Genomic DNA, 55,114 nt, shown 5'->3' with positions numbered 1-55,114 from the left:
CGGACGGTGCCTCCCGCCGGTTCGTCCAGCCCGGCCAGACAGGCCAGGAGGGTCGACTTTCCCGAACCGGACGGGCCGACCACGGCCACCGTCTCGCCCCGTTCGACGGTCAGCGACACGCCGCGCAACGCGAGCGTCTCGTCGTCTCCCGTCCGGAAGAACCGGTACAGGTCGCGGGCCTCCAGCGCCGGGGCGGGTTCCGCCGTCATCACTGCCACCGCAGGGAGTCGGTGACCGTGCGCCACGGGTCGACGTTGTCGGCGTTCTCCGGCCCGGACAACGTCAGGTCGACCCGGGTGCCGGCGTGGAAGAAGACGTAGTGCTCGAAGGCGTCCCGGACGACCTTGCCGGTGACCGGGTTCGGCGGCGAGTCACCTTGGTAGGTGACCAGGACCGCGGGACCCGCCTGGCGGGTCACGGTGGACACCTGACCGAGGGCGAAGCGCGGCACCTGCCCGCGCCACGCCGGGATGTCGGTCGCCGTGACCGAGGCGGCGGTCGGTGCGGTCGCGGTGGCGGCCGTGCTGACCTGGACCTGGTTCAGCTTGTCGGTGAACGTCGTCGTGGCGCCCGCGGTGGACGACGCCCAGCCTTCCGGGATCTTCACCGAGAACGCCGCACCCGGCGGGGTGAACGCGACAAAGGCCTGGTTGTCCGGGATGTCACCCGGTGGGTTGGATTCCGTGGCCGGCTGCCCGGACTCCGACGGCGACGCCGAAGAGGTCATCGACGTCGGAGCCGACGCGCTCGGTCCCGGCGGTGCCGATGCCCCCGCACAGGCGGACACCGCCAACGCCGTGACCAGGATTCCCACGCCCAGCACCGCATTCCCGCCCGACATGACGCCTCCCGGCCCCGCGACGATCACCTGTTTCCACGCTAGGAACCCCGCGGCTACCGCAGCCGCCCGGGAAGGTTCGAGGACGGCAAAACGCGAGCCGGCCGCCGTTGAACGGCCGGGTTCCGCCGCTGAAGCCGGGATGACGACCATGATGGGCTCCATGAGAGCTCGGGTGGTCCGGGTGGCCATGATCGCCGTCTCGGTGGCGCTGGTGCTGTTCGCGGTGCCGCTGGCGATCCTGGTGTGGTCGTCACTGCTCACCGAAGAACAAGGCGAAATGGAACGGGTTGCGCTGGCGGCCGCCGTCCGGGTGGGTCCGCAGTTCCTCACCGGCGACCCGGTGGAGCTGCCGGCCGCGGAGGCCGACAACACGATCGGCGTCTACGACCTCGGCGGCCACCTCAAGAGCGGCCATGGGCCGGGGATCGCCGACGACGTCGTCCGGCAGGCTTACACCGGCGCGGCGGCGGACGGTCAGGCGGGAGCGGATCTCGTGGTCGCGGTTCCGGTGTCCGCCGCCGAACACGTCAACGGCGTGGTGCGGGCCGCGGCGCCGATGAGCGTGGTGTGGACGCGGGCCTTTCTCGCTTGGTCGTTGCTCGCCGCCCTTGCCGGCGCCGCCCTCGTGGTCGCCGTGCTCATCGCGCGCCGTCAGGCCCGGCTGCTCACCGGACCGCTGGAGGACCTGTCGAGCGCGTCCGACCGGATCGCCGGCGGAGACCTCGGCGCACGGGCCGACCCCGGGGACATCCCGGAGATCAGCCGGGTGGCACTGGCCCACAACCTCATGGTCGACCGGCTGACCGAGCTGCTGGACCGCCAAAGCCACTTCAGCGCCGACGCCTCGCACCAGCTGCGGACCCCGCTCAGCGGGCTGCTGCTCGAACTGGAGGCCGCGCGCACCGCGCCGCCTGCCGACCTCCCCCGCGTTCTCGAAGACACCGCCCGCGGTGTCCGGAACCTGTCCCGGACCGTCGAGGACCTGCTCGCCCTCTCGCGCCACCATCCGGAGGAGTGGTTCACGGCGGCGCCCGGCGCCGTCGCCGAGGTCCTCTCCGACACCGAGCAACACTGGCACGGCCCGCTCGCCCGCGAAGGACGCCGGCTCGTCGTGAACGTCGATCCGGAAATCCGCGACTGGCCCGTTCCGGCGAGCCTGCTCACCCAGATCGTCGATGTCCTGGCCGACAACGCGGCGCGCCACGGCCGGGGCACCGTGACCCTGACCGCCCGCGACACCGCCGGCGTCCTCGCTGTCGACGTCGCCGACGAAGGCACCCTCCGGCTGGACCCCGCCGACGTGTTCGTCCGCGGCGCGTCGAGCGGCGGCGGCCACGGCATCGGCCTCGCACTGGCCCGCACCATCGCCGGAGCGAGCGGAGGACGCCTGGCCATCACCCGCCGCACTCCCACGACGTTCACCCTCTACCTCCCTCGCCTGGACGACATCGCCTGAACAAGGGCGGGTCCGCCCCATTGTTTTGCCGTGTTCTAACCGGCGATTTGCCGTACGTTTGCCCGTGAGTCCACAGTGGACCACGGTGGTGCTCCGTCGGCATGAAACCGGCCACCTCAAAGCAATTAGGTACGCCTCACCTCTATGAGGCGAGCCTTTCCTGAGTTACGGTCGCAGCGTCCGCCGCGAGACTCCGGGAGCCAAGTCCATGTCGCCCACCCAGATCGCCGTCCTCGGCGCCATTTCGGGATTCACCATCTACCTCGGGCTCCCGCTGGGCCGGCTGCGGGCCGAGATGCCCCGGCTGAAGACGTTCCTCAACGGCACGGCCACGGGCATCCTGGTCTTCCTGCTCTGGGACGTGCTCGCCCACGCCTGGGAACCGATCGACGCCGGACTGGGCAAGGACGAACTCGGCGGGGTGCTCGGCAACGGTGCCGTACTGCTGGTCACCGCCGGGGCGGGGCTGCTCGGCCTGGCCTACTTCGACCAGGCGACCGCTCGCCGCCGGACGGACGTCCGGCGCGCGTACGGGCCGGGGGCCGCGTCGGTCGGCGAGCTGAGCGCGGCGGCGACCCGGAACCCGGCTTCCCGCCTGGCCATGACGATCGCGATCGGGATCGGCCTGCACAACTTCGCCGAAGGGCTCGCCATCGGCAACTCGGCCGCCGCCGGGGAACTCAGCCTCGCCGTGCTGCTGGTGATCGGGTTCGGGCTGCACAACGCCACCGAAGGCTTCGGCATCGTCGCGCCCCTGACCGGCACTCGCCCGTCCTGGGGCTACCTCGCCCTGCTCGGCCTGATCGGCGGCGGCCCGACGTTCGTGGGCACGCTCGCCGGACAGGCCTTCGTCAACGAGACCCTCTCGATCGCCTTCCTCGGCCTCGCCGCCGGGTCGATCCTCTACGTGGTCATCGAACTGCTCGCCGTCGCCCGCAAAGCGAACCTCAAGACCGTCACGACGTGGGGCGTGTTCCTCGGCCTCGTCCTGGGCTTCGTCACGGACGCGATCGTCACCGCCGCCGGAGCCTGAGGGGCTGCGAATTCCGTCCGCCAGGACGGACGCCGGCTCACGTCCGCGTCACTCCCGGCCGAGTTCGTGGTGTTCGAAGCCGTCTCCGCCGATGCCGTGCAACGCCAGCACGAGGAGTGACACCGCGAGAAGCACCATGGCCAGGGTGACGAGCGCGATCGTCAGGCGGCGGCGAGTACTGACCGTTCCGTCGCGTCCCAGCAGTGCCGACAGGTCACTCAGGGCCTGTCGGCTCGCCGCGGACACGATCGGGCGCCAGCCGGTGACCGCTTCGGGCGCTGGCGGCAGATCCGCCGTGATCGCCGCGAGTTCGTGGCGGTACCGGGCGGCGTAGACCCGGGCTATCCGGTCTTCGACCTCCGCCATCGTCAGCCGTCCTTCACCGACGGCGATGTGGAGCGCCGCTTCGGTCTCGGCGCGCTCGGCATCCGAGCAGCGCACGCCATCCGGCGCGGTCGCGCTGTTCTCGCCCGGTGGAACCGGTCGGTGTTCAGCGGGCTCCGTCATGGTGCACCTCGATCTGCGGCAGAGCAGGGAGCCGGAATTCTCATCATCCTTTAATCTACTACTGTGTAGAACTTCTACAGGATAGTCGTAGAAGGGAACCGGATGATGACGCGCATCGTGCTCGTCTCGGCGCGCGTCGGCGCCGGCCACGACGGAGCGGCGTACGCCCTGGCCGAACGGCTCGTCCACCACGACGTCGAGGTCTTCGACTTCCTGGACCTGCTGCCACGGTCGCTGGGCCGGCGGCTCTGCGATCTCTACCACCGGCAACTCGAGGTCGCGCCACGCAGCTGGGACTGGACACTGCGCGCTCTGAACACAGCCGGCCCGGCCCGGCTCGCGGCGCGCGCGGCAACGCTCGCCTGCGACCGTCTGCGCGCCGTCCTCGGAGACCGCCCCGACCTGGCGATCTCGACCTATCCCCTGGCCACCCACGCACTGGGCGCACTGCGCGCGCGAGGCACGCTGACCGCACCGCTGGCGGTGTACCTGACCGATCCCTCGGTACACCGGCTCTGCGTCAGCGGCGTCGCCGACCTGCACCTCGCCCCGAACCCGGACGCCGCGGCACAGGCACTCGCCTGGGGTGCCCGGCAGGTCGACGTCGCGGCTCCGCTGGTCCACACCCGGTTCCGGCCGGCGACGACCGTCGAACGATCCCAGGCCCGACAGGAATTCGGCCTGCCCCCGACCGGCCGGCTGGCCCTCGTCATAGCGGGGTCGTGGGGCGTCGGGCAGGTAGCCGAGACAGCCTGCGACGTCGCGGCGTCCGGCGCCGCGGTTCCGGTCGTGGTCTGCGGCCGGAACACCGCCCTGCGCGACCAGCTCCTCGCCGCCGGGCACCCCCACGTGTTCGGCTGGGTCGAGGACATGCCCCACCTCATGCGCGCCGTCGACACCGTCGTGCAGAACGCCGGCGGCCTGACCACCTCCGAAGCGCTCGCCGCCGGGCTGCCCGTGGTGACCTACCGCTGCCTGCCCGGTCACGGTCGCGCCAACGCCGGCGTGCTCGACCGGATCGGCGTGGTTCCCTGGATCCGTTCCACCGGCGACCTGGCGGCCGCACTGGCGGCAGCGCGGCCACCCGCCTTCGCCGCACTACCGGCCGCAGATCCCGTTCCGCTGCTGGAAAAGCTCTTGGACGTCGCGTGAAAACCGCTCTCACCCTCGCCGCCGTGGCGGCGGTGGCGCACGCCGGACCGGCGGCGACGTTCCTGCCCGGGCCGCGGCGGGTCCTCCTGCCCCGCCTGGCCGGTATCGCCGCGGACGGCGAGGTCGCGCTGACCTTCGACGACGGGCCCTCGGCCGCGTCGACCCCGCACTTCCTCCGGTTGCTGGAGCGCCACGGCGTCAAGGCCACCTTCTTCCTGCTCGGTACCGAGGTTCACCGGGCACGGCAGCTGACCCGGGCCATTGCCGATGCCGGGCACGAGATCGGCGTCCACGGCTGGGACCACCGATGCCTGCTGCGCAAGTCCCCCCGGCGCACCCACCGCGAACTCCTGGACACGCGTGCGCTCGTCGAATCCCTCACCGGGATCCGGCCGCGATGGTTCCGCCCGCCCTACGGCGTCTTCAGCGCTGCATCCGTGGCGTCGGCGCGATCGCTGGACCTCACACCGGTGCTCTGGAGCACCTGGGGCTTCGACTGGACCGAAGGCTGCACCCCGGAGTCGGTCCACCGCAGGGTCATGCGGCGGCTCGGGCGCGGCGGCACGATCCTGCTCCACGACAGCGACGTCACCACCGGCAGCGGCGCGTGGCGGGCCACCCTGGCCGCGGTGCCGAAGATCCTCGGCGACTGCCACCGCCAAGGACTCCGCGTCGGCCGGCTCGCCGACCTCACCCTCCCGCCGTACCCGCGGCATCAGCCCGGCGCAGGAATCGCTCCCGCGACGGCCCGGAGCGTGACGGCGAAGAAATCACGTTGGTCAGCGGTGAGATAGCGGTCAGGCGGGGACAGCATCGACGGCAGCAGCGTGTTCGGCGCCGCCCCCTTAAGACCGGGACGGAACAGGGTGCAGTCGACCCGACCGCTGTGGATGTCCAGCTCCATCCCCCGGACCACGCCCGCGGACGCCATGGCGCCGGCCAAGGCCGTCAACGTGAGCCGGCTACCGGCCACATAGATCAACCGGCCGCGGGCATCGGTCCCGATGCCCGAGCGCCAGGTGAACTGGAACTGGTTGCCCGCACTTCCCCACCGCCCCGCGGGGTTGCCCGCCAGGCCGGGCACCGGAACACCGCCGTCGACGATCAGTTCGAGGTTCTGCCGGACCGCGGCCACCTGCGGTCCCGGGCGGACGTCGCGGCCCCACACACCGACGGTGGCCACCCCCGAACGATCGATCACCAGCGACGCCATGCCGTCCTTCAACGGCTTTCCGTACCGGCCGTCGGCGAAGAACCCGCCGTCGGTGTCCTGGAACTTGAAGCCCGAGTTGAACGTCGCCAGCAGTGCGGCTCGCAGGGAGTCCGGCACCCGCGCGTGTTCGGGCCATTCCGGACCGCCGGGTTCCCTGGTCCCCGCGATCAACGAGGTACGGACCCGGTTCTGGTCGAACGCCACCATCCCGGCGACCACGCTCGTGTGGGCCCGGTCCGGCCGCACAAAGGCCGTGTAGTCGGCGGCCTGGCCGCCAGGCGTCCGCGCCTCCGGGGCCCAGACGCCCTCGCCGGCCGTCGGCGACGCGGGCTTCGGCAGTGTGTCCGCACCGGGCGGGTGGTCGGCCGGGGGATGCCTGGTGTACCACCAGTTCTCGAGCGCGTTCACGACCGGACCCGCGCCCATTTCGCGGGCCCAGTCGGCCGTCCGCGCGGCAAACGTGGCGCCACCGGGGTCGGTGAGCGCCTGGACATAGGTGACCGCCGGATACACCAGCAGGACAGCGAGAACGAGGAGCGTCCTCCTGAACCGCCGCCGGCGGCGGTTCACCGCCGCCGGCGCGGGCAGGTTCGCTGTCCGGGTCATACCCACCGTCACGAGATCTGCACAAGGGAAGCGAAAGTCAGCGCACGATCAAAGCCGGCGGTCCGGGCCGCCGGACGGGCGCTTGCGGCCGCGCCGGAGTTCCAGCGCCAGCGGGATCAACGAAACCACCACGACGACGGCGATGATCGGCAGCAGGTACTGGTCGATTCCCGGGATGCTGGCGCCGAGCACGTAGCCGGCGAGCGTCACCCCGACCGACCAGAGCAGGCCGCCGAGCACCTGCCACACCAGGAAGGTCCGCGCGGGCACGTCGAGGATGCCCGCGAGCGGGTTCAGCACCGTCCGCACGACCGGCACGAACCGGGCGAGAACGATGGCCTTCGCGTGGCCGTACCGGGAGAAGAGCTCCTCGGCGCGCTCGACACCCCGGTGCAGGTGGGGATTGCCGATCTTCCCCAGCAGCGCCCGGCCGCCCCGCCGGCCGAGCACGAACCCGACCTGGGCGCCCGAGACGGCGCCGGCAACCGAGGCCACGAGCACCAGCGGCAAGGACAGGTGCACCGGAGCCGAGGCACTGGTGGTGCAGAACAGCCCGGCGGTGAACAGCAGGGAATCACCGGGCAGGAAGAAGCCGACCAGCAGACCGGTCTCGGCGAACAGGACCAGGAACACCCCGGCCGTGCCCAGACTGGACAACCAGGACGTCGCACTCAGTGGGTTCACGCCCGCGACCACCTTCCGACGGTGACTTCCGCACCGCTCCGACACCCGTGCAGCTCTTCTACACGATTGTAGAAGAGCTGCGGGCGACCGCAGGAGCCGGGACTCATCCGAGCGAGCCGAGCAGGGCCGTGAGAGCCGCCTTCTCCTCCGCCGGCCGGGGACTCGTGGCCCGCAGCTCGCGCAGCACCTTGTCGATCTTGCTGTCGACCTCGGTCCACGTGGCCCGGTCCTTCGGCTTCAACCGGGCCTCGGCCTGGTCCCACTGGCTCTCGAGGTCGTCGACCCGGCTCGTCGCGCCGGACTGGTCGCCGGCGTTGAGGAGGCCGAGCGTGTCTTGGGTGATCTTCCGGAAGGCCGAGAGGTCACCCAGCGGCGTGACGTGAGCGACCGGGCCGCCACCACTCGCGTTCGGTGCCGCGACCGGAGCGGGGTCCGCCGAGTCCTGCAACGCGGACTTCCGCATGCTGTAGCCGGTCGCCGCGGCAATGAGGACCAGCGCAACCACGACGACGGTCTGCCACAGGCCACCTCGCTCCCGCGAAACACCGCCCGGCGCGGCCGGCGTGACGTCCGGCTTCACGACCGACAGGTAAAGAACGGTACCGAGGATGCCCGCCGCGAAGATCACGCTGGTCACGGTCGTCCCCAGACCGAGGCCGCCGGCATCCGGCGGCTGGGCGAGGTAGTCGCCGAGCGACGCGCCGAGCGGCCGGGTCAGGACGTAGATGCACCAGAAGGCCAGCACCGGGTGCAGCCCGAGCCGCCACCCGACCGCGAGCAGGGCGATCAAGGCGGCCACGATGGCGCCCGTTGCCAGGTAACCCAGGCCCAGCACCTCGGCCATCAGGTCGCCGGTCGCCGTGCCGAGCGCGAAGGTGAACAGGATCGCCAGCCAGTAGAACGCCTCCCGGCGCCAGGTGACGATGGAATGGATGGACAAGGTTTTCTCGGTGCCGTACCACGCCAGGAAGGTCACCGCGAGGAGAACGCCGAAGAGCACGGTGCTCGTCTCGAGCGGCACGCCGGCGGCGTCCGTGAGATTGTCGGTGACCAACGTGCCGAAGACGCTCACGAGCGCCACGGTCAGCCAGTAGACGCCCGGCACGTAGCGCTTCGTCGCGAACTGGACGGCCAGTGTCACGGCCAGCAGGACGCCGGTGATGACGGATACGCCGGTCAAGCCGAGGTTCAGGTTGACGTTGAGGAAGTCGGCCGCCGATTCGCCGACCGTCGTGCACAACACCTTGACGATCCAGAAATAGATCGTGATTTCCGGCACTTTGTTGAGCAGCCGGCGATTCGGTGCGAGAACGCGTTGTGAGGTCATGGACTCTTTCCTGGTCCGTCCGCCGCGACGGCGGAACGGGCGGGCGGGCACGTGCCGGTGAGGCGTGCCGGGACCCCGCGAAGCACCGTTACCGAGTGGGGGGAACCCGGCAGCGGGCGCGAGGTCCCGTCACGGCTTGCCACGCTAGGGACAACTGCATTAGTGATCAGCTGCAGGAGAGCAAAAGGACGGTTAAATGGGCTTGCTCGTCCTGCGGTTCACCCTTCCGGGTAACGCCCGGCTCGTCCTGGTTGCGCGCTCTGCGGCGAATGCGTCACAGCGTTCACCCGGAATTCGTTTCGGTGTGTCCTGGCCGCCGTGTGCCCGGCTTGGAATGCCCTTCGGCGCCCGCACCGGCCGCCCGTAGTCGAAGGAGAGATCCGTGCCGAGTACCCGATCGAGAACCGCCGCGCTGGCCGTGGTCGCGACGGCCACCGCCGCCTTGACCGCGCCGGCCGCGTCCGCCGGTGATCGCTCCGCCCACGTCCTGCTCATCTCGGTGGACGGCATGCACCAGTCGGACCTCGCCCGCTACACCGCAACCCACCCCGGCTCGACGCTGGCCGGCCTCCTCGGCCACGGCACCGAGTACACCCACGCCCGCACCCCCGTGCCGTCGGACTCCTTCCCCGGCCTGCTCGCCCAGGTCACCGGCGGCAGCCCGGCGACGACCGGGATCTACTACGACGCGACCTACGACCACGCCCTCCTCCCGGCCGGTACCACCACGTGCGCCGGCGCGCGTGGTGGAACAGCCGTGGACTACACCGAAGACCTCGACCGTTCCCAGGACGCCATCGACGCCGGACAGGGCCTGCCCGGTCTGCCCGGGAACGTCCTGGCCATGACCGGGGCACCGCAATCGCTCATCGACCCGGCCAAGCTGCCCGTGGATCCCCGGACCTGCACGCCCGTGTACCCCCACCAGCACCTCGAGGTCAACACCGTGTTCGAGGTCGCCCGCCGGGCCGGCCTGCGCACCGCGTGGGCCGACAAGCACCCCGCGTACGAAATCCTCGACGGGCCGTCCGGTTCCGGTGTCCAGGACCTGTTCACCCCGGAGATCAACAGCCTGGTTCCGGGCGGGCCGGGCGACTGGACCACCGACAACGCCGCGACCCAGCGTTATGACTCCTACAAGGTCCGCGCGGTGCTCAACGAGATCGGCGGCTACGACCACAGCGGCACCCACCGGGTGGGTACGCCGGCCATCTTCGGGCTCAACTTCCAGTCCGTTTCGACAGCGCAGAAACTGCCGCTCTCCGGCGGCCGCACCGGGGGCTACCTGCCCGGAGACGGTGGCCCGGGTCCGGTTCTGAGTTCGGCGCTGGACTTTGTCGACCAGCAGCTCGGCGCCATCACCGCCGAACTGAAACGACGTCACCTCGACCGGAGCACGACCATCGTCCTCTCGGCCAAGCACGGCCAGTCGCCGACCGACCCGTCCGCCCTGACCAGGATCGACGACGGCGCCCTGCTCGACGGTCTCAACGCCGCGTGGCGCGCGGCCCATCCCGGCGCGGCCGACCTGGTGGCTCAGTCCACCGACGACGACGCCATGCTGCTGTGGCTGACCGATCGGTCCGCCGCCGCGACGACGTTCGCCGAGAACTACCTGCTGACCCGGTCCGGGCTCGGCAACGACATCTCCGGAGCGCCGAAGCCGTTCGTCCACTCCGGACTCGACCGGGCCTACTCGGGCGATGACGCCGCCCGCTACTTCCACGCCCGGCCCGGCGACCCGCGGGTGCCCGACCTCGTCGGCATCGCGCAGTACGGCGTCGTCTACACCGGCGGCACCAAGAAGATCGCCGAACACGGCGGTGCCGCGGCCGACGACCGCGACGTCCCGCTGGTGATCACCGGAACCGGCCGTCCCCACGCCGTCGCCACCCCCGTCGGCACCACGCAGATCGCGCCGACGATCCTGCGGCTGCTGGGCCTGCGGCCGGACGCGCTGCAGGCGGTGCGCATCGAAGGTACCGAAGTTCTTCCCCGGTAGCGTCCGCCCGGCCGGGGACCGTCCCCGGCCGGGCGGCGGCCGTTCAGGTCAGGGATTGAGGACGCCGGTGACCAGCAAGCCCAGCAAAGCGACACCGACCACGACCCGGTAGACCACGAAAGCCGTGAACGTGTGCCCGGCCACGAACTTCAGCAGCCACGCGATCGACGCGTAGGCGACGACGAACGAGACCACCGTTCCGACGAGCAACGGCAGCACGTCCACCCCACCACCGACCGCGTCCTTCAGCTCGTACACACCGGCGCCGGTCAGCGCCGGAATGGACAGGAAGAACGACAACCGCGTCGCCGCGACGCGGTCCAGCCCCCGCAGCAGCCCGGTCGAAATAGTGGCCCCGGACCGGGAGAAACCCGGGAACAGCAGGGCAAGGATCTGCGACGAACCGACCAGCATCGCGTCCGGCAGCGTGGTCTCGGCCTCGCTGCGCTTTCCCGTGCCGAAGCGGTCGGCGGCCCACATGACCGCGCTGCCGGCGATCAGCGATCCGGCGACCACCCACAGGGAAGCCAACGGCCCCTTGATCAGCGGCTGGAACAGCAGGCCCGCCACGACGATCGGCACCGTGGCGAAGATGACCCACCACGCGAACTTGTAGTCGTGCTCCTGCCGCGCCTCCGGCCGCACCAGCCCACGGCCCCACGCCGCGGCGAACCTGATGATGTCCCGGAAGAAATAGACCAGCACCGCCGCGATGGCGCCGACCTGGATCACCGCGGTGAAGCCCACCACCGCCTGGTCGTCCACCGGGATGCCGAGAAATCCCTCGGCGATCTTCAAGTGCCCGGTCGAGGAGACCGGCAGGAACTCGGTCAGCCCTTCGACGACTCCCAGGACGACGGACTGGCCGATGTCGATCACGCTCAACAGTCTTGTCCTTCGCTACCGGCGGAATCGGGGGCGCGCCGAACAGTAGCGACCGGCCTCACCGGCGAGGCGAACTGCCCCGCCGGTTGGCTGTCCGTTTGCCTTTCGTCACGAGCGCGGCGCCACCCCGGCCGGCACGCTCTCACGCTCACGAGTCCGTCGGGGCCGGCGGGTGACCAGCCGCAGGGCCGTCCCACCCATCAGGAGCACGACGATCGCGAGCCACCCGGTGTACGCGGTCAGCGGCGACCAGGAGTACACCGGCTGCCGGGCGAAAGCCGCGGTAGGCGGGACAGTCCAGTCGAGGGTCGCCGTCGCCGGGACGAGACCGGGCCGCAACGCCGTCACGGTGATCGTCCACGGGCCGCCGGTCGCGAGGTCGTCGGTCGCCAGCAGGTAGGAGCTCGGTCCGGCCGGGCTCGCCGTGCGGCTCACCACCGCCCCGCCCGGAGCTCGCAGGAGCACTGCGACGGCCTGGATCGGCGCGGGCGCCGGACGGCGGGTGTCGAAGAGGCTCACCGTGACGAAGTTGCGGCCCGGGAGGTTCGGCCGTACGTCGACGGTGCCGACCAGATCGTCGGCCGTCAGCGAGTTCTGCGCGGTCACCGGCTCGGGCGGACGCCACTGCGGTCCGCTCGCCTGGTGGGTCGACACCAGCCCCGCGGTGGCCACCAGAACGCCGGCCAGCACCATCATCTCGGTCCGGACCGCGGGCCCGGTCCGGCCGGGATCGCGGTGGCGTCCGTGGAGGCTGAGCGTCGTCACGAGCCCGGCCAGCGCGGCGACGGCCACCAGCCCGGCCTTGAGCAGCAGGATCCGGCCGTAGGTGGAGAGCAGGAGCGCGTCGAGCGACGCCACCCGGTCTCCGGCCAGGAGCAGCCCGGACGCGACCAGCAGGGTCAGCGCACCGGTCGCGATCAGGCCGAACCGGCGGAGCACCTCCCGGGCCTGCTCGCGGTTTCCCCGCCGGCCGGCCAGCGCGGCTCCCGCGACGATGACCGTCCCGGCCCAGGTCATGGTCGCCAGGATGTGGACGACATCGGTGCCCAGCAGCAGCGGACCGGACCGGGCGAGGTGCCCCTGCAGCGCGGTGGCGGCCGCGGCGACGAGCGCCAGGACCGAGACCACGACCGCCGTCGGCCTCCTCGGCAGCGAGCCCCGGCGCAAGGCGGCCACCGACACGATGACCATGCCCGCGGCGGCGGCCTCCCCGGCCACCCAGGGCGGACCGGCGCTGCTGCCGGTGATCAGCTGCCACGCCAGCGGAACGACGTCCGCGCCGAAAGCCGCGGCCCGCACCAGCATGATCACCAAGCCGCCGAAGAGCCCGACAGCGGCGAGGACGGCGCCGGTCCGCAGCAGCCGCGCCCGCAGTACCCGGCGGCTGCCGTCGTGCGGCCGGAGCAGGAACAGCAGCAGCATCGAGCCCATCCAGCCGCCGAGACCGAGGTACACCGCGCCTTGGCCGAGCACCTCGCCGGCCGCCGGCAGCGGGTCGGCGGGACGGCCGCCCGCGGCAGGGGCGACCACGCGCTGGACGCCGAAGACGAGCGTTCCGGCGGTCGTGTGCAGGTCGTCGCTGGACACCGTGGTCCAGGACAGCCGGTAAGTGTCCGGGGGCAGCACCGGCAGCGGGATCCGCAGCGTCACCGGGTCCTCGGGGCCGGCCCCGACGGTGCGCAGCAGAGCCGCCGGCCCGGTGGGCAGGTGGTGCCCGGAACCGTCCACCAGCGAGACTTTGGTGGCGTCGGTCTCCACCGGCTCGGTCAGCCGGATCTCGGCCGCCGCCGGCGAGCTGTCCACGGTGGACCCGTCGCCGGGCACGGTGCCGATCGGCTCGGCGTGGGCCCAGGCGGGCGCCGCCGACAGCGCCGCGAACCCCGCCGCGGCGAGCAGCGCGCCGGCGACGACCGCCAGCCTTGCCCGGATGCGTGCTTCCGGCATCGGGTCACCGCACCGGGACGTGCTGGAGCTTGGCGCCGCCGGCCTCGACCTCGAGGGTTTCGCCGCTGCGGATCGCGTTGCCGTTGTTGAGATAAAGGATGTAATACGTCTGGCCGGGCCGCAGTTCGTGCCCTTGCTTCATCAGCGCCGCCCGGTACACCTCACCCTTGCGGCGTTCGCTGTGCAGCACCGGTGGGTGGTGGACGTCGTTCTGGAACTTCGACGCCTTCTGGCCGTCGAGCACCGTGTACCGGAGCTCGACGATGCCGCCGTCGGCGACCACCGCGGCCTGCGAGACGCGGATCCCGAGGTTGCTCTCCAGCTGCCGGTCCTGCGGGACCTGGTAGGGCTTCCCGGCCCCGGCGGTCGGCTGGACCCGCCAGGTCAGCACCGCCGCGAGGGCCAGGACCAGCACCACCAGGACCGCGATCCGGACCATGCCGCGCCGCCACCATTCGCCCAGTTTCCTTTGGAGCATCGTCGTTCTCCTCGCTCGCGTGTCGGGTCAGGGCAGGGTGAAGCGGGTCGAGAGGACCGCGTCGAACGACGCCGCCCCGGTGGTGGCGGCACCGCCGCCGGACAGGCCGAGCCACAGCGTGTCCAGCCGGACCGTGCCGGTGTTGACGCCGGTCAGCTGCTGGCTCGAGCTGCCCACCGTCAGCTTGTGCGTCGTCGACGTCCCGGCCGCCCAATCCACGCGGATCGTCTGCACCCCGGAGCCGAGCGTCAGGTACGGCGTGTAGGAGACGACTCCGGTGCTGCGCCGCACGCCGAGCCGGACCTGGGCCGCGCCGCCGGACTTCCGGTACTGCACCACGAACAGCTGCTGACCGGTGGCCGACAACCCCGCTGCGAGGTTCACCGTGCCGGTTCCGGTGGCCAGCGTGTCCGGCCGGAACTGGAACTGCAGGTGGTAGGCCGGCTCGTTCGCCGGGGTGGTGTCGGTGAGGTACGCCGGCGCCGCGCCCGCGGCAGTCGCCTGCATGCCCTGCGACCCGCTCAGTGCGGAACCCGGCAGCACGGTGACGGGACCGGTCGAGGCCGCCCAGGCGCTGGTGTTCCCGGATTCGAAGCCGTCGGAGAACACGATGTTGCTCAGCGCCGTGACGGTAAGGGTCACCGTTGCCGGCGGTCCCCAGTTCCCGGCGGCGTCGCGGGCCCGCAGCGACAGGGTGTGCGTGCCGACGGTGAACCCGCCCGGGCCGGCCGCGACGCCGATGCTCGCCGTCTTCGGGCCGGTGGCCGTGACCGACATCGGATGGCCGAGGCCCTTGCCGGGGTCGGCGCCGTCGAACCACTCCGCGGCCGCGATCCCGGTCAGGTTGTCGGTCGCCGTACCGGCCAGTGTCACGGCCGTCGTCGTGCGGTTGACCGAGTTCGGTGTCGCGCTCGCCGCGCTGACGGCGGGACCGCCGCGGTCGACGACGAGGGTCAGCGGGGCGTACGGGCCCCAGTTCCCGGCCAGGTCCTTGGCGTGCACGTAGACCTGGTGCGGGCCCTCGGCCATCCCGGTCAGCTGGCTGAGCGGGATCAGGCCGTAGGCGCCCTCGGCCGTGGCGTTGAAGGAGCCGTCCGACGCGACGAACGTGAGCCCGGTGCCGGGGGCGCCGTTCGGGTTGTCGAGGAAGCCCTCGGCCGCGGCGATCGGGGTGTTGACGCTGTTGGTGACCGGGTCGGCGAACGCGGCGGTGACCTTGATCGACGTCGGGTCCACCGGCGAACCTGCCGTGCCGTTGTTCGGGCTCGGCTCGACGATGCCACTGGTCATCGCGGGCGGTGTCCGGTCGAGGGTGAACGGCAGCGCCTGCGCCGGTCCCCAGAGCCCGAACGAGTCGTGGCTGTGCACGTACACCGTCACCGGGCCCTCCGGCAGTGCCGACAGGGTGAGCGCCGGGATGGCCGCCGACTCCGCGACGACGGTGCCGGCGTTCAGCGTCATCGCGCTGCCGGTGCCGTTGGCGCCCTGGGTGCCGACGAAGTACTCGGCCGCGTCGACGGTTCCGCCCAGGAGCGAGTCGTCGCCGGTCGCGCTGACGACGGCGGCAGCCGAACCGTTGCCCGCGGCGGGCGTCAACAGGCCTGCGGTGGTGACCGGGCCGGAGCTGCTGACGGTCAGCACGACGGAGTTGACCACACCCCAGTTGCCTTGGGAGTCCAAGGCTCGCACGTAGACCACGTGCTTGCCGGCGGTGAGGGCCGGTGTCGTGGTGGCCAGGTTCAGGGTGGCCTGGGCGCCGGTGACGGTGGGCCCGCCGAAGGTGCCGGTGAACGCGGTGCCGGTGCCCACGGCGATCGCCGGGTCGTCGACGACGAACTCGGCCCGCGTCACGTTCGAGCCGCCGTTCGGGACGTCGGTGAAGTCGGCGGTGAAGGTGACGGTCTGCAGAGCGGTGGCCGAGGCCGGGGCCGCGGCGAGCCGTTGCGTCACCGGTCCCGCGGTGTCGGTGCCGGACGGCGCCGCGCCGGTGTCGAGGAAGGTCATCATGCCGCCGAAGGCCACGACGTTCGTCGTGCCGACGCGGTGCCCGGCGGTGTCGAGGCGTCCGGCGGTCTCGTAGACCGCGAACCTGGGCCCGTCCTCGGCCGGCGGGACGGTGACGAGGGTGTCCTCGGTGCTGCCGGCGGCGATGCTGTCGGAGATCTTCGGATACGGCGCCTCGCTCGGCCGGGCGTCCTTGGCCAGCACCGACTGTTCGGTGCCGAGCGTGCCCATCGCGTGGGCGGACAGCCCCGCGTTGACGTAGCGCAGCAGCACGCGCCGCCCGGCGGAGGTGGCGACCGGGTCGGTCTCCGGGTAGGCCCTGCCGTTGATCAGCCGGTAGACCGGCTGGAACTTCCGCAGGTCGTAGCCGGCCGGATCGGCGTTGAACGCGGGGTCCACTTCGGACAGTACGAGCGCGGCCTCGTCGTCGAAGGCGGTGCCGTACGCCGTGCCGGTACCGGTGGCCGGGCGCACGATCATCGCGCCCACGATGCCCATCGCGGCCTGCCGGGCACCGTCGGCGGTGTGTCCGGCCTCGTACAGGTAGGTGCCGGGCCTGCTGGCGGCGAAGGTGTAGGCCTTCGTGGCGCCGGGCGTGGCGCCCGTGCGGTCGTCGGCGCCGCCCAGCAGACCGGGGACAGCGAGGCTCAGGGATCCCGGGAGTCCGTTGTGGACGTTGACGGTGACGGTCGCTCCCTCGGTCACCACGAGCACCGGTCCGGGAGTTGTCGGTACGCCGGTGTCCGTCGAGGACAGTCCCCAGATCGGAACGGCGATGCTGGACACCGTGAGCGTGCCGGGCTTCGCGTACAGCTCGCACGTGGCGGCCGTGCCCGCGGTGCTGCAGCCGGTCTGAGGCAGCGCGCCCTGCGGGGCCGCGGCGTGCGCGATCGGTACCGCCGCAGGTGCGGGGACGGCCGCCGCGGCCGGTCCGGTCACGACCGTGCCGAACCCGGCCAGCGCCGCGGCCAGCAGCGTGGCGGCCGCCGTCTTGCTCGTGGTGCGCCTGGTGCTGGTGCGCATGGTCCTGTCCTCTCGGCCCGAGGTCGTCATGACGGGCATCCGGCGGCCGGGTCGATGCGGACGAGCGTCATCATCCCGCCGAAACTCGCGCCGTAGTTGGTGGCCTGCTCGAGTGCGTGGCTGTGCGCCACCATGTAGTACTCACCGCACTGGTTGTTGCGCACGACCCCGGCCGGGACCTCGCCGGGCTGCCCGCCGAGGTAGGGGTTCTCGCTGAACCACGTCTCCGTGCCGGGGCCGACGATCTGGTCCTGCAGCTGCGGCAGCGGAACCGGGATCGGGTTGGTCTCGCCGTTCCAGTGTTCCGTGTCGACCCACTGGTCGAGCGTGTCGGCGCTCTGGCCGGGGCCGATGTCGACGAGGAACTTGTCGTAGGAGGCGTCGCTGCCCCCGGCGCCCTGCACCGGCTGACCATCCTCGGTGATCACGCGCTGGTCGTTGCCGTGCGGGTGGAACGGATAGTTGACCGAACCTGCGTTGAGGTAGCGCACGAGGGCCGGCCTGCTGTTCGGATCGCCCGGCACGAACGGCTTGAGGTGCACGAGGGAGCCGTAGGGCTGGTTGGGCAGCCACGCCGCGCCGTTGGGTGCGATGGTGTCGGGCATGCTGCGGCCGTTGATGAAGAAGTAACGCGCCTTGGTCTTGGTGACGTCGAACGCACGTTTGCGCTCCACCGCGAGGTGCAGGTCCGGGTCCACTTCGGACAGCAGGTAGACGTATTCGCGGTGGGTGTCGAAGGCCGAGTCGGCGCGGGCGTTGGCGTGGTCGGGTTGCCCGGGTGGCCGGACGACCAGCGCACCCGACAGCCCCATTTCCCGTTGCTTGGCGACGTCGGTGCCGCTCTCGTACAGGTACGTGCCCGGGGCACCGGCGGTGAAGGTGTAGGTCACCGATCCGGTGAGCGGCGCCGCGGCGTCGGTCAGCGAGGTCAGACCGGTGCCGTCGGTCTGCGGCTGGGCCGGATGCCCGTTGGCCCGCTGGTGGTGCTGCCCGGGAAAGGCGATGGACGTTGCCTCGGGAAGGGTGTTGTGCAGGACCACCGTGACCGTGACGCCGGAGTCGACGCAGAGCATCGGGCCGGGCAGCTGGAACGCCTTGGTGCTCGAGGAGTAGCTCCACATGTGGATCGAGTTGCCGTCCGGAGTGGAGACGTACCCGGCCTTGGCGTCGAGGGTGAAAGTGTTGGCGGAGTTGGCTTCGCAGGGCAGTCCATCGGTGGCGTCGGCGGCCGCGGACGGCATCGGCATGGTCAGCGCGACGACGATGGCGACGGCCAGGACGAACGGGGCCGCCGTGGTGAAGCGGGGTGAGCGCGTCGGGTTCATGGCTGTCCTGCTCAGGTGTTGGGGATGGTCTGCGGGCCGAGGGTGCCGGCGGGGCTGACCAGGATCTCGGTCATCTGGCCGCCGTAGCCGCTGCCACCGCCGTTGTTCAAGTAGCCGTAGTCGCGGTCGTAGAGCAGGTAGGTGCCCGGGGCGGGCGCCGTGAACAGCACGTCACGGCTCTCGCCCGGACCGATTTCGACGCTGTTGCCGGTCAGGTAGTGCTTGCTGTGGTCCCGCCCGACGAGCAGGGCGGCGTCCTTGGCGACGGTGGTCAGCGAAATCCCGTCCGCGGTCAGCGAGTGGTTCTGGTAGCCGAGGTTGGCGACGCGCAGCAGGACGCGGTCGCCTTCGTTGGCGGTGATGAGTGAACTGTTCGGCTGGTACTGCAGGCGGCCCGCGGCCGTACTCGTCGGGTTGCCGTTCGGTACCAGTGTGTCGGGATAGGCCCGGCCGTTCATCGTCCAGAAGCTGGGGGCGAAGTCCGTCCAATCGGTGGTCTGGATGTGGGCGTCCCGGTAGTGCGCCTCGGCCCAGATCTCGGTCAGCATGAACGCGAACTCGCGCTGGTAGCGGGTGGAGCCGTCACCGTCGTTGTAGGCGTACTTCGTTCCCGGTGGATCGCCGGCGACCGGGCTCTTGTTCTGCGCGGGCCGGACGAACACGACACCGGTCATCCCCATCTGGACGTGTTCGACGTCCTCGAAGTGGCAGTGGTACATGTACGTTCCGGCCTCGTGCGGGCGGTAGAAGTAGGTGAAGTCGCGCCCGATCGGGACCGAAATCGACAGCTCCGGCACGCCGTCGAACAGCGGGATCGCGTTCTGGAACCCGTGCCAGTGCACGGTGTGGCCGTCGGTCAGGTCCGGCCGGACCGACAGCCCGAGGTTGGTGAGGGTGAGCTTGATGTCGGTGTCCTGGTCGAACGCCAGCAGCGGCGCGGAGATCTGGGCTTTGCCGCGCTGGGCCTTCACGGTCGCGTCGTCCATCCCGGTCACGTCGCGGAAGCCGAAGACGTAGAGGTCGAACGGGCTCGGGGCCAGCGAGTCGGGCCAGAACGGCGGGTTCTGCCGCGCACCGGCGGGCATGGACGCCCAGCCGTCGGTGGCGGCGAAGTGCACCTCGGTCACCGGTGGCACGACCGCGGCGGCCGGGCGGACGGTCGTCGGCGTCGGCGCGTCGAGGCGGGAGCCGAGCAGCCGGCCGCCGGCGACGGCGGCGACGGTCGCGGCGCCGCCGTAGAGCAGGGCACGACGGCTCAGCGGGCGTTGCTGGTTGTCGCTGGTCACGATGTCCTCCCGGCGAGCCGGTGCCGATGCTGGATGGGGGTGGAACCGGTCCGGTCGCACCTGGGGGAGGCGAGTGCGGCCGGACCGGAATCCGGGTGGGTCAGAAGGCTTCGTCGGCGCCGATGTCCGGCGGGGTCGCCCGGCGTTGGCCGTCGTAGTCGATCGCGGGTGCCTGGACGGCGCCGCCGGGGTTGGGCTGCGAGCCGGTGCCGCTGCCGTTGGCCGGCAGGACCGGTCCGCTCAGGTGGTAGTCGCCCTGCAGTTCGGGTGGCACGTTCTTCGCGACGATCACCGCTTCCCGGTAGGACGGGAACGTCCGGGAGGTGAGGATGGTGGCCGAGACGTCGAACGGGGTCCGGACGTGCGGGTCGGTGCCGATCTTGTTGCTCGGGCTCGGCGTCACGCCGGGGTCGTACTGCTGGAGCACCGAGTACGTCGGGGTCAGCGTGACCCCCGCGTCCACCGAACCCAGGTCCCAGTGCCGGACCGGGTCACCGCCCGGCGCCTGCGGCGAGGCGATCCCCGAGACGTACAGCCCGTTCCAGTTTCCGGCGCGGTTGTCGAAGAAGATGTTGTTGAACAGCAGGGGTTTGCTGTACTTCGGCGCGTTTGCCGGCAGGGTCGCCTGCAGCTGCGCGCTGTTGAGCGCCGTGGAAAGACCGGCCGGTGCCGCTTCGCCCGTGCTGGTGATCGCGGTGGCGGTCGTGACGTTCTTCATCACCGTGTTGTTGACCAGCCGGACGTTGGTCGCGTCGTCGAGTGCGAGTCCGCCGCCTTCGTGGGTGGAGATGTTGTCGGTGATCATGTTGTTGATAATGGAGACCGGGTAGGTGCCGGCCTGCAGCAGCCGGATCCCGCCGCCGTCGTCGTTGGCGAGGTTGTCCTGGACGAGGTTCTCGTGGACGGTCACCGGACCCGACCCCGCGGAGGGCTGGTTCAGGTTGGCGTTGAGCTCACCGGCGATCATGATGCCGCCCGCCTCGTCGTAGGACTGGTTGAACCAGAGCCGGTTGTTGCCGATGTCGCCGCCCGTGCCGCGGCCGTAGTGGCTGATCCCGCCGCCGTACTCGGCGGAGAAGTTGCCGCACAGGTCGTTGTGGTGCACCGAGTAGTTGTCGGTGCCGTCGAACAACCCGATCCCGCCGGCGAGGTTGGTGCCGCCGTTGTCCCGGATCTGGTTGTGGTCGACCGTCAGGTTCCGGTTGTGGATCGTCGTGACGTACGGCGTCCCGACGCGGATGCCACCGCCGTAGGAGCCGCCGTTGCCGACGATGACGTTGTCCGACACGCCGAGCCCGTTGACTCCCGCGTGGACGTACACGCCGCCGCCCTGGGTGATCGCCGCGCCCGGCGCCCCGGCGGGGGTCTTGGTACCGCCGTAGACGTCGTTGATGTTGGTGGCGAAGTCGGCCTGCGCACCGCCGGTGATGGTGAAGCCGTCGATCGCGGAGCCGGTGTTGCCGCCCGGCGGGGCGAGCACCGTGACGACCGCGGAGTCCGGCACGTTCACCGGGCCCTGGTACTGAAGGCCGCCGACGAGCGCGAACCAGGCCGTACCGGAGGGGTTGTCCGGGTTGAAGCCGAGCCCGTCGAGCACCGAGCCGCGCACGTAGCTGCCGTCGCTGCGGAAGCCGCCCGGACCCACGCCCTGCAGGCGGACCTGCGAGTGCACGACGACGTTCTCGAAGTAGGCGCCCTGGGGGTTGTCCTGGCCCTGCGGGCCCGGCCACACGACGACGACCTGCGGCCCGTTTCCGCGGGCGGCCGCCTCCAGCGCCGCTTGGACGGTGGTGAAGCCGGTGCCGGGCGGCGCCGGGGTCGGCGGGTCGACCTGCAGGATCCGCGGGTTGTAGGCCAGCCCGAGGACCTGCAGGCCGACGCCGTTGACCGTGGTCGGCCCGTCACCCTTGCGCACGGAGATCTTCACCGGCCCGCCGGTCAACGTGATCGGGACGGCGAACTTGATCCGGGTGTCGCTCCACGCACTGGTCGCGAGGTTCGCTGTCGAGCCGTCGGCCCGCGTCATGATCACCTGCCCGGCACCCTTGGTGGCACCGAAGCCGGCACCGTCGAGGGTGACCGTGCGGTTGAAGACGTCCGTAAGCCGCAGGACCGGCCGGTCGAGCGCGAAGATCTGCGGCGCGGTGGCCGATGGGGTGCAGTTCACCGGGTTGACCTGGGTGGAGCCCGGCGCCACCGACACCACGCCCACCTGGGTCGGCGCCGTGTCGGTCACGGTGTAGAGCCCCGGCCACGCCTGGAAGTTGGTCGCGATGGTGCGGAACCGCGGGTTGTAGTCGCGGTTGACGTGGCCGGGCTGCCCGGGGTCGTTGCCGACGAACCTGTACATGCCTGGGCACGGACCCGCGGGCAGCGGGCAGTTGTAGGTGGACGTCGACGGCTCGAGTGCTTCGTAGTAGCCGTTGAAGTCGGTTGTCACGGTGTCGACGAGCCGGCCGCTCCAGTCGTAGATGCCCATCGGAACGCTCGGCAGCGGCTGGGCTTCGCCGTACTGGATGGACCGCTGGTCGTTGGACAGCCCGAGGTCGTTGATGGTCAGCCCGAAGAAGTGCGTCGGCAGCGGAACCTGGGTGAAGAGGGTGAAGTTCGGCGCGGTGGACTGTCCACCGCGGACAGTGACGAGCTTCTGGTCGCACTGCGGCTTGGCCTGGCCCTCGAAGGGGCTGCCGCCGCCGTCGACGAACGCCTGGTCCGTGACGTGCACCGTGTGGTTCGCGCCTGCACAGGGCGCCACGATGCCCGCGCCGCCCGACGGCGGTGCTCCGGGATCCGGCTGCGGTTGCGCCGGGTTGGGCGGGTCGCTCGACAGCTCGGGTGCCGGCGGGAAGTTCTCCTGCGGCAGGTACCCGTCACCGTCGAAGATGTTGACGTCCTCTTCCTTGGTGAGCTGGTACATCGGCTTGCCGCCGACCGGATTCTGCGGCACGTCCACCGAGACCAGGTAGTCGTCGGGGACCAGCGGCTGGTCGTCGTAGTGGTTGTCGGCCAGGTTCGCGTAGAGCGGCAGGTCCTTGCCCGGCGCCGGGTTGTTCTCGTCACCCGGTGGGTACAGGTTGAGCTTCGAGGTGCCGAAGCCGTAGTTGCCGTTCACGGTCTGCCCGAAGTTGCCCGGCGTGGTGTCGCTCGGCTGGACCTGGATGCCGCTCATCGGGGACTCCACACAGGACGGCGGGTCCTGCCCGGGGATGCCGACCGCCTGCTGGCCGGTCAAGACGTTGCCGTCGTAGAGCCGCGGTGTGCAGCCGGTGGGCTGCTGCCAGGTCTCGGACGTGTAGGTGTCCGCCAGCTCGGGACCGCGCGTGACCGAGCCGTCCGGGTTGACCACCGGGTCGCCGTTCGCGTCGCGCTGCACGGCGTACAGGTGCACCGGGACGTTCGGGATGCCCGGCTGGTAGGACTCGGTCACGGCGTAGCGCGGATCGAGTTCGTTGCGGGTGGTGTCGTAGGTGACGGTACCGACGATCCCGCCGTTCTCCGCGCCCGCGTACGGCTGCACGCCCCAGTCGACCCGGCCCTTGAGCCCGATGATCGGCAGGATGGACACGTCCACCGCGGCACCGAGCATCGTCGTCGGGGCGGGCTGGTTGTCGGCCTGGTAGGTGATGCCGGTGGTCTTGTAGCGGGTGTTGAACGCTTCGAGCACCAGGAACTTGCTCAGCGGGTAGACCTCGGGGATCGAGTAGTGACCGGCGGCGTCGGTGGTGACGCCGGCGATGCCCTGGTCCATCGTGGAGTTGTCGCGTTCTTTCACCGACACCGGGAACTGCGGAACGCCGGCCTCACCGGGGTCGCGCTTGCCGTTGGCGTTCGCGTCGATGAAGATCGTTCCCTCGATGGCCGCGTGCCAGCCGACGAGGCCCTTCTGCCCGACGTCGACCACGCCGCCGTTGTTCACGGTGACGTTGAAGCTGTCGAGGATGACCTCCTGCGGGTAGTCCCACAACGTCAGCTGGTAGTCCCCGTTCGGCACGTTCTTGATGTCGAACTTGCCGTCACTGCCCGCTCGCGCCATGTAGGCGACCTGGTCGTTGTTGCCCAGCGCGGAGAGCGCGACGTACGGCCGGTCGATCGGGCCGCGGACACTGGCCCCGGCCACGCCCGCGTTCGGCACGCCCACGCCGCCGGTGCCGCCGACGTAGGTGTCGATCTGGACCGCGACGCCCTTGATTTCACCGGTCGGCCCGGCCGGGAGGGCCTTGGGCCGGACGAACCCGAAGTCGACCGCGGGCACCTGCTCGGCGCCGGCCGTCTGCTCGGTGTCGAAGCCGGTGTCGCCTTCCTGCGTCCAGATGTCCCAGTCGTGCGCGCCTTCCAGCGTCGTGGTCTGGGCCCAGTCGGTGCCGACCGGCGGTACCACGGTGGCGGCGTAGCGGTCGGGGCCCATGTTCGGGATCAGGATGTTCCCCTGGGCGTCGCTGACGCACTTCCCGGTCGACGCCGGGTCGATCTGCGGCTTGCCGTCGGCGAAGACGATCTGGCCGGCGCCATTGTGGACGTACTTGGTGCACAACGGGTTCCCGTAGTAGTCGGTGGAGACCTCACCGAGCACGTCGGACAGGTGCGCGGTGAACCCGGCCAGGCCGGGCTCCGCGCCCACCTCGTAGGTCGCGTCCACCGGGACGGAGTCGTTGAACACCCGGAGCCGGACGTTGCCCAGCGGCAGCGGATAGGGCTGCATGGTCACGTCGACCCGCTGCGTGCCACCGTCCACTGTGAAGTGCGCGCCGTCGATCTTGTATCCGTCGGCCGTCACCGAGATCAGGTACCGGCCCGGCGGCAGGGCGTCGAGCGCCTTGGTGTCGTTGAGGTCGTTCTGGTCACCCTGCGCCACGATCGGCACACTGCCCGGCGTGTAGCGAATGGACGGCCACTGGCAGCGCGTGGCGAAATCCGCGGTGCCCCCGGCGCGCGCGGGCAGGCAGTTCTGCAGGCTGTCCCGCGGATTTCCGACGTCCTCGGCGGCGATCAACCACTTGTACCCGGTGATCGGATCACCCTTGCGGACCTGACCCGGGGCGGTTCCCACGGTGCGCGCGCTCGCCGCGTGCAGGGTGATCGAGCCCGGTTGCGTGGCACGGGCACGCGGAGTCACGTGCGGCAGCACCACCGGAAGTGCCAGCGCGATTCCGGTGAGGACGGCCACGACGATGGCCGCGGAGCGGAAAGTCGGACGAGCCATGGCCAGCCTCCAGTGTGGCGCTGCGGATTACCGATCGTGGGCGCGAGCCGCCGCGCGGGGCCGAAGATGAAAGGTCCGTCATCCGGTTGTCACTGTTCCAATCGTTATCACCCGATGTAACGAACGGAGCCGCGTGCTCGACAATCGTGCTGGGACGGCAAGTCGGCCGGACGCGGGCGAGAAGCCGGCCGTCCTCCACCGGTGAACGAGGTGAAGCCGTTGAGCCGCCTACTGGTTGTCGATGACGAAGAACGGATCCGGCGTCTGCTGCAGCGCGTGCTGCAAGCCGAGGGGTATGCCGTCGATCTGGCCGGAACGGGCGCGGACGGGATCGCGGCGGCTACGGAACGTAGTTATGACCTCGTGGTCCTCGATCTCATGCTGCCCGACATGTCCGGCGCGGAAGTCCTGTCGGAACTGCTCGAGCGACTGCCGGGTACTCGCGTCGTGGTCCTCTCGGCGGTACCCGAGATCGGCACGCGGGTCCAGGTCCTCGACGCGGGGGCACTCGACTTCCTGCCGAAACCTTTTGTCACCGCGGAGTTCCTGGCCCGCGTCAGGGTCCGCCTGAGGGAATCCGTGGCGAGCACGATCGGGACCCGGTTCCTCCAGGTCGGCGATCTGCGGCTGGACACCCAGCGCCGCGTCGTCTCGGTCGGCAACCAACAGACCGCGCTGTCACAACGGGAATTCGTGCTGCTGACCCATCTCATGCAACGCGCGAACCAGGTGTGCAGCCGGGAGGAGCTGCTCGCCGACGTCTGGGGATACCAATTCGATCCCGGGAGCAACGTCGTGGACGTCTACGTCCGCCGGCTGCGGTCGAAGCTTGACGGGCTCCGCCGAATCGAGACGGTGCGCAATGTGGGTTACTGCCTCTCCGCGGGCTAAGCGGACGGTTCTTTTCTGCTGGGTTCTCTTCGCGTTGGTCAATCTCTGGGCCATGTGGCGGTTTCCCGAGGGCGAGACGATCCCGTTCCACTTCGTCTGGATCAGCATCGCCATGGTTTTCGGCGTAAATTCCTGGCCGCTGGCGGGCATGCTGACCGCGCTGGTCGCGGTCACCGGGTCCACCGGTGCGATCATGGTGGACCAGGCCGTGCGCGGCGTGATCCGGTTCGAGGAGGTGTCCGAAGTTCCGCTCATGGCGGCCGTGTTCCTGGTCATGGTCTGGCACGTGCGGGGCCGGCAACGGGCGCTGGTCGAGCTGCAGCGGGTCGCCGCGCTCGAACGCCAGCGAGGCGAAACCCAGGAACTGTTCGTGCGCCTCGGTTCGCACGAGCTGCGGACCTCGATCACCGTGGCCCGCGGTTACGTCGAGCTCATCCGGTCGGCGCACGAAGACCAGCAGACCGACGACGATGCCGGAATCGTGCTGGACGAACTCGGCAAGCTGGACCGTCTCACCGGCGGCCTGACCACGCTGATGCGCCTCGATTCCCCCGTCGGCACCGCCCCGCTCGATCTCGACGCGTTCCTGGAACGCCTGGTGCGCCGGTGGGTCCCGGTGGCCGAACGGCGATGGTCCTGCGACAGCCGGGTCGGAACGGTGCAGGGCAACGCGGAGCGGCTGCAAGCGGCGATGGACAGCCTGCTGGAGAATGCGATCGCGTTCACGCAGAATGGCGATTCGATCGCGGTACGCGCGTGGGGCGAGCCGCCCGGCTTCCACATCGAAGTGTCCGACACCGGCCGCGGCATCGCGCAGGAGCACTTGACCCACATCTTCGAGCAGTCCTGGTCCACCCGCCACGGCGATGCGCGCGGTGGAAGTGGACTCGGACTGGCGATCGTCCGTGCGGCAGTCGAAGCACGTGGTGGAAAGGTCTCGGTGACCAGCTCGCCCGGAACCGGCGCTCGTTTCACGCTGACCATCCCGGACCCGATCCAGGATGGAGTGCGCCGCGCGAGCCCGGCGCCGCTCAGCGTCGAACGGGCGAAAACCGAGCACTGAAGCCCGGACCTGCCAACGCTTTCCCCATCAGCCTCGACCTGCGCACCGCGGCATCGCCACGAGGCCCGGCGGCGCGCGGCAAGCACGTCCCCGCACCGCCTTCCACCCCGCAAACTGCTCGCCGCGACGATCACCGGTCCGGGCCTCGCCGGGGGCTACCGAGATCAGGCGGCGTATTCGACGGCCCGCGCCTGCCGCTGTTGCCACGTGGTGTAAACGATCAGTGCCACGAGGACCACGCCGAGCAGTGCCGAGGCGCCCGTCGTGCCGTATCCCAGCCCGCCGGCGCCGACCGGTTTGCTGACGAAGTCACCGGCCGACGCGCCGAGCGGACGGGTCAGGACGAACGCGATCCAGAACAGCAGCGTCCGCGAGACGCGCGCCGTCTTCATCGCCGTCACGACGAGCAACAGGACACCGCCGATCACCAGGGCGGTGCCACCGAAGCCGAGGCCGGAATCGTCAGCGAGGAAGTCACCCAGTGAGGTGCCCAGTGTGTTGGAGAACAAGACTGCTGCCCAGTACAGCAGTTCACCACCGAACGAGTCGATCTTCTGCACGGTGAACGAATGCCCGCTGGCCTTCCAGACGACCAACACCGTGGCGAGCGCGGCGATCAGGACCAGCGCACCCGTGGCGTAACCGAGTCCGGCGCTGCGGTTCATGAAGTCCGACATCGTCGTGCCGGCGGTGCTGGTGGACAGGATGACCGTCCAGTACAGGATCGGGTGAAAAGTCTTCACCGCCAGCTGTGTCACCAGGCTCGCGAGGAAAAGTCCGACGAGGATCGCCGAGCTGACGAGGTAGCCCACGTGCATCGTCTGGGCAAGCAGGTCACCTGCCGTCTCGCCCAGCGTGGTGGCTGCGATCTTCATGATCCAGAAAACCGCCGTGATCGGAGGAAGCTTGCTCATGATCACCATTCAAGCGCGCTTGGTAGGGGGTCGGCGGGTCTGCGATCTCCAACCCCCGGGTGGGCTGGGAAGCAAATTCGGGATGTTCGTCTCGTGCGCCGTGTGCGGCATCGAAGAGGGCGAACAGCTCGCGGGCCGCGGATTCGGGGAGGGAGAAGGCTCGCCGGCCGCGCAGCGGCTCTCCTGGGCCGGGTGAGGTCGCGGTGATGGTGCCGGCGGTGTCCACATAAACCGTGACGCCGGGATGCCATTGGCCGAGCAGCAGCGCGGTCGTGCTCGCATCGTCTTCGGCAAGGGCGCGCTGCAGTCGCGTGCGATCGGGTTCGTCTGCCGGTGCGGTGGCCACGAGGATCCATCGAGTGCTCTCGGGCGGGTTTTCGCTGTTGAGGTATTCGAGGGCGGTGGCGAGGTCGCCGACAGCGTGGACGCATGCCGGTAGTTCGGCGCCGGGCTCCGGGACGCCGAGTAAGCCGCGCAGGTCCGCGGCCGGCGCGACGACCTGCGGGTGACGGGTGGAGGCCATGGCCGTAAGCAGCAGCGCGCGGGCCGCGGCGTGGCTGCCGGGGCCGATGAGACCAAGGCCATGCGTCGCCGCGAGGTCCAGCGCCAGTTCCGCGGCCGCCTCATCGGCGGGCTCACCCAGCTCGAACCCCGTACGCATCTCGGGAACGTCGTCATCGGCGTCGGCGAACTCGTCGAGTCCGGTTTGGGTGTGCTGGTGTGCCTGGTGTAGCTGGTAGACGACGGGGGCAACGGGCAGGTCGTCGCCGCGTCGGCCGCTGCCGGGCCGGTAGCCGGCACGGTGACGTCGTTGGGCGACCACCAGCGCCGCGCTGATCGCGCCCGCCAGCCCGAGGCCGATGTACACGCTGGGTTCCCACGGCGAAACGGGGTCTGGATCAGCGGCGAAAGGGGCCGCTGGGCTCGGCGGAGAGGCAGTTCCGGGCGCCGCGGGCGGCGGCTGCCACTGCGGTGTTGTGGGGTCCACAAGCCTGGTTGTCGGCGGTAGGCGGATCCGGTCGCCCGGATGGATCAGAGAGGGAGAGGTCAGCGTGCGACCGCCGGGCTGGGCGCTCTTGGCGTTGAGGCGCCAGAGCTCCGGCCACCGGTCACCGTCGCCGAGGCGGCGTTGCGCGATCCGGTACAGCGAATCGTGGACACCGTCCCACGGTGGACGCACCAGCTCGACGTCCTCCGCTCGGCCGTCAACAGCCGATGGCGCGGTGACCGACGAGCTCACGCCGACCTGGCCCGCGCTGCTCCCGCCGGACGCGGCGAGAGCGGTGCGGCTGACGAACGACACGACAACGGCGGCGATGAGCACCGCAGCGACCCGGCGGAGCGGGCCGCCGCGCCAGGCCGAGTCCAGCCGACCTACGGTGAGGACGAGGTCGCGCACGCACCTGGCCAGCTCGACAAGGAACGCACCCCACAGCAGCCACGCGCCGCACGCGAGCACGTCGAGCAGCAGACTCGTCGACAGCCGAGCCGTCAGCACCTCGCCGAGTTCCGCCGTGGTGGGCAGGTGATCCGGGAGGGGCCAGCCGATGAACCGCACCAGCGCCCACGGCAGCCCGGCGCACAATCCGGCCAGCAGCGCGAGCGCCACGCCGGCCCGAAGCAGCCGCCCTGCGCCATGCACGAGCGCACAACGGACTCGCCGCGGTCCGGTTCGGGTCTGCCGTTCTGCAGGCACAACAGTGTCCCTGGCTCAGCTTCGCTGGCCCTGGACAACCGGCGGCTGGGTGCCCGCCGTCGGCAACCCCGGTCGAGGTTCCGGCGGTGCAACTGACGGCGAGGTCCCGGGCGAAGTCTCCGGTTTCGGTCGGCGGCTGCCGGGCGGTCGACCTCGCCGAGCGCGGGGTTTGCCGAAGGTGAGCCACCGGGTGAGGTCGGCGGCCGGGACGTCAGTGAACTCGGTCAGCTCGTCGATGCCAATGACGTCCGCCGCCGCGGCAAGCACCTCGCCGAGCTTGCGCTCGACCTCCGCCAGCTCCTCGGCCAGCGCAGCTCGACGATGGGCAAGTTCACCGACCTCGCGGGCTGCGGCTGTCCTCCTGGCGCTCTTCTCCGCATCGGCCTTCTCGACGCGCCGTTCGATCTCGTCGGTCGTGATCATCGTTGTTCACCTCCGGTTTCAGGGCTCCAGCTCGGTGACTCCGCGCCGGGGATGGGCTGCGCCGCTGCCGTGGGCGCCGATCGACGGGATGCCGATGAGCGACAGCAGCTGGGTGCGCTGGCTGGTCGTGACGGTGACGGTCACGGTGTCGGCCGTGGACGTCACCGTGCCGGTGACACCAGCACCGGCGAGGTAGCGGCGGGCGAGACCGTCGGCTTCTGCGGGGACCAGCCGCAGCGTGCCGCTGGCCCGGTAGGCGGCGAGGTCGATCGCTTGCGCACCGGCGCGTGCGGCGGACTCGGCCTGGCCGGTGGCTCGCACCTTCGCAGCGAGCGCGAGGCCACCGTCGAGCCCGAGGCCGGCCAAGGCCATAAGTGCGAGCATCAGCACGACGACGAACGCGGAGACCTGCCCGTCGTCTGCTCGCCACCAGGCCACGCGGCGGGCGTCCATCACGCACCTCCAGCGGTCGAGTGCGATCGGTAGGTATCGACGACCTCGCTGGCCTCGGCGCTGAGGACCCGGCTGCCAGGCACGCCGAGGACGAGGGCCTGGCCGAAGTTGACGGTGCAGCGGACGCTGACGACGACGGTGCTGCCTGGGCTCGCCGAGGTCGTCGTGCTGACCGTGGCGTCGCGGCACACCAGGCCGGCGTGGGTCAGCGCCGAGGTGGCGGTTGTTTCCGCAGCGGCGGTAGCGGCCGCGCGAGTGCGCTGCAGGCTTGCGGCACGCGCTGCCTGGTGCGCGGCGTCGTCCAGGCGCAGTCGCGCGTCGACGCCACGGTGGACGACCACGGCGACGAACACCAACAGCATGACCAGAACCGGGGCGATCAACACCGCCTCGACGGTCACCGAACCGCGCTCGGCACGCCACCAGCCGACCCGGAGGTGTGCCGCGGTCATGGAACTTGCTCCGCGGCCGGCAGTTCCCACGGAAATCGTCCAGTGCCTGTCAGGTCGCGAGCTGCGGTGACGTACGCGAAGACGGATTTCGGCAGCTCCTCGGCGACCTCAACCATCGGGCGGATCGACGCGGCGTGCAGTTCGGCGTGGACGGCGCTGGTGTGGTCGACGAGTTCGGCGTGGCGAAGCTTCGCTTCCCATTCCCGGGTGAGCGTGACGCAGCCCTGCAGGTGGAACGCCAGCTCGCCGAGCAGGGTGTCGAACTCGGTGATCGCCGCGGCGGTCGCGGTCGCGAGGTCGGTCTCCCCTGGTAATGCTGCGAGCCGTGCGGCGTGCCGGCGAGCAGGCGCTGTCCTGGTCAAGCGTGTCAGCGCGTCCCAGACCGTTTGGTGGGCTCGCTCGGGCAGCTCGGGGTCGATCCAGTCGCGTGCCGGGGTGGCGTGGAGCTCGCCGACGAGGTCGATCAGGAGCCCGGCCGTGTGGTGCGCCGCTGTGCCGAGGTCGACGAAGTCGTCACTTCGAAAGAAGAAGTCGCCGGGAGACCGCTCCAGCGGACAGCGGCGTCCGGGCTGATGCTGGTGATCGGTAGCGAGGCAGGCCGCGGTGATGACCGCGTCGCAGAGGCCGCTCAGGAGCAGCGCGATGGCGTCAACGACCGCCAGCGCACCGCCGAGGGACTCCGCGGCGCCTATACCCAGCACCAGTGCGAGGGCCAGAAGCCCCGCTGCGCAGCGAGCCGAGACTGATCGCGCGAGGAAACCACGAAGGACTTGCCAGCGCCAGTGTCTTGTGGTGAGGGCGGGGTTCCACAGCATGATGTCCGGACCGTCGGCGAAGTCGCCGACGGTCACCGCATCAGGTTTCTTGAGCAGTGACATGGCTTCTCTCCCTTCGGTCAGGCGTCCGGAACGAACCTTTCGACCTCGCCTGCGGCTTCTGCATGCACGTGCAGGTGCATGCCGGGCAGCACCGCAACGGCCTCGCCCTGCACGCTCGCCGAAACCGAGGTCTCGGTCCGCACGACGTCGATTTGCGACGACCGCAGCGGCCCCTGCGCAAGTTCGTCGAGCATCTGCTGGCCGGCGGCCCGGCCGGCCGTGGCGGTGCCGTTCTGGACGCGGGCCGCGGCGAGCGCTTCGGCGGCGGCAGCTTGAGCGACATGGGTCGCGTGCGACCAGAGGGCGAACTGGATGATCACCAACAGCGCCAGCAGGAGCAGCGGTGTCGCGATCATCAGCTCGGCGGTGACCGAGCCGCGCTCTCCCGACAGGGCACGCCTAACGCGCCAAGCAATCGCGACGACCGGATTCGCCGGCATGTCAGCCGCCGAGGCCGAGGTCGATGCTGTTGGCCTTAGCGGTCAACTTCGCGGCGATGATCGCGATCAAGGCGATGGCCAGGACCGCCATGAGGGCGGTCACGATGACGGTGGTCGTGATCTCGCCGCGATCGTTGTCCTTACGCAGCAGACGAATGCGTGCAGTGGCGAGGGTCCAGAGTGTTCGGTAGTAGGTCAGCATGATGTGTCTCCTGTGGACTTGGTTAGAGGCCGTTGAGGACCTGGGTGACGGCGGGTAGGCGATGAATCCGAGGAAGCCGAGGAACAGCAACGTCACCGGCAAGGCCATGCGTTCGGTGGCGGCCTGGGCGTCGGCTTCGGCGTCGGCGACCAGGTGCGTCCGCAGCGCCTTGGCTTTTGCCGCCAGTGAGGTGCGGATCTTGGCGCCTTCGGTGCCGGCGAGGGAGATCGATGCGGCGAGCTCGGCGAGTTCGGTGATGTCCAGCTCCTCGCCGAGGCGGCGGAGCGTCGACCACGGCGTGGTGCGGGTCAGCTGGGCGGCGTCCAGCGCACCCGCAGCTGGGTGAACGCCGGTCCGCGTCCGACCTCGGCGGCCGCCAGGAGCGCGACCTCGACTCCGGCGCCACCAGCGAGGGTGATCCACACGAGGTCGAGGAAGGCCGAGAGCGCGCCGCGGAAATCGGCACGCGCTCGCGCCGCCTTGGTGCGCACCTCCAGGTCGGGAGCGACGAACCCGCCCGCTGCGAGCCCAAGAGCGGCGACCAAGGGGACTTCGACGCTGACCGGCACGTCCGCGAGCGCGAGCAAGCCCTGAAGCAGGAGGGGCGCCACCAGGCCGGTGCAGCTGACGACGACCTTGACGGCGAGGTGCGTGTCGGCGGATCGCCCGAGAACTCGCAGGTCGCGTTCGAGCTTCTCCCCCGGCAGGCCCAGCCTCCGAAGACCGGGTACGAGCGGTCGCACCACGGTCACAGCCCAGCCGGCCTCCGCCACGTCCACGACCGGAGCCGCCACTGTCGAGCTCGCCGTCGAGAGGTGCTCGTGAAGAGAGGGTTGCGCCGGGACTGCCCAGGTCAGGAGCATCCACAACCCGATGCCGGTACCTAGCCCAAGGCAGATGAACAGGATCATGCGCGCTCACCGTCCCAACGAGATGAGGCAGCAGCGGTCGGCTCGGGCGGCTCGCTGAACGTCAGCATCCGCGCGGTGGCGCGGCCGGCGGCGATCCTGACCAGCCAAGCGAAGCCGGTTCCGAACAGGCCGCCGATGACGAGCAGGACGGCCTGGCCGAGCGCGCTGTCGTACGCGGTCAGGTAAGCGCGGTTGAACATCACGACACCCACCGCAAAGGCGATCGTGGTGGCCACGACGACCCGCACCGAGGTCCGGGTCCGTGCGCGACCTGTCTCGACACGCATCCGCATCGCCGCCTGCGACCGTGCGGTCTCCGCGAGGGAGCCGAGCAGCTCGCCGAGCTGCCGTGCCTGGTGTTCGGCGGCCAGGACCAGCGCAGCAACGATCAGGTCGGCGGTCGGGTCGGCGAGCTCCTCCGCCAGCTGCCGCAACGCCGGAGCAAGCCGGTGCCCGTTCTGCAGCCGCAAGGCGAGCCCGCTGATCTCGTCGCGGATCGCGGCGGGCGCCAGCGGGGCGGTGGCGAGGATCGCCTGCTCCAGCCCAGCCGCGGCCGAGAGCGTGTCGCGCAGCATCTCCGTCCACGACGCGACCGCCTCCATCCGCGCGACCCGGCGCGCGTGCCCCCGGTCCGGGCCGACCAGCCGCGGCAGGAACCAGACCGCCCCGGCAGCGAGCGCTCCCCCGACGAGCCACCCGGTCGCGACTCCGGCCAGCAGGCCGGCGCCCAGCGCGAGCCCCAGCCGAAGCCCCCAGGTCCGATCGGCCCGCCACAGCGAGGCCGACCGCGGACGGCGAACCAGCTGAGGACCACGGAGGCCGACGAGGACGAGCAGCAGTCCGACGGCGGTACCGAGCCCCGCCAAGCCGGCGACGAGGGTCATGGTCATGGCGCCCACCACCCGGCGGGCTCGGTCAGGAGCTCGGGATCGAACCCGGCTTCGATGAGGTCGTCGAGGGTGTCGGCGCGGAGCGCGCCGGCGACTGGGCGAGCTCGACGGTCGGTGCCGGGGCGGTAGACCTCGTTGGAGACGACCGTGCCGCCGTCGGCGTCGACGACCTCGCGGATCGAGGAGATCACCCGGGTCGTGCGGTCGGCGGCTTTGTCGAGGTGCACGACGAAGTGCACGCTGGAAGCCACCAGCAGCGCGGTCGCCTCGAGGGAGAGCCGCTCCGCGCTTTGGGCGGCGTAGGAGGCGAGGCGGGTGAACGCGATCCTCGAGCTGCTGGCGTGCAAGGTGGCCATCGAGCCGTCGTTGCCCTGGGACATCGCGTTGCACATCGGGATGACCTCGGGCCCGCGGATTTCGCCGACGATGACGCGGTCCGGGGACATCCGCAGGCCCCAGCGAACGAGCTCGGCCTGGCTGATCGCGCCGGCGCCTTCGATGTTGGCCTCGCGGGCCTGCAGCGCGGTGACGTCGGCGTGCAGCTCGGGGTCGAGTCCGAGGCCGAGTTCGAAGGCGTCTTCGACGGTGACGATGCGTTCGAGCGGGTCCATCTCCGCGGCCATCGCGCGCAGCAAGGTCGTCTTGCCGAAGCCGGCGCCGCCGGTGATGAGGATGTTCTTCCGCGCTCGGACCAGGGCACGCAGGAATCGCTCGAGGCCGACGTCGAGGGTGCCGCGGCGGCGCAGCTGGGCGAGGCTGGTGGTGAGGTAGCCGTGCCGGCGGATCGAGCACGCCGTCACCCCGTCGGCGGTGAGCCCGAGCACCGCGAAGAGCCGCTCGCCTCCGGGCAGCTGGAGGTTCAGCGCAGGCGAGCCACGGTCGAACCGGCGCTCCTCCGATGACGCGCGGGCCGCGAGCGTCCGGACCAGGTCGGTCAGTTCGTCGTTCGACGCGGCGACCGGTGCGACCTGCGCCCGCGTGCCGTCGGCGTACTGGACGAAGACCCGGTCGAAGCGGTTGACGTTGATCGTCTCGACCTTCGGATCCGCCAGCAACGGCTGCAGCCCACCCAGCCCGAAGATCTCGTCGAGCACGGCCTCGGCGATTCGACCCTCGACGTCCGGCGGTAACAGCACACGACCGGCCTGCAGTTCGGCCTCGCTGTGCGCAGCTCCAGCCGATCGCAGGAGTTCCCGGGCGAGCTCACGACGGCTTTCGACAGTCACCGGAGCGCTCTCGGCTTCGGCCCGGTTCGGCAGCTCGGTGGCGAGCGCATGGTGGAGGACAGCGCGAAGGCGTGCCTCCGGACTGGCCGCGGACGAACGGCGATGTTGGTCGAGCACGGTCATGGCGAAACCTCCTCTCCAGGCAGCCCGACTTCACGGGCGGCGTTGTGCAGATCAGGAGCGATGCGGACCCCGCACGGCGGAACGCGCTGAGGCGGGACACCCGGCACGTGCTGTCCGACGGCCGATTCGGGAGCTTCTATCGACGACCTTCCGGCAGCGAGAATTCGTGCGACCCCGACCGCAACTCGGGTAAGCCCGCCCTTGCGCGCACGCCCTGGGACCGCGTGGCCGGTGAGACTCGTGGCCGCGGCCGGGTCGTAAGGGATCCGGGCCATGACCGGGATGCCGAGCTCCTGCTCGACTTCCTTCGTCGGGTGGCCTCGGCCCGCGAGGACCAGGCACGGCCGTGCAGCGACCCTGCCCAGCTCCTGGAGCCGGGTGGCCAAATGCGCGAGTTCGTCGCTGTGCGTACCGGAGATCAGGAGCAGCGCATCGGCTTGCCGGATCATCGGCTCCGCCGGTGATCCGGGATCCATGCGCCCGCAGTCGGCGAACATCACCACCCCGGGCTCGCGCGCAGCTCGGCGCAGTGGTGAGCTGGCCGGTACCAAGGTGCTCAACGCCGCGCGAGCTTGCGGTCCGCCGGCTGGCCCGAGGACAACCGGCAGCCCGTCCGCGAGGACCTGCGTGTGGTTCCACACGGCATTGGCCTCGATGGACTGGCGCGCCGCGGCGGCGAGGCTGAGCAGGCCAGGCGAAGGTGCGAGCCCGAAGCGTTGACCGAGGTCTCCCCCTGCCGGGTCGCACTCGACAACGACCCGGCGAACGGCGACCGGCCAGTTCGCGGCCAACGCGACAGTGAAGGTGGTGACGCCTGGCGAGCCCTTCACGCTGGTCAGGACGATCAACATCAGCGCTCACCACCCGCGAGCATGACCAACGCGACCTGCCCCGCAGGCACGCGCGCCAGGGCCGGCGCCGTGGCGCTGGGCATCTGCAGCGAGATCACCGTCGTCTGGTCGCTCTCGGCCCGCGCCACGCAGGTCACCGTCGCTGCCCAAGTCGGCCCGTCGCCGCTGCCTTGCGCGGCCGGGAGCGCCGACGATGAAGACGCCGTAGCGAGCACGACGAGGACAGGAGCTCCCGGAGCGAGTTCGAGCGGGAACTGGCCTGCCTTGAGACCCACCGCCACAACCGCCTGGCCGGCGGCGGGGATCGCCGACGGCCCGAGGCTGCCTGGGGTGAGCAGCGCGCCGGCAGTGAGGCTGGTGGCCATCGGCTTGCCGAGCACGGTGGCTGCTTGGCCGACCGGAATGGTGGCGACCCCCTCGGTCGCGGAGATCTCGACCTGGTGCACGTCGGCTGGCTCAAGAACATGTCCGACGTTCACGGGCCGGGCGATCGCCAGCACCGAGACGCGGCCTTGAGCGCCGGCTGCCCACCAGAGCGCTCCGCCGACGCAGACCACGACGAGCAGCACGCCCGCCAGCAGGTGCGGCAGACGCCGTCGCGCCCGGCGACCGGTCGGCACGGCAGCGAGCCGGCCATTCTTCCCCAACCACGTTACGGAACCCACTTCGGCTCCCGTGCTGCGTTGACTCGTGCTGGTCATGACGTGCCTCCCCAGCCATGGTTCGACCGCACCGCGCATCATCGGAAAGCGTTGACGCGCAGCAAGAATTGGATTCGTTTGGCGCAGAACCGGTGAGTTTCAGCGGTGTCCGGTACCGAGCGCCTGCACTTCGGCGACGCGGAAAGCCGCGGTCGCCGACGTGGTCAGGCCCGGCAATGTGCCGCTGGCTCCGGCACCCGACCAGGTCACCGTCCAGTGCACCGTCGCCTTGACGGCAAAGTGCTGCCCTGGCACCACAGCTGATGAGCGGCGGTAGGTGTGGCCGCAGTCAGGCGAAGACGCCTGCGGATCCCCAGCGGCCGGGTAAGGGGTTCCGGGACCCGAGCAGGTCACGTCCTCACCGTCGCCCATCGACCACGAGACCGTGGTCGGTGTGGCCACCGCGGTGACCGACACGCCCGGTACAGCAGCAGTGGCCTGCCGCGCGCCCCAGCCGCCACGGTCCAGCCACATCCACGTGGGCAAGCTCACGAGCTTGTCGCCGGGCGGATTCGCCTCGATCCCGGGGGTCGGCAACCGCAGCTGTGCCCGCGCCTGGTCGGCCAGCTCTTGCGGCGAAGGCAAAGCGGCGGCCGCTGGAACTTGACCGTCCGGAAGCCAGATCGGAGCCCGGTAGAGGCCGTCGTGGACACCTGGGCCAGAACATCGGTAGATATACCACGCGCCTGCCTGCGCCTGTCGACGACTGAAGCGCGCGAAAGGCACCGATGCACCGCTTCGCACGACGTCGTGGTGCGCGATGGTCTGCACGCCGTTCGCCGGGGGCTGGTAGTTGCTCCGGACATACGAGCACTTCGCCGCGGTGTCGTCGTCGCCGATGATGCTGTCACCCCAAGGCTGCTGTTGCCCCGGCGCCGGACGGGGACGCGTCGGCTGGCCGGGGACTCCGGACGGCTGCGGTGCCTTGCCGCCGTCACGGCCGGCGCCGACGTCACAGGAGGGGTTGCCGCTCTGTCCGCAATGGACCTCCCCCCAGCCATCGGCGAGCGCCGACGACGTCAGCACCAAGCAGAACCCGAGCGCTGTGGCAGCGCATACCGCTGCCTTGCTCAGCCTGAACATGATCCGACCTCGTGGACGGCGAAGGTGGAGACCTTCCAGGAGCCGTCGACTGCCTTCTTGACGAGCGCCTCGATCCGGCGGTGGCCGCCGGGGCCGTCGTCGGCGGGCTGGCCGTTGTCGGCGCGGTACTTGAGCCAGTTCGTCGAGTCGCCGCAATCCGCGATGGTGACGGTCGTCGGGTTCTCCTCAGGCTCCGCCCACTGGACGCTCGGATGGTTCACCGGTCGTCCCTTGGTGACCAGGCCGTTGTAGTGATCGGTGTAGAGGCTGCGCGAGATCGTCTGCAACGCCTCGGCAGTCGCGTTCTGCGCGAGCTTGGGCGACTGCCAGTCGGAAGTAGTGGCGGCATCCGCCATGTCGCTCCACATGCCGACGTAGGCAGCCGTCGCACGTTGCTTCGCGAGGTCGGCCGGCCGAAGCGCGACGCTTGTGGTCGCCGGCGTGCTTGACGACGTCGTCGGCTGACTCGGCTCGGTTGCGCTGCACCCACCGAGCAGGACAACGGCCGCAGACGAAGCGACGGTGATACGGACGGTTTCACACAGGTTCATGGATTCCCCTCCCACTACGATGATCAGCTGGTCGCCGGACCTGGAACACCACCGCGGCGGAGGTTCACTCGTTGGAAGGACGAGCGATGCGCCGGGTCGCCGCGCTGGCGAGCATGGCCTCGTGGGGACGGGAAGCAACACGAGCGAAGAGCCGGTGGCACGGTGAATGCTTGGCTCACCGCGGGCAGCGCGGCTGTCGGCCTGGTGCTGGGAGCTGCCGCCAGCTCGATCACCAAGACGCTGCTGCGGCAGCCGGCTCGCGTCGCGCAGTCCAGGTGGCTCGGTGCGGTCATCACCGCGGCGCTGCTGGCCCTCCTCGGCTGGCGCATCGGCTTTCGAGGAGAGCTGGCGGTCTACGTCTACGTCGTGGTGCTCGGCGTCCCGCTGGGGGTCATCGACTGGGTCGAACATCGGCTACCTCGAATCGTTCTGCTTCCCCAGCTGGCTGGCGCCACTCTGGGGCTTGGCTTGTTGTGCTTCCTGCGCTCCGACCCGGCTGCCGGCCTGCGAGCCTTATGGGCGGCGCTCGCGGCGGCGGGCTTCTACCTGCTGCTCGCCGTCCTAGTCGAGGGAGGCGTCGGCTCCGGTGACGTCAGCCTCACGGCCGTCGTCGGCTTGGTGACAGGCTGGTCAAGTTGGCTCCAGTTCGCCGGCTCGCTAATGCTTGCGTCGCTCGGAGCCTTGCTTCTGCTGCTCCTGCCCCACCACGGCAGCCGGCGGCGAGCCGTGCCGTTCGGGCCGTGTCTCCTGGCGGCTATGACGGCGGTGCTCGCGATCTCGGGCTGAGTCGATCAACGCCGACGCGGAGGGCGCCGCAGAGGGGCAAGGGCGCCCACCGCGTCGACTGGCCGAGGACTGGGAGACGTCCTCGAGTCCGTGGTTACGTCGGCCCTCGAAGCCCGGGTAGCAACCGACGCCGCCGTTCCACCATGCCCCGGTTTCTCCCATCGGAGGACGGACCGAAGGCCGACGCTTTCGCGGCCGATGCAATAGTTCAATCTTCCTGCGACCGTTTATCTGATCATCGAAAAGGGTGATCGCACGACACGAACTGCAAGCGCCTTGTTCGCACGAATGGGTGGCTACGCCGCACCGTAATAGCCGGGAGAGCATCCCACACCGCCGTTCCACCAGGCGCCGGTGACACGCCACCTGATTACCGGCTGAAGATCGGTAACTCCCGGCCCTACGCAGTAGTGGTAGATGCTCCCCCAAATGTCCTGGACGTCGAGCATGACGGTGGACCCGGTGCCGCCATCGCAGTGCCGGTACTCACCCCAGCTCTGGTACCCGCACGACATTCTCGGCTCGTAACGAACAGCAGCGCCCGCGGCCGGCGCCAGTGCAGCACCGAGCATGGCGATCACGACTGATCCTGTGGCGGTGATTCGGCCCGCCAGGCGGGGAAATTTCGAATTGTTCATCACGGCCTCCAAACCGATCCATGTTCTTGCTATGAATCCGGTCTACAGGCCGCGGTCCCACGCACTGCAAACGGCGCATGACACGGACTTTCAAGTACGCATGACGGCGCCCGTCAATTTCACTCGACAATCGAGGAGGACTGCCGTCCACGACCTCGGCAATTGGTCGACGGCGTCTATCCGTACGACTTCCGCTCGACTACGAGCAGTTCGAACTCGGCCCGTCAGCGACGACCTCGGCGGCAGATACTCCAACGTCGCTCCCTCGATCGCCAGCGGCCTTATCCCACGGTCCCACGAATCAGCGCACTGCGGTCTCGTTGACTCTGTTGTGGAACGCCCCGCGGCCAACACGACGACGGCTACTTCATCTTCGACGTGGGAAAGGCAAAGTCATCGGCGCGGTGACGCGATCGACCGAACCGAGGGTGCCCGCCGGTGTCATGCAGTGTGTGCCACCGGTAGGTCCCAGTCGATGTGGTGCCCGGTCAGCCACGCCGCCGTGTTGCGCGGGCCGCTCTTGAGCCGCTTGGAGATCGCCAGGTCTCGGATGATCCGCTTGATCGGGCCGGGCGTCGCCGTGCCGCCCATCCTCGCGCTGGTGGCCACCAGACGCTCGACTCTCTCCCGGCGCAGTGCTTCGTAGGCTCGGAACGCCGTCACCGGCTCGGGCAGGTCGCGCAGGCACTTCGCCAAGACGACCGCGTCCTCCATCGCCATCGACGCGCCGTGGCCGGCGTTCGGTGCGGCGGCGTGGGCTGCGTCGCCGATGACGATCATCCGGCCGGCGTGCCACCTCGGTGTCGAGGCGATGTCGTAGCCGTTGCTCGCGCGGATCTGCTCCGATGCCTCGACGATCGCGGCCGCCGGCGAACGGTCACGGCGAAGCAGTGCTGTCGCTTGCTGCTTCCACTCCTCGAGTGACGTCGACGCGAGCTCTGCCTTCGACAGCTCCGGACGCGGAACGTTCACGAACCACCAGGTCTCGCCATCTGGCGCGGTGGTGTAGGCGAAAAAGACGCGCTTGCCGTAGATCATCCGATACACGCCCGGCACCGGGTCGACCGGCGCCTGCCGGGCATAGCCGCACAGCACGACCGTTCCGGTGTACCGCGGCTCGGGCGCTTCCGGGTCGATGAGCACCCGGGTCGCCGAGTGGATGCCGTCGGCGCCGATCAGCAGGTCGCCTTCCTGCCGGGAGCCGTCCTCGAAGATCGCCGCCACACCGTGCTGGAGGTCGGTGTCCACGTCGTCGAGGCGCTCGCCGTGCTCGATCTCGATCCCGCGCCGGGTGGCCTCCTCGTGCAGCACCCGGTACAGCTCGGCCCGCTTGATGGTGTGTGGGCCGTACGCGCCGGCAGAGCCGCCGCCGATGGGCGCTTCACCGAGCTGCTTGCCCGAACCACTCCAGAACAGCGCGCGATCAGCCGGGAACGACGCCTCCAGCACCGGCTTGTCCGCATCGATGGCGTGCAGTGCGTCGAAGCCGTTGTTCATGATTGTCATGAACGCACCGACGTCGTCTGCCCCCATCCGGTAGGCCTCGTAGACGACGGAGTCGATGCCTGCCATCTGCAGGGCCATGGCCGTGACCGGCCCGGCGATACCTCCGCCGATGATCAGCGCCTTGGTCATCCCACTCCCCTCGTCTCAAGGCCACGAGCCAGCCGCACCAGCTCGCGAACGTCCGAATCAAGCCCGTCACCCTCCGGGAGCGCGACGGGCACCGCCTTCGTCGAAGCCGGCTCACCGGCCGCGTGAGCTGCGAGCGCCTGCTGCAGACGGCTCGGAAGATCTGCAGAGGTGTCCGTTCGCGCCAGATACGGACTAATCCGGACCAAGCCGTCGCGGCACTCGACTACCCGGCGGTAGTACCGGCGGTGCGTCCCACGTAGACGCAGTGCGTCACGCCAAGGTGCAGCTGGCACCCGATCCAGAGCGTCATCGGGAAACTCCGAGTGCAGCACCGTCCACAGCGGGGCGAGCTGCCGATAGCCACGGCGGTGACGCCACCAGATCCGCACCGCACCTATCCTGGTCATCGCGGCCGGGTAGCTGACGCCGGCCAGGAAGAGCAGGACGCCCGGCATCAGCAGAATGGTGACGGCGAGCGCACCCACCACTGTGCCCGCGGAACCGGCGCGATCTGCGACCCCCACGTGGTAGATCAGGCCCAGCACGATCGCGGGCACGAAGACGCAGTTTGCCAAGACGATCGCGACCAAGCCGACGGCGGCGATCCGCAGACCTCGGGCCAGCCTGCCGCCCGCTTCCCGGGCGTACCGCCAAGCCCAGACCGCCGCCGCGGCGAAGCCGACCGCCATGAACACGTCGGCCGCGATGAAGAAAACCGCCACGCTGGGCACCGATTGGTCGTTGGTGCGAGCGGAGGCCGGTGTTACCAGCGCAGCGACGAGGAGCACGACCTCGGCGGCCAGCAGCAGGGCGGCGTACCAGCCGGCGCGTCGCCGGGCGGCCGCTTGCTCTCGCGCTGAGAACAGGAAGAAGCACACGAGGCTGTACACGCCGACCAGCAGGAGACCGTGCTGGATCAGCCGCGAGATCATCGGCGGCAGGCCCAACGCATGAGCGCCCTTGTCGGCCGCAGCACCGAACGGGAACGCGACGGCCAGGCACGCCACCAGCGCCGTCACACTGCGAAGGGCGGCGTTCCTCGGGTTCCGCGCCAACCTTCCGGCCAGCCACAGCAGCAGGACAGCCGACACGATCCCATAGGCGAGAACCAGAGGCGTCACAGCCACCCCAGGCGGCCTTCGAGTGCGGCCCCCATTTTCTGGGCGGCTTCGCTCGATCTTCCGCCGGCGCCGACCTGGTCCAGGACCGACGCCCACTCCAGGATGATCGTTGCCGTCGTTTCGGCCTCGCGCTCCTGATCGGTATCGTACGAGGTGCGCCGCAGGGCTCGGCGAACGGCGTCCGGCTCGAGATCCGGGTAGCGCTGGCGCAGGCTGTCCGGCGACATGTCCGGGTACAGGTCGGCCAGGAGTTCGTCATCGCACGGATCGCTCTCGTGGCCGGCCAGCAGGTGGCCCAGCTCGTGCAGGATGATGTGGTTCTGGTGCGGCTTGCTGGTTTCGCGCTGGTAGAGGATGTAGTCCGCCGGGCGGGTGCTGATCCAAACACCGAATGGGCCGGGCACCGGGATGGAGTGGGCCAGCAGCTTGATCGGCTTGCCGCGGCGGTCACCGACGCGTCGGCACAGCTCGACGACGTCCAGCGGAGGCCGGATGTCCAGGTCCTTCAGCAACCGTCGACACCGGCGGCGCAGCAGCCGCTCGTTCACCGCTCCCCTCGCTCGCGCGCTGCCTGCTGGTCGCGGTAGACGACGTCGAGCAGGTCCATGACGAGCTGACGGCGATCCGGTGTCAGCTCGCCGGCCCGCATCGCGATTCGCTGCGCTTCCTGGTCACCGGCGTTCGCCTTGAGGCGTTGCTGTTCTGCCGCCAGCTCGCGGAGCTGCTGGTCGACGCGGTCGGTCACGTCGTCGTCGAAGAAGTAGTTGAACGGGACCCCGAAGAACTTGGCCAGCCCCTCGACGTGCTTGATCGTCGGGTTGTCCCGCTTCCGCTTGCGCAGCTGCCAGACGTACGTGCCGGAGATCTTGGTGCCGGCGGCGGTGATCGAGTCCGCGGCGAAGTCGTTGCTGTACTCCTCGCCCTCCGGCGATTTCGTGACGGCGAACAGGTGGTTCAGCTTGTCCGCGAAGTCACGTCCGCGTTCGGCCATCACCCCTCCTCAGCTCCCCTCGAAGGTACCGCTCACCAGGTGTCTTAACTGAAATTAAGACCTGATCAGGTGAATGCCCGTTCGATAGTTGAGACGTGACCTGCGGAAACTTAAGATCAACAGCCTGGGGTGATCGAACCGGGGAGGGAACGATGACTCGACCGAGCACACAGGCGATCACCGCCGAGGACGCCGAGCGCCTGCGGAAACTGCACGACGCCAGGCAGCTCTTCGGCGGCGACTGGATGACGGCGATCCTGCTGGCGCTGAAGAGCGGCCCGAAGCACTACACCGAGCTGCTCGACCTGGTCGGCTCGCTCAACGACGCCGCGGCGGCGAACAGCTGGTCCGGACGGCCGCGGGTGCTGCACGCCAGCGTCCTGACGCGCACGTTGAAGACGATGACGGCCGACCGCCTTATCGTCCGCGACCAGGAGGCGGGCGTGTTCCCACCGTCGGTCGTCTACTCGCTGGCGCCGGCGACGCAGGAAGCCCTGGAAGCCATGCAGCCGCTCGCCGACTGGGTGAGCCAGCACGCGGACATCGTCGACCATGCACGCCATCGCCGGAGCCAGGACTCGGAAGGCACCCGGCGATCAGCCTGATCGCGCAGCGTTTGCTCCAGCGGCCGCGAGAACGACGACAGAAGCCCGCAAGCGCGATCTACGCGCCGCAGACCTGCGGCATACGGCGGCAGCCGGGAAGGCCGTCCGGCGCCCCGACAACCTCCTCATCGAGGACGTGGAGTTCGAACCTGGCGGTGTCGTAGCCGCCAGCCTCCCAGGCGAGGTCGCTGTCGCCGATGCGCCACTCACGGCCAGTGACTCGCTCCCTCAACAACCACGCCACTTCGACCTCCCGGAACCGCGACCTCGAACGCCGTGAACCTACCACGCGGCTAGAACATGCGTTCGATCAACGCCGCGCCGGGTCAGGCTTTCGTGAGGCACTCCAGGAACGCGCCCCAAGCAGCTTGGTCCACTGAAAGCTGCCCGTCGGACGGCGCCTTCGAGTCGCGCACTCCGATGTCATCACCGAGACGAACCTCAACGCAGTCCTGCGTTTCGGTGCTCCAGCTCGACTTGAACCAACCGGTCGAGTTCGTCATCGCTTCGTCTCCAACAGCTCGCTCTTCACCTTCGCAATGAGCTCGAGACTCTTCTCCACGCTCATCGCCTTGCTGCGCGCCGCCTCGGCCTTCTGCCGATGCACCGCGATGTCTTCCTCGGCGTAAAGCATCAGGCCACCGCGATGCAGCTCAAGACTGATGATCGACGGCGCCTGAGCCGAGTCGAACAGGATGAACGAGCCAGCCAGGAGCGGCGTCCATCCGGCTTCGAACGGGATGATCTGCACTTTGACATTGGGCAGCTCGATCATCTCCGAGAGGTACGTCAGCTGCTCCGCCCAGACGTCCCGACCTCCGATTGCGTGCCGGATCGCCGCCTCACCAAGCAACACATCAAGGGTCGCCGGAGCACTTCGAGTGATGAGGTCGCGTCGTCCGATCCGGATCGCGACTCGCTCATCGATCTCGTCGGCCGGTACGTCGCCCTCTTCCATCATGGCGCGGATGACCGCGCTGGTCTGCAGAACGCCGGGGATCAGCAGCGGAGCCAGGTGCGTGACGGTCGTCGCGGTCCGCTCCGCGGCGAGCAACGCGTTCATCTGCTGCCGCCGTTCAGCCACCGTCACGGCATGCCAACGCCCGCTTTGCCCGGCATTGGTCGCCAGCGCCATCAACTCGGCGCCGGCATCATCTCCGATACCGAGCGCTTCGACGATCGATGCCACATCGTCCGGCTTGGGGTTGCGCTCGCCGGTTTCCCAGCGCGAGATCAGCCCGGAATCCGACTCCTTGCGACCGATGAGCACGGCCAGCTTCCGCAGCGAAACTCCACGCGACTCGCGCGCCTCCTTCAGCGCGTCGCCGAGGTTCATCGGCGCCTCGCGGTGCTACCAGCCATGCAGCACATGCTAGTGCAGGTGGAGCCGACCGCAGAGGTCACCCGATTAGGTCATTGCGCAGCCGTGCTACCAGCGCTGACACTTGCTACCAACATTCGGTAGCACCGTCAGCGCCCAGCTCATGGCCCTGACAGCCTAACGGGGAGACGAACATGCGAGGACACCGCTGGCGCGGAACACCGCTGATCGTCCCCGCACGAACTCCGGTCGGCTCGGCGACGCAGGTCACATTGGGCCTGATCGACACGGCCGACGGACCCGTACGCGCCATCCGGGTCGGCGCCGATGGACCGCCCGCGTTCCTGCCCCGGCAGGCGATGGCGGAATTGGTCAGCCATGCCCAGGCGATGTTGATCCACGATCTGCCAGGAGACCGGAGATGACCGCCTCAGCGGCGAGATGAGAGCCGCCCCTGATCAGCCCGGTCGGTGCGCTTGCCCCCGACTCAGCGCACCGGCCGGGTGTTCAACGTTCCTTCCGATCCAGCTCGACCGCGGAGATTTCACGATGGCTACCGCACCTACGAGACGCCGGATGTCCCCACGCCTGCTGTGGGTTGCCGAGGCGTCGACCGGCACCAACCACCTCGTGACGGAGGCTGCTTTCGTCGACGGGATGCGAGCCTTCGGCTCGTACCGCGGGATCTGCGGCACCCAGTTCTCCGCTGCGCCGATGATCTCTTCTCCGCGCTGCGTGTGCCCGACTTGCCGTGGACGCCTCGCCGTCGACCGGACGTCCTGCCGCAGCAAGCCGCGGGGCACCTCATGGTGGCGACGCCTGCGACGACGTGATCCCCGGAGGCACGATGACCGACTCTGATCGTTGGGACGACGCCGTCCTGGCCTGGGAGCGATCCAGCGCGGCCATCGACGAGTCCCGCCGCCGCGGTTGGGAATGGCGCGGCGCTCCGGCCGGTTCGACCGAGCCCGAGACGATGGTTGGGCACCGGACGACCGATGCCCATCATGACGTCGTGCGCATCGAAACGCTGAAGACCTCGGTGCGTGCGATCGGCGCCCGTTTCGCTTTGGGTGACTGGGGGAAACATGGAGCACTCCCGCTGCGAGGACCTGTCGACGGACCACCGGAAGACGTCCTGCGCCAAGTGATGGGTTGGTCCGACGATGCGGCGCTATAAACTTTCCCGAGGTGGTGGAGCACGGTGGCGTCAACCGCAATCACCTGGCCGTCCGAAACCGACCTGTCCTTCGCAGAGCACCCGGACTATGTCCACCTCAGCAGGGTTCTCGTCGGGCTGCGCCGACTCTCCGATCGGGACAGACCTGCCGTCACGTCCGGAACTCGCATGACCCGCGACACCCAGAAACTCGTCGACGTCCTCGAAGCGACTCAACTTCGAATTTCCCTGCTGGTCATACAACTTCGAGACGGCACCGCAACCCCGGACGAGCACCACACGCTCGCTGACGAGGTCGGCGAACTGACCGACCTGCTCCGCTCCCACGGCGATGACCTCGCTGCCGGGATCATCCCGGCAGCCCGCGACATGGAACGAGAATGCGCATGACCAAGGCAAGCCCCTGCCTTCCAGCTTTGCTCGCCCTGAGTACTTCTCTGCGCAGTGCCCGTACCGCGGAAGGACTGGGGTTGCGCAGGCTGGCACACAAGTTGGGAGTACCAGCGCAAGCCCTGTCCCTTTGGGAGACGGGTAAGCGCGCACCGGCGATCGAGGACGTGGCGCACGTCCTCGGATTTCTTCGGGTGAGTCCTGAGGAATACGACCGCATTATGCGGCTCCGGCGGCAGCTTGAGAATCCGATTTCCATTGAAACCCTGGACGCGGGCTCGACCAGTCAGCGACGAGCCTTGGAGGAGCTCGCGGTGCGCACCTTCGAATGGGCGCCGCAAGTGGTCCCGGAACAGCTGCAGACGCCGCACTACATTCAGGCGATCGCGCAGGGTCATGCGGCCGGGCCGGATGACCTCGATCAGGTGGTGTTCGAACACCAAGTCCGGCAGCTCGACCAGGGCTGGACTGGCCACCGCATCGTACTGGTGGGCGCTGCAGCCTTGGCCCCGGCGATTGATCCGCAGCTACAAGCTTTTCGGGCGGCAGCCAACGTTCCCGGTCTGGTAGTCAAGATCGTCCCTCCGAGCGTCGCGAAAGCTATCGATCCGTTCACGATCTACGAAGGCCAGGGGAAAGTCTTCACCGTCGCATTGCGACACCAGGACAACATCATCTTCGTCAGCGAGCCCGACGCAGTTCAGGGCTACCGGTCGACGTTCAAGGCTCTCGAACGCGGGTCAGTCACCTGCGCCGACTTCCGGTTTCCCTGATCGGGGTCTCGCGATGGCCGCACTAATCTACCTCGACGTACAGACCGTTCACCCGGTCATCGACGGCGTGTGGCATCGGCTCGCGGGAGCGCTCGAACCGGCAGAAGCGATCACCACGCTGTGCGGCATCTCCGACACTCCGACGTTCATGCCGCTGGACGAACGGCGAAGCCACGGCATTCCCCGGCAGTGCGACGTGTGCGACACGATTTACCGGCGGCGCCACGGCATCCCGTCACGGCGGGACCGGCTCCACGGCCGTCGGGCCGCTCAGGAGTAAACCGTGGCCTCGAGTTGCCAGGCGTCAGCCGGCGATGTGGGCACGGGCGGCGAGGTCGCGGATACTCGAGACGGGAAGCATCATCTTCCTCTCCGAACCCGAGGCGGTGCAGCGCTACCTGCTAGGCGGCTGGGGCTAGGAGACTGCGCAGACGTTGCAACGCGGCTCGGCCGGCCGCGCCGATGCGAGCCATGCCGCTGCGGTCCGCGGCGCGGATGGCTCTCTGCAGCTGATGAGGCAGCCGACGTCGTTCGGCGGTCGCGATGGCCGCGGCGAGAGCGTCCTCGGCACCCGCGCGCTCGCCGCCGGCCGCCAGGATCTCACCGGTGGTGACGCGTTCGATGACCTGCCACTGCGGTGCTACCGGCTCACCGGCGTCAGTGCCGTCGAGAGCACGAAGTGCATCGCCCGGGCGGTTGAGCGAGAGCAACCCGCGGGCATGAATTTCGCGGAGGGTGAAGGGGTTGAGCAGCATTCCGCCGCCGGTATGGGAGTCCAGCAGCGTGCGGCAGGCGCCGATCGCTTGGGTGAACCGGTCAGGCATGGCCGCTTCCGCTGTGGCGCGGGCAAGCAGAGCGAACGCCGATCCCCGTCCGCCCGGGTCGGTGGACACCGCGACGGCGTGTTCAAGGCGGGCGACGGCGGCCGGGAGCCGCCCAGCCTTGCGCAGTTCGTTGCCGTGCATCCGCAGGGTGTCGGCAAGGAAGTGGTCGTCGCCGAGGTGGCGGGCCAGCACCAGGGCCTTGCCGGTCCAGGCCGCGGCGCCGGTCAGCCGCTCCTCGGGCAACACGGTGCCGAGCGACACGCCGAGGGCCAGACGGGCGGAGGCCAGCAGGTGGAGGGTGTCGCGCTCGATGCGGCCGTCGGCGGCGCGGGCTTCGAGCCGGGCGACCAGTGGCCACAGCTCGTTGACGGCTTCGACGGCCCGGCCGGATCGGCGCGCGACTTCGGCCAGCCGGACGACGCTGTCGCCGAACTGCACGAGCGCGGCGAAGTCGGCGCCGTCGGGATCGGTGACGCCGAGGACGTGGTAGGGCAGGCCGAGCGCGCGGGCGATGTGTCGGCGCCCGCCGACGTCGCCGGGTGTCCGTCTGCGCGTTTCGATCATCGCGATGTACGACTTGTCGTAGCCGAGCAGGCGGGCCAGCGCTTCCTGGCTGAGGCCGTTTGCAGTCCGGTAGGCGCGCAGGATGGTCGCGAGGTCGCGGGAGGTCAGGGCTGCAGCGGCGGCTGGGTCGGACCACATCCACACGGCCGGGGCGAGCCGCGGCGGACGTGCCGAGAGCGTCGTGGTGCCGGCCTGGCAGGTCGGGCACACCGGCGTGCGGGCGTGGCGGCTCAGCGCGGCGCCGCAGCGTTCGCAGCCGGCCATGGCCCGCTACCTCGCCGTCACCGAGGCGCGGAGCCGGTCGAACCAGGTGGCGATCGAGCGCTTGTATCCCTCCGGCATCCGCAGCCCGGGCACTTCGTGCTCGGCGAACTCAGCGACCCGGCTGTGCTCATGACTCAGGACGGGCGCCGCGGCCGAGGTGGAGGTGCAGCCGTAGGTCACGATGAACACGTCCTTATTCGCGACAGCGATGTGGTAGACCCAGGCGTCGAGGATCTCCGCGACATCGACGGGCAGCCCGGTTTCCTCACTGATCTCGCGCACCACGGTCTGCTCGGGGGTTTCGCCCGGCTCGATCCGGCCGCCCGGCAGCTCCCACTCGTCGCGTTCGTTGTGGACCAGCAGTGCCCGGTCGTTCCGGACCAGCACGCCCTTGATCGACACCGGGTATCCGGACTCCGCCACCAGCACCAGCTCCCCTGCCGACCGACACAGTGCGTCACCGACCGTAGCAGCGCAACGTCGTCATCGGTGGACACCAGAGGTTGACGATCTGTCAGTGGACGGCGCCCGCGAACGCCCGGTCTGCTGAACAAGCCCGACGAAACGCGCTGAGAGGAGATACCGGGATGTTCGCGACCGCGCTGTCGGAGTGCCGTGTCGACGTCACCGCAGTCGGCGGCGTCGGCGAGCTGGCCGCGGTCCTGGCGCAGCATGGCGTCGCGGTGTTCGACGGCGTCCGCAGCGAACAGCAGCTGCTGCAGCTGGCAGCCCGGCTGGGCCGGATCGTCCCGCACCGCGACAGCGTCCCCTCCGGGATCACCGTGCTGGCCGCCCGCGGCGATGTCCGGCCACGGCCCGGACAGGCCGGGTTCAGCCGGCAGTCGCTGGCGCCGCACACCGACTGCTCCGACCGGTCCAGGCCCCCACTGCTGGTGATGGCGGCGTGCGTGCGCCCGGCCGAGCGCGGCGGCGACTACATCCTCGTCGACGGCCAAGCCGTCCACGGCGAGCTGGCCGCCACCGCTCCCGACGCACTCGCCGACTTCTCCACGCGGCGTGGGGCCTACTTCGGAGGCGCAGCAGGAATCGTCGGCAACGTCTTCGAACCCGGCCCCGGCCACCTGGTCGGCGTGCGGCTGCGGCGCGACGGGCTGGCACGGTTCGCCCCGCACACCCAGCGGTGGCTCCCGCTGCTCGGACAGGTCATCCACCGCTACGCGGTCTCGATCCCCGCGGCCGCCGGCTGCGGCTACGTGGTCAGCAACCGGCGGTGGTTGCACGGCCGCACCGCCTTCACCGGGAACCGGACGGTGTGCAGGGTCCACCTCGACTCCCACCCCGGCTGGCGGATCCCCGTCGGATTCACCGACTCCCGGGCAGCGCCATGACCGCCCTTCGTTGGGTGTCGGATCCGCAGGACATCGCCGCCGCGCTTCAACGCGGCAAGTGGATCATCGTCCCCTGGGAACGCCTCGGCCCGGACAACGACCTCCCGCACTGGCAAGCCGCCTTGCAGGAACTGTGCGTGGACTCCGACATCGACCCGCTCTTCATCGACATCCGCCGCCGCAGCCTCACCGTCGTCGTCAACGCAGCCCTACCGGTCCCGGAAACCGAGCAAATCCACACCTCGATCGCCGCCGTCGAACACAGTCGCTTCGTCGGACACTCGACCCGCTGACCGCGAGAAGGAGTTCTCCCGTGTTCGAGCTCATCGCCAGCCCGTTCCTCGACAACTACCTCGTCCTGCGCCCCGGCAGCGAATCAGGAATCCGGCTGCCGGTGCGGCTATGGGAGGAACTGGCGTCCACCGCGTCCGGACTGCTCTGCCCGGACTGGTTGGTCGATGCGGCGTGCCGACGCTGGCCGGACCTCGATCTTTCCGGCCGACGGCTGGGCGAAGTGGTCCTCGTGCGCTCCCCATCCGGCCATGCCTACGGTCGCGCGTCCTATGAGCTGAACCTGGGCTGCAACTACGACTGCGAGCACTGCTACCTCGGGCTGAAACGCTTCGAAGGCTTACCCTGGCGCGATCGGGAGCGACTGCTGCAGCTGCTCGCGGAGGCGGGTGTGCTGTGGCTGCAGCTCACCGGCGGCGAGCCGCTGATCGACAGGCTGTTCACCGCGGTCTACCAGCGGGCGTTCGAGCTGGGGATGATGCTGTCGATCTCCTCCAACGGCTCCCGCCTCGCCCAACCCGACATCCTCGAACTGCTGACCCGGCACCGGCCGTACCGGCTCACCATCAGCGTCTACGGCGCCACCGCCGAGGCCTACGACGGGCTGACCCGCCGTCGCGGATCGTTCGCGAAGTTCTCCCGCGGCCTGGCCGCCGCGCACGAGGCTGGCCTTCCGCTGAACTTGAATCTGATCGTCACCCAGCACAACGCCCACGAGCTGGACGCGATGAAGGCCCTCGCCGACCGCTATGAGCTGCCGCATCACGTGTTCTCCAACATGTCGCCCACCATCTACGGCGGCGCGGAAAGCCTGCCCGCGCAGTCGCAGGAGTACCTGCGCAAGCGCAAGCCGTTCACCGGCTGCAACGCCGGCCACACCTTCTTCCACGTCGACCCGCACGGCATGGCCAGCATCTGCAAAGTCGGTCGCGACCCCCAGATCCCTCTCCTCGAAGCGGGCCTGGCCGGGCTGGCGCAGCTGGGTGGGATCGCGGACCGGCTACTACTCCGCCAGGGCGGCTGCACGGGTTGTCAACTGCAGGGCAGCTGCGGCACGTGCATGCCGCTGGTCACGCTCTACCGGAAAGCCAAGGCTCCGCTGAGCACCTACTGCCAGCACTGATCAACCGAGAGGAGGGAAACCATGACCGCTGTCCTCGTTCCGCTCGAACGGCGCGACCCGAGCGGCACAACCATCCCCGTGCCGCTCACCACCCCACGAGGCCCGGCCGAGATCGAGTTCGTCGAGCACCTGGACGATCTCGTCGAGTCGTCGAAGTGCAGCTGCAACGCCGGTGACGACAACCCGTACTAGCAGCACCTCAGCTGTCTTGGTGACCTCCGGCGTGTCCACCGCCGGGGGTCACCGAGCAGTGTCGGCCGGATGGGTAGCGTGCCCGGCATGCGATTCCGGCCGCGCTGGTTGCGCCGCGTCCTGCAGGTGCCCATCGTCCCCACCCTGGGACCGGTGCACCCGGACACGCTGCGGCCGGAGATCTTCGACGACATCGTGGCCGCCGCGCGCACCGGCGAGATGCTGCCGTTCGACAAGGAGCGCCGCTGGTCGGCGACCAAGTCCGAGACCGTCCTCGTCGACGAGATCATCCACCGCCCCGACCTCACGATCATCCCCACGCTCAACCACCGCGGAACCGGCATGATCAAAACCCACGTCTACAGCCCGGCCAAGCCCGACACCGCAGCCCTCCGCGCGGCAACACGACGATGGTGCGCCGCCTACGGCGCGGCGACCGGCCGCGTCATCTGGTTCACCCCCGAGCCACCACAGAACGACACCGCCACAGCAACCCGAATCCTGCTCAAGACATTCGCCGAGGAGGACACACCCAGTACTGCTGAACGAATCCGCGAGCTCGACGCCTGCCCTCCGTCCACTCAGGATACCTTCGCGCAGCTGGCCCAGCAGGTATCGGAAACCGGGCTCGACTTCCTGTTCCGGCGCTGGCGTGAAGGCCGCGTGGACGGGCCGATCCTCGCCGCCGTCGACGACGGTGTGGTCCTCGGAGCGATCGGCCCGCTCGCCGTGATGCCCGATCGCGACGGGACACCGGTCCTGCTGCCGCAGTACTTCGGGGTCGCTCCCGAGCATCGCGGCTACGGGCACGGCCGCGCCCTGTGGCGGGCTGCCATGGCCTGGGGCACCTGGCACGGCGCGCGCTACCAGCTGCTGCAGGCCACCACAGGAGGCGCGTCGGAATCACTGTTCTGCTCTGAAGGGCTGACCACCCTCGGCTTCACCTGCGCGGTGGCCGCGTGAACCAGCCCGGCGCAGCGGCGTCCATGGGCACCCGCGACCGCGCCATCCTCCCTCCAGCGGCCCGCGCCGCGGTCGAGGCCGAAGTCGGTGAGATCCGTCGCGTCGAGCCAGTGGCCAGCGGCTTAAATTCAACATTCGCCGCCGTACTGCACACCGCCGACGCGGCAGTATTCGTGAAGGGAACGCCCAGCGACCATCCCCGTGTCCGCGGACTGCACCGCGAAGTCGCGATCGCCCCGTACCTCGCCGGGATCGCGCCGCCACTGCGCTGGCACCTGGACGTCGCCGGCTGGGATCTGCTCGGATTCGACTACCTTCCCGGCCGCGTCGCCGACCTCTCCCCCGGCTCCGACGATCTCGCCGCCGTGGCGTGCACCCTCGCCCGGCTCGGCGAACTCGAGCCACCGGACCTGCCGCTCCTCCGGATCGAACAACGCTGGACCGGCCTGGCCGACGACGCCGACCTGGCCCTCCTCACCGGCGACCACCTCCTGCACACCGACCTCAACCCCAACAACGTCCTCATCAGCGACGGCCGCGCTTGGCTCGTCGACTGGGCCTGGCCCACCCTCGGCGCGGCCTGGATCGACCTCGCCGGCGCCGCGCTCTGGCTCATCGCCGAAGGCCACATCCCCGCCGCCGCAGAAGCATGGGCACACACCCTCCCAGCCTGGAACCACGCACCGGCGGAAAGCCTGGACACCTTCGTCGCTGTCAACGCCCGCCTCTGGGCCCAGATCGCCGACAACGATCCCCAGCCGTGGAAGCTTGACATCCGCAACGCCGCCAACCAGTGGCTGACCCACCGGAGCTCATGAACCGCTCACGAGGACTCGCCCGATGACCACTCCCACCGAACCGCCGCTCCGCGTCGGCGCCCGCGTCCTACTCCTCAACACCGCCGACGAGGTCCTGCTCATCCACGCCCGCGACCCCGACGAGCCCGGCCACCACTGGTGGGAGCTCCCCGGCGGCGGACAGGACCCCGGCGAGAAGCTCGAGGACACCGCCCGGCGTGAAATCGCCGAGGAAACCGGCCTCGTCCTGGGCGAGATCGGGCGCAAGCTCTGGACGCGGGAGAGCCGCTTCATCTATCGCGGCCGAGAGCATCACCGCCTCGACCACGTCTACCTCGCCCGCACCGACCACGACGCGCCGCAGGTCGCCCTCCGGCACACCGTCAACGAGCGCGCCGGCCTGATCGAGCGCCGCTGGTGGTCGGCCGCAGCGCTCTCGAACTGTGGGGACAAGCTCCTGCCGGCTGAGCTGCCGAACCTTCTGCAGGAACTGCTCGACGACCGCCTTCCACTTGCTCCGCTCGCGCTCACCGCGTGAGGTCGGCTGCGCCGGCGTGGGCGCATCGCTGACCGGGTCGGCGCATGGCGATTCG

60 protein-coding genes (2 of these 60 only partly in view) are annotated in these 55,114 nt (G+C 69.8%); 21 read left to right on the top strand and 39 right to left on the bottom strand.

Annotation, left to right across the window (positions count from 1 at the left end; all coding sequences use genetic code 11):
• Both AB0M30_RS24380 and AB0M30_RS24375 read right to left on the bottom strand, forming a co-directional pair.
• Positions 1-209, bottom strand: partial view of an ATP-binding cassette domain-containing protein gene (locus AB0M30_RS24380; protein WP_364587502.1) — the start only. 463 nt of this gene lie to the left of the window's left edge; only the first 209 of its 672 coding nucleotides appear in the window; its start codon is at positions 207-209; its stop codon lies off the left edge, out of view.
• A complete protein-coding gene (locus tag AB0M30_RS24375; RefSeq protein ID WP_364587499.1) occupies positions 209-841 on the bottom strand; it encodes a hypothetical protein in 633 nt (210 codons plus the stop codon). Before AB0M30_RS24375 ends, AB0M30_RS24380 begins: the two co-directional genes overlap by 1 nt.
• A gap of 160 nt (positions 842-1,001) precedes the next feature.
• Between AB0M30_RS24375 and AB0M30_RS24370 the strand changes: the two genes are divergently transcribed.
• Both AB0M30_RS24370 and AB0M30_RS24365 read left to right on the top strand, forming a co-directional pair.
• Positions 1,002-2,297, top strand: a complete 1,296-nt coding sequence (locus AB0M30_RS24370) for a HAMP domain-containing sensor histidine kinase (protein WP_364587496.1) — start codon at positions 1,002-1,004, stop codon at positions 2,295-2,297.
• A gap of 208 nt (positions 2,298-2,505) precedes the next feature.
• Entirely contained in the window at positions 2,506-3,330 is an 825-nt protein-coding gene (locus AB0M30_RS24365) for a ZIP family metal transporter (protein ID WP_364587494.1), read from the top strand.
• A 48-nt stretch (positions 3,331-3,378) separates the two neighbouring features.
• On the opposite strand, the gene AB0M30_RS24360 is transcribed toward AB0M30_RS24365, so the two are convergent.
• Positions 3,379-3,771 (bottom strand): DUF1707 domain-containing protein, encoded by a 393-nt coding sequence (locus AB0M30_RS24360; RefSeq protein ID WP_364587598.1) that lies wholly within the window; start codon positions 3,769-3,771, stop codon positions 3,379-3,381.
• Positions 3,772-3,939: 168 nt separating this feature from the next.
• Between AB0M30_RS24360 and AB0M30_RS24355 the strand changes: the two genes are divergently transcribed.
• Complete coding sequence (locus tag AB0M30_RS24355) at positions 3,940-4,989, top strand: glycosyltransferase (protein WP_364587491.1); 1,050 nt, start codon at positions 3,940-3,942, stop codon at positions 4,987-4,989.
• Complete coding sequence (locus AB0M30_RS24350) at positions 4,986-5,783, top strand: polysaccharide deacetylase family protein (RefSeq protein ID WP_364587488.1); 798 nt, start codon at positions 4,986-4,988, stop codon at positions 5,781-5,783. The genes AB0M30_RS24355 and AB0M30_RS24350 overlap by 4 nt, the downstream gene beginning before the upstream one ends.
• Here AB0M30_RS24350 and AB0M30_RS24345 read toward each other — a convergent pair.
• The 3 genes from AB0M30_RS24345 to AB0M30_RS24335 form a co-directional block, all read right to left on the bottom strand.
• The gene (locus tag AB0M30_RS24345; RefSeq protein ID WP_364587485.1) at positions 5,705-6,808 is read right to left on the bottom strand and encodes a hypothetical protein; all 1,104 of its coding nucleotides are present in this window, start codon (positions 6,806-6,808) and stop codon (positions 5,705-5,707) included. The two genes, AB0M30_RS24350 and AB0M30_RS24345, sit on opposite strands and share 79 nt — an antisense overlap.
• A gap of 48 nt (positions 6,809-6,856) precedes the next feature.
• A complete protein-coding gene (locus AB0M30_RS24340) occupies positions 6,857-7,492 on the bottom strand; it encodes a DedA family protein (protein ID WP_364587482.1) in 636 nt (211 codons plus the stop codon).
• Between the two features lie 103 nt (positions 7,493-7,595).
• Positions 7,596-8,819 (bottom strand): hypothetical protein, encoded by a 1,224-nt coding sequence (locus tag AB0M30_RS24335; RefSeq protein WP_364587479.1) that lies wholly within the window; start codon positions 8,817-8,819, stop codon positions 7,596-7,598.
• 418 nt (positions 8,820-9,237) lie between these two features.
• Between AB0M30_RS24335 and AB0M30_RS24330 the strand changes: the two genes are divergently transcribed.
• Positions 9,238-10,821 carry an alkaline phosphatase family protein gene (locus AB0M30_RS24330; protein WP_364587595.1) on the top strand — a complete coding sequence of 528 codons (1,584 nt, stop codon included), beginning with the start codon at positions 9,238-9,240 and terminating at the stop codon, positions 10,819-10,821.
• A gap of 48 nt (positions 10,822-10,869) precedes the next feature.
• Here the strand turns inward: AB0M30_RS24330 and AB0M30_RS24325 are convergent, their stop codons facing one another.
• From AB0M30_RS24325 to AB0M30_RS24295, 7 genes are all read right to left on the bottom strand, one after another.
• Complete coding sequence (locus AB0M30_RS24325) at positions 10,870-11,700, bottom strand: undecaprenyl-diphosphate phosphatase (RefSeq protein WP_364587592.1); 831 nt, start codon at positions 11,698-11,700, stop codon at positions 10,870-10,872.
• Between the two features lie 114 nt (positions 11,701-11,814).
• Positions 11,815-13,650, bottom strand: a complete 1,836-nt coding sequence (locus AB0M30_RS24320; protein WP_364587476.1) for a copper resistance protein CopC — start codon at positions 13,648-13,650, stop codon at positions 11,815-11,817.
• A 4-nt stretch (positions 13,651-13,654) separates the two neighbouring features.
• Positions 13,655-14,128 carry a hypothetical protein gene (locus tag AB0M30_RS24315; protein WP_364587473.1) on the bottom strand — a complete coding sequence of 158 codons (474 nt, stop codon included), beginning with the start codon at positions 14,126-14,128 and terminating at the stop codon, positions 13,655-13,657.
• Between the two features lie 27 nt (positions 14,129-14,155).
• Positions 14,156-17,155, bottom strand: a complete 3,000-nt coding sequence (locus AB0M30_RS24310; RefSeq protein ID WP_364587470.1) for a multicopper oxidase domain-containing protein — start codon at positions 17,153-17,155, stop codon at positions 14,156-14,158.
• Between the two features lie 26 nt (positions 17,156-17,181).
• Positions 17,182-18,480 carry a multicopper oxidase domain-containing protein gene (locus tag AB0M30_RS24305; protein WP_364587467.1) on the bottom strand — a complete coding sequence of 433 codons (1,299 nt, stop codon included), beginning with the start codon at positions 18,478-18,480 and terminating at the stop codon, positions 17,182-17,184.
• 11 nt (positions 18,481-18,491) lie between these two features.
• Positions 18,492-19,766: a multicopper oxidase domain-containing protein gene (locus tag AB0M30_RS24300; protein WP_364587464.1), complete on the bottom strand. Its 1,275-nt coding sequence runs from the start codon at positions 19,764-19,766 to the stop codon at positions 18,492-18,494.
• Positions 19,767-19,866: 100 nt separating this feature from the next.
• Positions 19,867-24,966 carry a hypothetical protein gene (locus AB0M30_RS24295; RefSeq protein WP_364587461.1) on the bottom strand — a complete coding sequence of 1,700 codons (5,100 nt, stop codon included), beginning with the start codon at positions 24,964-24,966 and terminating at the stop codon, positions 19,867-19,869.
• 201 nt (positions 24,967-25,167) lie between these two features.
• Here AB0M30_RS24295 and AB0M30_RS24290 point away from each other — a divergent pair, with 201 nt between their 5' ends.
• Both AB0M30_RS24290 and AB0M30_RS24285 read left to right on the top strand, forming a co-directional pair.
• Entirely contained in the window at positions 25,168-25,857 is a 690-nt protein-coding gene (locus tag AB0M30_RS24290) for a response regulator transcription factor (RefSeq protein WP_364587458.1), read from the top strand.
• Entirely contained in the window at positions 25,796-26,920 is a 1,125-nt protein-coding gene (locus AB0M30_RS24285) for a HAMP domain-containing sensor histidine kinase (protein ID WP_364587455.1), read from the top strand. Before AB0M30_RS24290 ends, AB0M30_RS24285 begins: the two co-directional genes overlap by 62 nt.
• Positions 26,921-27,084: 164 nt before the next feature.
• On the opposite strand, the gene AB0M30_RS24280 is transcribed toward AB0M30_RS24285, so the two are convergent.
• From AB0M30_RS24280 to AB0M30_RS24210, 15 genes are all read right to left on the bottom strand, one after another.
• Positions 27,085-27,843: a hypothetical protein gene (locus AB0M30_RS24280; protein WP_364587452.1), complete on the bottom strand. Its 759-nt coding sequence runs from the start codon at positions 27,841-27,843 to the stop codon at positions 27,085-27,087.
• Positions 27,755-29,443 (bottom strand): LysM domain-containing protein, encoded by a 1,689-nt coding sequence (locus AB0M30_RS24275; protein WP_364587449.1) that lies wholly within the window; start codon positions 29,441-29,443, stop codon positions 27,755-27,757. The genes AB0M30_RS24280 and AB0M30_RS24275 overlap by 89 nt, the downstream gene beginning before the upstream one ends.
• A 102-nt stretch (positions 29,444-29,545) precedes the next feature.
• Entirely contained in the window at positions 29,546-29,953 is a 408-nt protein-coding gene (locus AB0M30_RS24270) for a hypothetical protein (RefSeq protein WP_364587446.1), read from the bottom strand.
• 18 nt (positions 29,954-29,971) lie between these two features.
• The gene (locus AB0M30_RS24265; RefSeq protein ID WP_364587443.1) at positions 29,972-30,406 is read right to left on the bottom strand and encodes a pilus assembly protein TadG-related protein; all 435 of its coding nucleotides are present in this window, start codon (positions 30,404-30,406) and stop codon (positions 29,972-29,974) included.
• The gene (locus tag AB0M30_RS24260; protein WP_364587440.1) at positions 30,406-30,858 is read right to left on the bottom strand and encodes a TadE/TadG family type IV pilus assembly protein; all 453 of its coding nucleotides are present in this window, start codon (positions 30,856-30,858) and stop codon (positions 30,406-30,408) included. The genes AB0M30_RS24265 and AB0M30_RS24260 overlap by 1 nt, the downstream gene beginning before the upstream one ends.
• The gene (locus AB0M30_RS24255; RefSeq protein ID WP_364587437.1) at positions 30,855-31,736 is read right to left on the bottom strand and encodes a hypothetical protein; all 882 of its coding nucleotides are present in this window, start codon (positions 31,734-31,736) and stop codon (positions 30,855-30,857) included. The genes AB0M30_RS24260 and AB0M30_RS24255 overlap by 4 nt, the downstream gene beginning before the upstream one ends.
• Before the next feature lie 17 nt (positions 31,737-31,753).
• Positions 31,754-32,176, bottom strand: a complete 423-nt coding sequence (locus AB0M30_RS24250; RefSeq protein ID WP_364587434.1) for a TadE/TadG family type IV pilus assembly protein — start codon at positions 32,174-32,176, stop codon at positions 31,754-31,756.
• A 1-nt stretch (position 32,177) separates the two neighbouring features.
• Positions 32,178-32,801 carry a hypothetical protein gene (locus AB0M30_RS24245; RefSeq protein WP_364587431.1) on the bottom strand — a complete coding sequence of 208 codons (624 nt, stop codon included), beginning with the start codon at positions 32,799-32,801 and terminating at the stop codon, positions 32,178-32,180.
• A complete protein-coding gene (locus tag AB0M30_RS24240) occupies positions 32,687-33,289 on the bottom strand; it encodes a hypothetical protein (RefSeq protein ID WP_364587428.1) in 603 nt (200 codons plus the stop codon). The genes AB0M30_RS24245 and AB0M30_RS24240 overlap by 115 nt, the downstream gene beginning before the upstream one ends.
• On the bottom strand, positions 33,286-34,179 hold the full coding sequence (locus tag AB0M30_RS24235) for a type II secretion system F family protein (protein WP_364587425.1): 894 nt from the start codon (positions 34,177-34,179) through the stop codon (positions 33,286-33,288). The genes AB0M30_RS24240 and AB0M30_RS24235 overlap by 4 nt, the downstream gene beginning before the upstream one ends.
• The gene (locus AB0M30_RS24230) at positions 34,176-35,528 is read right to left on the bottom strand and encodes an ATPase, T2SS/T4P/T4SS family (RefSeq protein WP_364587422.1); all 1,353 of its coding nucleotides are present in this window, start codon (positions 35,526-35,528) and stop codon (positions 34,176-34,178) included. The genes AB0M30_RS24235 and AB0M30_RS24230 overlap by 4 nt, the downstream gene beginning before the upstream one ends.
• Positions 35,525-36,379, bottom strand: coding sequence for a carbon monoxide dehydrogenase maturation protein (locus tag AB0M30_RS24225; protein ID WP_364587419.1), 855 nt, complete (start codon positions 36,377-36,379; stop codon positions 35,525-35,527). The genes AB0M30_RS24230 and AB0M30_RS24225 overlap by 4 nt, the downstream gene beginning before the upstream one ends.
• Positions 36,379-37,080: an SAF domain-containing protein gene (locus tag AB0M30_RS24220; RefSeq protein WP_364587417.1), complete on the bottom strand. Its 702-nt coding sequence runs from the start codon at positions 37,078-37,080 to the stop codon at positions 36,379-36,381. Before AB0M30_RS24220 ends, AB0M30_RS24225 begins: the two co-directional genes overlap by 1 nt.
• 99 nt (positions 37,081-37,179) lie before the next feature.
• Positions 37,180-38,163, bottom strand: a complete 984-nt coding sequence (locus AB0M30_RS24215) for a hypothetical protein (RefSeq protein ID WP_364587414.1) — start codon at positions 38,161-38,163, stop codon at positions 37,180-37,182.
• Positions 38,151-38,714: a hypothetical protein gene (locus AB0M30_RS24210; RefSeq protein ID WP_364587411.1), complete on the bottom strand. Its 564-nt coding sequence runs from the start codon at positions 38,712-38,714 to the stop codon at positions 38,151-38,153. The genes AB0M30_RS24215 and AB0M30_RS24210 overlap by 13 nt, the downstream gene beginning before the upstream one ends.
• A gap of 162 nt (positions 38,715-38,876) precedes the next feature.
• Here AB0M30_RS24210 and AB0M30_RS24205 point away from each other — a divergent pair, with 162 nt between their 5' ends.
• On the top strand, positions 38,877-39,500 hold the full coding sequence (locus AB0M30_RS24205) for a prepilin peptidase (RefSeq protein ID WP_364587408.1): 624 nt from the start codon (positions 38,877-38,879) through the stop codon (positions 39,498-39,500).
• 296 nt (positions 39,501-39,796) lie between these two features.
• On the opposite strand, the gene AB0M30_RS24200 is transcribed toward AB0M30_RS24205, so the two are convergent.
• The 5 genes from AB0M30_RS24200 to AB0M30_RS24180 form a co-directional block, all read right to left on the bottom strand.
• A complete protein-coding gene (locus AB0M30_RS24200; protein WP_364587589.1) occupies positions 39,797-40,015 on the bottom strand; it encodes a DUF6355 family natural product biosynthesis protein in 219 nt (72 codons plus the stop codon).
• Positions 40,016-40,579: 564 nt separating this feature from the next.
• Entirely contained in the window at positions 40,580-41,773 is a 1,194-nt protein-coding gene (locus tag AB0M30_RS24195) for an NAD(P)/FAD-dependent oxidoreductase (RefSeq protein ID WP_364587405.1), read from the bottom strand.
• Positions 41,770-42,894, bottom strand: a complete 1,125-nt coding sequence (locus AB0M30_RS24190) for an MAB_1171c family putative transporter (protein WP_364587402.1) — start codon at positions 42,892-42,894, stop codon at positions 41,770-41,772. The genes AB0M30_RS24195 and AB0M30_RS24190 overlap by 4 nt, the downstream gene beginning before the upstream one ends.
• The gene (locus tag AB0M30_RS24185; RefSeq protein ID WP_364587399.1) at positions 42,891-43,442 is read right to left on the bottom strand and encodes a hypothetical protein; all 552 of its coding nucleotides are present in this window, start codon (positions 43,440-43,442) and stop codon (positions 42,891-42,893) included. The genes AB0M30_RS24190 and AB0M30_RS24185 overlap by 4 nt, the downstream gene beginning before the upstream one ends.
• Positions 43,439-43,885, bottom strand: a complete 447-nt coding sequence (locus AB0M30_RS24180) for an XRE family transcriptional regulator (protein WP_364587396.1) — start codon at positions 43,883-43,885, stop codon at positions 43,439-43,441. Before AB0M30_RS24180 ends, AB0M30_RS24185 begins: the two co-directional genes overlap by 4 nt.
• A gap of 152 nt (positions 43,886-44,037) precedes the next feature.
• Between AB0M30_RS24180 and AB0M30_RS24175 the strand changes: the two genes are divergently transcribed.
• Entirely contained in the window at positions 44,038-44,490 is a 453-nt protein-coding gene (locus AB0M30_RS24175; RefSeq protein ID WP_364587393.1) for a helix-turn-helix domain-containing protein, read from the top strand.
• 58 nt (positions 44,491-44,548) lie between these two features.
• Here the strand turns inward: AB0M30_RS24175 and AB0M30_RS24170 are convergent, their stop codons facing one another.
• From AB0M30_RS24170 to AB0M30_RS24160, 3 genes are all read right to left on the bottom strand, one after another.
• On the bottom strand, positions 44,549-44,734 hold the full coding sequence (locus AB0M30_RS24170) for a hypothetical protein (RefSeq protein WP_364587390.1): 186 nt from the start codon (positions 44,732-44,734) through the stop codon (positions 44,549-44,551).
• Between the two features lie 82 nt (positions 44,735-44,816).
• On the bottom strand, positions 44,817-44,993 hold the full coding sequence (locus AB0M30_RS24165; protein WP_364587387.1) for a DUF397 domain-containing protein: 177 nt from the start codon (positions 44,991-44,993) through the stop codon (positions 44,817-44,819).
• Positions 44,990-45,826: a helix-turn-helix transcriptional regulator gene (locus tag AB0M30_RS24160; RefSeq protein ID WP_364587384.1), complete on the bottom strand. Its 837-nt coding sequence runs from the start codon at positions 45,824-45,826 to the stop codon at positions 44,990-44,992. The genes AB0M30_RS24165 and AB0M30_RS24160 overlap by 4 nt, the downstream gene beginning before the upstream one ends.
• Positions 45,827-46,005: 179 nt before the next feature.
• On the opposite strand from AB0M30_RS24160, the gene AB0M30_RS24155 reads away from it, so the two are divergent.
• The 5 genes from AB0M30_RS24155 to AB0M30_RS24135 all read left to right on the top strand — a co-directional run bounded on the left by AB0M30_RS24155 (position 46,006) and on the right by AB0M30_RS24135 (position 48,434).
• Entirely contained in the window at positions 46,006-46,236 is a 231-nt protein-coding gene (locus AB0M30_RS24155) for a hypothetical protein (RefSeq protein WP_364587381.1), read from the top strand.
• A 422-nt stretch (positions 46,237-46,658) separates the two neighbouring features.
• Positions 46,659-46,991 carry a hypothetical protein gene (locus AB0M30_RS24150; RefSeq protein WP_364587378.1) on the top strand — a complete coding sequence of 111 codons (333 nt, stop codon included), beginning with the start codon at positions 46,659-46,661 and terminating at the stop codon, positions 46,989-46,991.
• A gap of 168 nt (positions 46,992-47,159) precedes the next feature.
• Positions 47,160-47,381: a hypothetical protein gene (locus AB0M30_RS24145; RefSeq protein ID WP_364587376.1), complete on the top strand. Its 222-nt coding sequence runs from the start codon at positions 47,160-47,162 to the stop codon at positions 47,379-47,381.
• The gene (locus AB0M30_RS24140) at positions 47,372-48,154 is read left to right on the top strand and encodes a Scr1 family TA system antitoxin-like transcriptional regulator (RefSeq protein ID WP_364587374.1); all 783 of its coding nucleotides are present in this window, start codon (positions 47,372-47,374) and stop codon (positions 48,152-48,154) included. The genes AB0M30_RS24145 and AB0M30_RS24140 overlap by 10 nt, the downstream gene beginning before the upstream one ends.
• Before the next feature lie 13 nt (positions 48,155-48,167).
• The gene (locus AB0M30_RS24135; protein WP_364587371.1) at positions 48,168-48,434 is read left to right on the top strand and encodes a zinc finger protein; all 267 of its coding nucleotides are present in this window, start codon (positions 48,168-48,170) and stop codon (positions 48,432-48,434) included.
• 121 nt (positions 48,435-48,555) lie between these two features.
• On the opposite strand, the gene AB0M30_RS24130 is transcribed toward AB0M30_RS24135, so the two are convergent.
• On the bottom strand, positions 48,556-49,806 hold the full coding sequence (locus AB0M30_RS24130; RefSeq protein ID WP_364587368.1) for a helix-turn-helix domain-containing protein: 1,251 nt from the start codon (positions 49,804-49,806) through the stop codon (positions 48,556-48,558).
• A gap of 6 nt (positions 49,807-49,812) precedes the next feature.
• On the bottom strand, positions 49,813-50,229 hold the full coding sequence (locus AB0M30_RS24125; RefSeq protein ID WP_364587365.1) for an NUDIX hydrolase: 417 nt from the start codon (positions 50,227-50,229) through the stop codon (positions 49,813-49,815).
• A gap of 164 nt (positions 50,230-50,393) precedes the next feature.
• Between AB0M30_RS24125 and AB0M30_RS24120 the strand changes: the two genes are divergently transcribed.
• From AB0M30_RS24120 to AB0M30_RS24090, 7 genes are all read left to right on the top strand, one after another.
• Positions 50,394-51,155, top strand: a complete 762-nt coding sequence (locus AB0M30_RS24120) for a TauD/TfdA family dioxygenase (protein WP_364587362.1) — start codon at positions 50,394-50,396, stop codon at positions 51,153-51,155.
• A 14-nt stretch (positions 51,156-51,169) separates the two neighbouring features.
• Complete coding sequence (locus AB0M30_RS24115; RefSeq protein ID WP_364587360.1) at positions 51,170-51,448, top strand: hypothetical protein; 279 nt, start codon at positions 51,170-51,172, stop codon at positions 51,446-51,448.
• Between the two features lie 20 nt (positions 51,449-51,468).
• Positions 51,469-52,569: a radical SAM protein gene (locus AB0M30_RS24110; RefSeq protein WP_364587357.1), complete on the top strand. Its 1,101-nt coding sequence runs from the start codon at positions 51,469-51,471 to the stop codon at positions 52,567-52,569.
• A 21-nt stretch (positions 52,570-52,590) separates the two neighbouring features.
• Positions 52,591-52,761, top strand: coding sequence for a hypothetical protein (locus AB0M30_RS24105; protein WP_364587354.1), 171 nt, complete (start codon positions 52,591-52,593; stop codon positions 52,759-52,761).
• Positions 52,762-52,848: 87 nt separating this feature from the next.
• The gene (locus AB0M30_RS24100) at positions 52,849-53,724 is read left to right on the top strand and encodes a GNAT family N-acetyltransferase (RefSeq protein ID WP_364587351.1); all 876 of its coding nucleotides are present in this window, start codon (positions 52,849-52,851) and stop codon (positions 53,722-53,724) included.
• Positions 53,721-54,542, top strand: coding sequence for a hypothetical protein (locus tag AB0M30_RS24095; protein WP_364587348.1), 822 nt, complete (start codon positions 53,721-53,723; stop codon positions 54,540-54,542). The genes AB0M30_RS24100 and AB0M30_RS24095 overlap by 4 nt, the downstream gene beginning before the upstream one ends.
• A gap of 22 nt (positions 54,543-54,564) precedes the next feature.
• Positions 54,565-55,059, top strand: a complete 495-nt coding sequence (locus tag AB0M30_RS24090; RefSeq protein ID WP_364587345.1) for an NUDIX domain-containing protein — start codon at positions 54,565-54,567, stop codon at positions 55,057-55,059.
• Here AB0M30_RS24090 and AB0M30_RS24085 read toward each other — a convergent pair.
• A protein-coding gene (locus AB0M30_RS24085) for a GNAT family N-acetyltransferase (RefSeq protein ID WP_364587342.1) crosses the window boundary here: on the bottom strand, positions 55,049-55,114 show its final stretch. The gene runs 558 nt beyond the window's last position; the window shows 66 of its 624 coding nt (coding positions 559-624); its start codon lies beyond the right edge, outside the window; its stop codon occupies positions 55,049-55,051. The genes AB0M30_RS24090 and AB0M30_RS24085 overlap by 11 nt on opposite strands.

This window comes from Amycolatopsis sp. NPDC051716 (assembly GCF_040681595.1).
In the GTDB taxonomy this organism is placed as follows: domain Bacteria; phylum Actinomycetota; class Actinomycetes; order Mycobacteriales; family Pseudonocardiaceae; genus Amycolatopsis.
The sequence above is the reverse complement of the archived record's forward strand: the minus strand, read 5'-3'. Positions and strand labels throughout refer to the sequence as shown.

Bases quoted from the DNA above. Each gene is read 5' to 3' on its own strand.
- AB0M30_RS24345 (WP_364587485.1), bottom strand. From the start codon at position 6,808: ATGACCCGGACAGCGAACCTGCCCGCGCCGGCGGCGGTGAACCGCCGC.
- AB0M30_RS24240 (WP_364587428.1), bottom strand. From the start codon at position 33,289: ATGATCCTGTTCATCTGCCTTGGGCTAGGTACCGGCATCGGGTTGTGG.
- AB0M30_RS24210 (WP_364587411.1), bottom strand. From the start codon at position 38,714: ATGAACCTGTGTGAAACCGTCCGTATCACCGTCGCTTCGTCTGCGGCC.
- AB0M30_RS24160 (WP_364587384.1), bottom strand. From the start codon at position 45,826: ATGAACCTCGGCGACGCGCTGAAGGAGGCGCGCGAGTCGCGTGGAGTT.
- AB0M30_RS24335 (WP_364587479.1), bottom strand. From the start codon at position 8,819: ATGACCTCACAACGCGTTCTCGCACCGAATCGCCGGCTGCTCAACAAA.
- AB0M30_RS24215 (WP_364587414.1), bottom strand. From the start codon at position 38,163: ATGTTCAGGCTGAGCAAGGCAGCGGTATGCGCTGCCACAGCGCTCGGG.
- AB0M30_RS24295 (WP_364587461.1), bottom strand. From the start codon at position 24,966: ATGGCTCGTCCGACTTTCCGCTCCGCGGCCATCGTCGTGGCCGTCCTC.
- AB0M30_RS24280 (WP_364587452.1), bottom strand. From the start codon at position 27,843: ATGGTGATCATGAGCAAGCTTCCTCCGATCACGGCGGTTTTCTGGATC.
- AB0M30_RS24220 (WP_364587417.1), bottom strand. From the start codon at position 37,080: ATGACCAGCACGAGTCAACGCAGCACGGGAGCCGAAGTGGGTTCCGTA.
- AB0M30_RS24165 (WP_364587387.1), bottom strand. From the start codon at position 44,993: ATGACGAACTCGACCGGTTGGTTCAAGTCGAGCTGGAGCACCGAAACG.
- AB0M30_RS24315 (WP_364587473.1), bottom strand. From the start codon at position 14,128: ATGCTCCAAAGGAAACTGGGCGAATGGTGGCGGCGCGGCATGGTCCGG.
- AB0M30_RS24355 (WP_364587491.1), top strand. From the start codon at position 3,940: ATGATGACGCGCATCGTGCTCGTCTCGGCGCGCGTCGGCGCCGGCCAC.
- AB0M30_RS24305 (WP_364587467.1), bottom strand. From the start codon at position 18,480: ATGAACCCGACGCGCTCACCCCGCTTCACCACGGCGGCCCCGTTCGTC.
- AB0M30_RS24270 (WP_364587446.1), bottom strand. From the start codon at position 29,953: ATGATCACGACCGACGAGATCGAACGGCGCGTCGAGAAGGCCGATGCG.
- AB0M30_RS24225 (WP_364587419.1), bottom strand. From the start codon at position 36,379: ATGTTGATCGTCCTGACCAGCGTGAAGGGCTCGCCAGGCGTCACCACC.
- AB0M30_RS24370 (WP_364587496.1), top strand. From the start codon at position 1,002: ATGAGAGCTCGGGTGGTCCGGGTGGCCATGATCGCCGTCTCGGTGGCG.
- AB0M30_RS24140 (WP_364587374.1), top strand. From the start codon at position 47,372: ATGCGCATGACCAAGGCAAGCCCCTGCCTTCCAGCTTTGCTCGCCCTG.
- AB0M30_RS24375 (WP_364587499.1), bottom strand. From the start codon at position 841: ATGTCGGGCGGGAATGCGGTGCTGGGCGTGGGAATCCTGGTCACGGCG.
- AB0M30_RS24230 (WP_364587422.1), bottom strand. From the start codon at position 35,528: ATGACCGTGCTCGACCAACATCGCCGTTCGTCCGCGGCCAGTCCGGAG.
- AB0M30_RS24150 (WP_364587378.1), top strand. From the start codon at position 46,659: ATGACCGACTCTGATCGTTGGGACGACGCCGTCCTGGCCTGGGAGCGA.
- AB0M30_RS24250 (WP_364587434.1), bottom strand. From the start codon at position 32,176: ATGCCGGCGAATCCGGTCGTCGCGATTGCTTGGCGCGTTAGGCGTGCC.
- AB0M30_RS24175 (WP_364587393.1), top strand. From the start codon at position 44,038: ATGACTCGACCGAGCACACAGGCGATCACCGCCGAGGACGCCGAGCGC.
- AB0M30_RS24235 (WP_364587425.1), bottom strand. From the start codon at position 34,179: ATGACCATGACCCTCGTCGCCGGCTTGGCGGGGCTCGGTACCGCCGTC.
- AB0M30_RS24365 (WP_364587494.1), top strand. From the start codon at position 2,506: ATGTCGCCCACCCAGATCGCCGTCCTCGGCGCCATTTCGGGATTCACC.
- AB0M30_RS24105 (WP_364587354.1), top strand. From the start codon at position 52,591: ATGACCGCTGTCCTCGTTCCGCTCGAACGGCGCGACCCGAGCGGCACA.
- AB0M30_RS24255 (WP_364587437.1), bottom strand. From the start codon at position 31,736: ATGTCACTGCTCAAGAAACCTGATGCGGTGACCGTCGGCGACTTCGCC.
- AB0M30_RS24320 (WP_364587476.1), bottom strand. From the start codon at position 13,650: ATGCCGGAAGCACGCATCCGGGCAAGGCTGGCGGTCGTCGCCGGCGCG.
- AB0M30_RS24310 (WP_364587470.1), bottom strand. From the start codon at position 17,155: ATGCGCACCAGCACCAGGCGCACCACGAGCAAGACGGCGGCCGCCACG.
- AB0M30_RS24135 (WP_364587371.1), top strand. From the start codon at position 48,168: ATGGCCGCACTAATCTACCTCGACGTACAGACCGTTCACCCGGTCATC.
- AB0M30_RS24120 (WP_364587362.1), top strand. From the start codon at position 50,394: ATGTTCGCGACCGCGCTGTCGGAGTGCCGTGTCGACGTCACCGCAGTC.
- AB0M30_RS24260 (WP_364587440.1), bottom strand. From the start codon at position 30,858: ATGACCGCGGCACACCTCCGGGTCGGCTGGTGGCGTGCCGAGCGCGGT.
- AB0M30_RS24145 (WP_364587376.1), top strand. From the start codon at position 47,160: ATGACCCGCGACACCCAGAAACTCGTCGACGTCCTCGAAGCGACTCAA.
- AB0M30_RS24130 (WP_364587368.1), bottom strand. From the start codon at position 49,806: ATGGCCGGCTGCGAACGCTGCGGCGCCGCGCTGAGCCGCCACGCCCGC.
- AB0M30_RS24100 (WP_364587351.1), top strand. From the start codon at position 52,849: ATGCGATTCCGGCCGCGCTGGTTGCGCCGCGTCCTGCAGGTGCCCATC.
- AB0M30_RS24180 (WP_364587396.1), bottom strand. From the start codon at position 43,885: ATGGCCGAACGCGGACGTGACTTCGCGGACAAGCTGAACCACCTGTTC.
- AB0M30_RS24090 (WP_364587345.1), top strand. From the start codon at position 54,565: ATGACCACTCCCACCGAACCGCCGCTCCGCGTCGGCGCCCGCGTCCTA.
- AB0M30_RS24265 (WP_364587443.1), bottom strand. From the start codon at position 30,406: ATGGACGCCCGCCGCGTGGCCTGGTGGCGAGCAGACGACGGGCAGGTC.
- AB0M30_RS24200 (WP_364587589.1), bottom strand. From the start codon at position 40,015: ATGTCGTGCGGGTACCAGAGCTGGGGTGAGTACCGGCACTGCGATGGC.
- AB0M30_RS24155 (WP_364587381.1), top strand. From the start codon at position 46,006: ATGCGAGGACACCGCTGGCGCGGAACACCGCTGATCGTCCCCGCACGA.
- AB0M30_RS24195 (WP_364587405.1), bottom strand. From the start codon at position 41,773: ATGACCAAGGCGCTGATCATCGGCGGAGGTATCGCCGGGCCGGTCACG.